Source organism: Achromobacter anxifer (assembly GCF_903652925.1).
Lineage (GTDB): Bacteria > Pseudomonadota > Gammaproteobacteria > Burkholderiales > Burkholderiaceae_B > Achromobacter > Achromobacter anxifer.
This window is the reverse complement of sequence record NZ_CAHLAR010000012.1, coordinates 166,212-206,726: the sequence shown is the minus strand read 5'-3', so window position 1 is coordinate 206,726 and position 40,515 is coordinate 166,212. Positions and strand designations below refer to the sequence as shown.

The 40,515-nt window shown below is 67.6% G+C and carries 38 protein-coding genes and 1 rRNA gene (1 of these 39 cut by a window edge); 16 read left to right on the top strand and 23 right to left on the bottom strand.

Going from position 1 to position 40,515, the window contains the following annotated elements:
* Nucleotides 1-22: 22 nt before the first annotated feature.
* Nucleotides 23-135: ribosomal RNA gene (gene rrf / locus HWY37_RS29480) — 5S ribosomal RNA — on the top strand.
* Between the two features lie 235 nt (nt 136-370).
* Here the strand turns inward: rrf and HWY37_RS29475 are convergent.
* The 4 genes from HWY37_RS29475 to HWY37_RS29460 all read right to left on the bottom strand — a co-directional run bounded on the left by HWY37_RS29475 (nt 371) and on the right by HWY37_RS29460 (nt 3,075).
* Nucleotides 371-1,111, bottom strand: a complete 741-nt coding sequence (locus HWY37_RS29475) for an aldolase (protein ID WP_176090434.1) — start codon at nt 1,109-1,111, stop codon at nt 371-373.
* A gap of 58 nt (nt 1,112-1,169) precedes the next feature.
* A complete protein-coding gene (locus HWY37_RS29470) occupies nt 1,170-1,574 on the bottom strand; it encodes a YchJ family protein (RefSeq protein WP_175205961.1) in 405 nt (134 codons plus the stop codon).
* Nucleotides 1,575-1,594: 20 nt separating this feature from the next.
* Nucleotides 1,595-1,867 carry a GNAT family N-acetyltransferase gene (locus tag HWY37_RS29465; RefSeq protein ID WP_175205962.1) on the bottom strand — a complete coding sequence of 91 codons (273 nt, stop codon included), beginning with the start codon at nt 1,865-1,867 and terminating at the stop codon, nt 1,595-1,597.
* A gap of 257 nt (nt 1,868-2,124) precedes the next feature.
* A complete protein-coding gene (locus HWY37_RS29460) occupies nt 2,125-3,075 on the bottom strand; it encodes a 3-hydroxyacyl-CoA dehydrogenase NAD-binding domain-containing protein (protein ID WP_176090433.1) in 951 nt (316 codons plus the stop codon).
* Nucleotides 3,076-3,186: 111 nt separating this feature from the next.
* Here HWY37_RS29460 and HWY37_RS29455 point away from each other — a divergent pair, with 111 nt between their 5' ends.
* Nucleotides 3,187-3,819, top strand: a complete 633-nt coding sequence (locus HWY37_RS29455) for a cysteine peptidase family C39 domain-containing protein (RefSeq protein ID WP_176090432.1) — start codon at nt 3,187-3,189, stop codon at nt 3,817-3,819.
* A 125-nt stretch (nt 3,820-3,944) separates the two neighbouring features.
* Here HWY37_RS29455 and HWY37_RS29450 read toward each other — a convergent pair whose 3' ends face one another.
* Entirely contained in the window at nt 3,945-5,342 is a 1,398-nt protein-coding gene (locus tag HWY37_RS29450) for an MFS transporter (protein ID WP_175205965.1), read from the bottom strand.
* A 116-nt stretch (nt 5,343-5,458) separates the two neighbouring features.
* Here HWY37_RS29450 and HWY37_RS29445 point away from each other — a divergent pair, with 116 nt between their 5' ends.
* Together HWY37_RS29445 and HWY37_RS29440 are read left to right on the top strand one after the other, a co-directional pair.
* Nucleotides 5,459-6,328: a LysR family transcriptional regulator gene (locus HWY37_RS29445; RefSeq protein WP_176090437.1), complete on the top strand. Its 870-nt coding sequence runs from the start codon at nt 5,459-5,461 to the stop codon at nt 6,326-6,328.
* A 90-nt stretch (nt 6,329-6,418) separates the two neighbouring features.
* Nucleotides 6,419-7,834 (top strand): amidase family protein, encoded by a 1,416-nt coding sequence (locus HWY37_RS29440; RefSeq protein ID WP_176090431.1) that lies wholly within the window; start codon nt 6,419-6,421, stop codon nt 7,832-7,834.
* A gap of 27 nt (nt 7,835-7,861) precedes the next feature.
* Here HWY37_RS29440 and HWY37_RS29435 read toward each other — a convergent pair whose 3' ends face one another.
* The 10 genes from HWY37_RS29435 to HWY37_RS29390 form a co-directional block, all read right to left on the bottom strand.
* Nucleotides 7,862-8,398: a GNAT family N-acetyltransferase gene (locus tag HWY37_RS29435; RefSeq protein ID WP_175205967.1), complete on the bottom strand. Its 537-nt coding sequence runs from the start codon at nt 8,396-8,398 to the stop codon at nt 7,862-7,864.
* A 26-nt stretch (nt 8,399-8,424) separates the two neighbouring features.
* Nucleotides 8,425-9,216 carry a 2-keto-4-pentenoate hydratase gene (locus HWY37_RS29430; protein WP_175205968.1) on the bottom strand — a complete coding sequence of 264 codons (792 nt, stop codon included), beginning with the start codon at nt 9,214-9,216 and terminating at the stop codon, nt 8,425-8,427.
* A gap of 4 nt (nt 9,217-9,220) precedes the next feature.
* Nucleotides 9,221-9,598 carry a hypothetical protein gene (locus tag HWY37_RS29425; RefSeq protein WP_175205969.1) on the bottom strand — a complete coding sequence of 126 codons (378 nt, stop codon included), beginning with the start codon at nt 9,596-9,598 and terminating at the stop codon, nt 9,221-9,223.
* Between the two features lie 149 nt (nt 9,599-9,747).
* Nucleotides 9,748-11,028 (bottom strand): glutamate-5-semialdehyde dehydrogenase, encoded by a 1,281-nt coding sequence (locus HWY37_RS29420; RefSeq protein ID WP_175205970.1) that lies wholly within the window; start codon nt 11,026-11,028, stop codon nt 9,748-9,750.
* A 112-nt stretch (nt 11,029-11,140) separates the two neighbouring features.
* A complete protein-coding gene (gene holA / locus HWY37_RS29415; RefSeq protein WP_175205971.1) occupies nt 11,141-12,196 on the bottom strand; it encodes a DNA polymerase III subunit delta in 1,056 nt (351 codons plus the stop codon).
* Nucleotides 12,197-12,859, bottom strand: coding sequence for an LPS-assembly lipoprotein LptE (locus tag HWY37_RS29410; protein ID WP_175205972.1), 663 nt, complete (start codon nt 12,857-12,859; stop codon nt 12,197-12,199).
* 11 nt (nt 12,860-12,870) lie between these two features.
* A complete protein-coding gene (gene leuS / locus HWY37_RS29405) occupies nt 12,871-15,528 on the bottom strand; it encodes a leucine--tRNA ligase (protein WP_176090430.1) in 2,658 nt (885 codons plus the stop codon).
* Nucleotides 15,529-15,612: 84 nt separating this feature from the next.
* Nucleotides 15,613-16,833, bottom strand: a complete 1,221-nt coding sequence (locus tag HWY37_RS29400) for an MFS transporter (protein WP_175205974.1) — start codon at nt 16,831-16,833, stop codon at nt 15,613-15,615.
* 43 nt (nt 16,834-16,876) lie between these two features.
* Nucleotides 16,877-17,389 carry a MarR family winged helix-turn-helix transcriptional regulator gene (locus tag HWY37_RS29395; protein WP_175205975.1) on the bottom strand — a complete coding sequence of 171 codons (513 nt, stop codon included), beginning with the start codon at nt 17,387-17,389 and terminating at the stop codon, nt 16,877-16,879.
* Nucleotides 17,390-17,543: 154 nt separating this feature from the next.
* Nucleotides 17,544-18,014: an HU family DNA-binding protein gene (locus HWY37_RS29390; RefSeq protein WP_175205976.1), complete on the bottom strand. Its 471-nt coding sequence runs from the start codon at nt 18,012-18,014 to the stop codon at nt 17,544-17,546.
* 301 nt (nt 18,015-18,315) lie between these two features.
* Between HWY37_RS29390 and HWY37_RS29385 the strand changes: the two genes are divergently transcribed.
* From HWY37_RS29385 to HWY37_RS29370, 4 genes are all read left to right on the top strand, one after another.
* Nucleotides 18,316-19,476 (top strand): D-alanyl-D-alanine carboxypeptidase family protein, encoded by a 1,161-nt coding sequence (locus HWY37_RS29385; RefSeq protein ID WP_176090429.1) that lies wholly within the window; start codon nt 18,316-18,318, stop codon nt 19,474-19,476.
* Nucleotides 19,477-19,488: 12 nt separating this feature from the next.
* Nucleotides 19,489-20,037 carry a hemerythrin domain-containing protein gene (locus HWY37_RS29380; RefSeq protein ID WP_176090428.1) on the top strand — a complete coding sequence of 183 codons (549 nt, stop codon included), beginning with the start codon at nt 19,489-19,491 and terminating at the stop codon, nt 20,035-20,037.
* Nucleotides 20,038-20,140: 103 nt separating this feature from the next.
* Entirely contained in the window at nt 20,141-21,013 is an 873-nt protein-coding gene (locus HWY37_RS29375; protein ID WP_176090427.1) for a phosphonopyruvate hydrolase, read from the top strand.
* A gap of 115 nt (nt 21,014-21,128) precedes the next feature.
* Complete coding sequence (locus tag HWY37_RS29370; RefSeq protein WP_176090426.1) at nt 21,129-22,886, top strand: SulP family inorganic anion transporter; 1,758 nt, start codon at nt 21,129-21,131, stop codon at nt 22,884-22,886.
* A gap of 13 nt (nt 22,887-22,899) precedes the next feature.
* Here HWY37_RS29370 and HWY37_RS29365 read toward each other — a convergent pair whose 3' ends face one another.
* From HWY37_RS29365 to HWY37_RS29340, 6 genes are all read right to left on the bottom strand, one after another.
* Entirely contained in the window at nt 22,900-23,664 is a 765-nt protein-coding gene (locus tag HWY37_RS29365) for an ABC transporter ATP-binding protein (protein WP_176090425.1), read from the bottom strand.
* Complete coding sequence (locus HWY37_RS29360; protein WP_176090424.1) at nt 23,661-25,550, bottom strand: ABC transporter permease; 1,890 nt, start codon at nt 25,548-25,550, stop codon at nt 23,661-23,663. The genes HWY37_RS29365 and HWY37_RS29360 overlap by 4 nt, the downstream gene beginning before the upstream one ends.
* Nucleotides 25,550-26,773, bottom strand: a complete 1,224-nt coding sequence (locus tag HWY37_RS29355; protein ID WP_175205983.1) for an ABC transporter substrate-binding protein — start codon at nt 26,771-26,773, stop codon at nt 25,550-25,552. The genes HWY37_RS29360 and HWY37_RS29355 overlap by 1 nt, the downstream gene beginning before the upstream one ends.
* A gap of 181 nt (nt 26,774-26,954) precedes the next feature.
* On the bottom strand, nt 26,955-27,122 hold the full coding sequence (gene rpmG, locus HWY37_RS29350) for a 50S ribosomal protein L33 (RefSeq protein ID WP_003810296.1): 168 nt from the start codon (nt 27,120-27,122) through the stop codon (nt 26,955-26,957).
* A gap of 37 nt (nt 27,123-27,159) precedes the next feature.
* Entirely contained in the window at nt 27,160-27,396 is a 237-nt protein-coding gene (gene rpmB / locus HWY37_RS29345; RefSeq protein ID WP_175205984.1) for a 50S ribosomal protein L28, read from the bottom strand.
* Nucleotides 27,397-27,777: 381 nt separating this feature from the next.
* Nucleotides 27,778-28,926 carry a Bcr/CflA family multidrug efflux MFS transporter gene (locus tag HWY37_RS29340; RefSeq protein ID WP_175206106.1) on the bottom strand — a complete coding sequence of 383 codons (1,149 nt, stop codon included), beginning with the start codon at nt 28,924-28,926 and terminating at the stop codon, nt 27,778-27,780.
* 206 nt (nt 28,927-29,132) lie between these two features.
* On the opposite strand from HWY37_RS29340, the gene HWY37_RS29335 reads away from it, so the two are divergent.
* The 5 genes from HWY37_RS29335 to HWY37_RS29315 all read left to right on the top strand — a co-directional run bounded on the left by HWY37_RS29335 (nt 29,133) and on the right by HWY37_RS29315 (nt 34,781).
* Nucleotides 29,133-30,395, top strand: a complete 1,263-nt coding sequence (locus tag HWY37_RS29335; RefSeq protein ID WP_175205985.1) for a class I SAM-dependent methyltransferase — start codon at nt 29,133-29,135, stop codon at nt 30,393-30,395.
* Between the two features lie 528 nt (nt 30,396-30,923).
* Entirely contained in the window at nt 30,924-31,925 is a 1,002-nt protein-coding gene (locus HWY37_RS29330) for an ABC transporter substrate-binding protein (protein WP_176090423.1), read from the top strand.
* Between the two features lie 223 nt (nt 31,926-32,148).
* Nucleotides 32,149-33,006 (top strand): ABC transporter permease, encoded by an 858-nt coding sequence (locus HWY37_RS29325; protein WP_176090422.1) that lies wholly within the window; start codon nt 32,149-32,151, stop codon nt 33,004-33,006.
* Nucleotides 33,003-34,286 (top strand): quaternary amine ABC transporter ATP-binding protein, encoded by a 1,284-nt coding sequence (locus HWY37_RS29320; protein ID WP_175205988.1) that lies wholly within the window; start codon nt 33,003-33,005, stop codon nt 34,284-34,286. Before HWY37_RS29325 ends, HWY37_RS29320 begins: the two co-directional genes overlap by 4 nt.
* Before the next feature lie 120 nt (nt 34,287-34,406).
* Nucleotides 34,407-34,781 (top strand): tautomerase family protein, encoded by a 375-nt coding sequence (locus tag HWY37_RS29315; RefSeq protein WP_176090421.1) that lies wholly within the window; start codon nt 34,407-34,409, stop codon nt 34,779-34,781.
* Nucleotides 34,782-34,843: 62 nt separating this feature from the next.
* Here HWY37_RS29315 and HWY37_RS29310 read toward each other — a convergent pair whose 3' ends face one another.
* A complete protein-coding gene (locus HWY37_RS29310) occupies nt 34,844-35,836 on the bottom strand; it encodes a tripartite tricarboxylate transporter substrate binding protein (protein WP_175205990.1) in 993 nt (330 codons plus the stop codon).
* 56 nt (nt 35,837-35,892) lie between these two features.
* A complete protein-coding gene (locus tag HWY37_RS29305) occupies nt 35,893-37,062 on the bottom strand; it encodes a CaiB/BaiF CoA transferase family protein (RefSeq protein WP_176090420.1) in 1,170 nt (389 codons plus the stop codon).
* A 192-nt stretch (nt 37,063-37,254) separates the two neighbouring features.
* On the opposite strand from HWY37_RS29305, the gene HWY37_RS29300 reads away from it, so the two are divergent.
* From HWY37_RS29300 to HWY37_RS29290, 3 genes are all read left to right on the top strand, one after another.
* Complete coding sequence (locus tag HWY37_RS29300; RefSeq protein WP_176090419.1) at nt 37,255-38,274, top strand: AraC family transcriptional regulator; 1,020 nt, start codon at nt 37,255-37,257, stop codon at nt 38,272-38,274.
* A 141-nt stretch (nt 38,275-38,415) separates the two neighbouring features.
* A complete protein-coding gene (locus tag HWY37_RS29295; RefSeq protein WP_176090418.1) occupies nt 38,416-39,948 on the top strand; it encodes a class I adenylate-forming enzyme family protein in 1,533 nt (510 codons plus the stop codon).
* Nucleotides 39,945-40,515 carry the 5' portion of a lipid-transfer protein gene (locus HWY37_RS29290; RefSeq protein WP_176090417.1) on the top strand. It continues 614 nt past the right edge of the window, so 571 of the gene's 1,185 nt are visible here — the first part of the coding sequence; it begins with the start codon at nt 39,945-39,947; its stop codon lies beyond the right edge, outside the window. The genes HWY37_RS29295 and HWY37_RS29290 overlap by 4 nt, the downstream gene beginning before the upstream one ends.

Here is a 40,515-nt window from a genome sequence, read left to right as displayed (position 1 = left end):
CGCAGCCGCTCAACCAGTTACGCTTGACGACCATAGCGAGTTGGTCCCACTCCTTCCCATCCCGAACAGGACAGTGAAACGACTTTGCGCCGATGATAGTGGACGGACGTCTGTGAAAGTAGGTCATCGTCAAGCTTTTATTCCGCAGAACCCCACAGGTAACCCCTGTGGGGTTTTGTCTTTGTGGCGACCGAATGCACGACCCGCTTAGCGTGCAATATCGCAAGCCGCAGCCCCAATGAAAAACCCCTCGCAGGAATATCCTGCGAGGGGTTTTGCTTTTACGGCTGGCAATGCAAGAGCGTTAGAGCGCTAAATCGTTTATTGCTGAGCGCATTTTTAATCCGGCAGTGCGGCAAAAAATAAACCGTCAGGGCAATTGACGGCGTAGCGCGGCAAAGAAGAGTTCGGATTGCAGCCGCTCGCCCTGAACCTGGGCAGCAACTCGTGCCGCCAGCTCGGCATTGACCGGAACGAGCGGGCGGCCGGTGGATTGCGCCAGCACCTGGGCGGTACAGGCGCGTTCCAGGAAGAACAGGTCGTCATAGGCGTAGTCCACCCGCTCGCCGCAGACGATGACCCCGTGGTTGCCTAGAAACACCACGTCGGCACCCTGCATGGCGCAGGCGATGCGTTCGCCTTCGCCGACATCCAGCGCCAGGCCGTTGTACTGCCCGTCAACCGCCAGGCGGCCATGAAAACGCATGGCGTTCTGCGACAGCGTGGTGTCCAGCGCGCGATCGGAAGTAAGCGTCAATGCCGTGGCGTAGGGCATGTGTGTGTGCAGGACGCAGGCTTTGCCAGCGATGCGGTGGATCGCGGCATGGATGAACATGGCGGTGGGCTCGACCGCGTGGCGGCCCGCGAGCTTGTTGCCCTGGGCATCGATCAGCACGATGTCGTCGGCCTGCACCTCATGCCACATCAGCCCACGCGGATTGAGCAGGAAGTGATCCGGATCGCCAGGCAGCGCCACGCTGAAGTGATTGCAGACGCCTTCGCCTAGCCCGTGCACGGCGGCGGCTCGTAGCGCCAGGGCGAGGTCGGCGCGCAATGCGGCGACAGGTTCAGAGTGAAAAAGCGCGTCGGCGAGGCGAGGATCGTGATTCATGTCTGCCTTGATCTGGTCTGGGTTGAAGGGGAGCCTGCGCGGAAAATCCGCGCAAGCGTCAGTACAGCTCACCGTCCACGTAGAACCATTGCCCTTCTTCGCGCACGAAGCGGCTCAGTTCATGCAGACGGTGCGCGCGGCCGGCCTGGCGGCTGCGCGCCACGAATTCGACGGTCGCATGGTCGGGATCCTGGTTGGCCGTCTTCTTGATGGACAAGCCCAGCCATTTCAGGTCGGGCGGATTGGGTTCCAGCGCGGCGGGCCGGGTGCTGGCATGCCAGGTGGCCAGCAGATACGGCAGCTTGTCCAGCACGAAGGCGCTGTAACGCGAGCGCATCAAGGCTTCGGCGGTCGGCGCCTGCAAGGCCAGTGGACCGTCATGCCAGCGGCCGCAACATTCGGGATAGGGCTTGGGACCGCCGCAGGGGCAGGCCGAAGCCGGGAGCTTGGATGGCTTGCTCACGATGGATGCGTAGCCAGGTTTCAAGCCAGCAGATCGCTGTATTCGGGATGGCGGCGGATGTAGGCGTCCGCATACGAGCACAGGGGCTGCACCTTCCAGCCCTGGGCGCGCGCATCATCCAGCGCATGGCGCGTGAGTTCGGCGGCGATGCCGCGGCCGCCCACCTGGCTGGGCACGCCGGTGTGGGTGATGGCCATGATCTTGCCTTGCAGCTGGTAGTCCAGCACGCACAGGACGCCATCGACAGTGGCGGTGTAGCGGGAACGGGCGGTGTCTTGCGTTACGGTGATCATTCGTAGGGATCCTGCGGTGGATGGATGCGGCGCCCATGTGCGCCGGATCCAGGAAGATTACTGGCGGCTCGGCGCCGCCTCAAAGATTACTGGAGGCCAGCGGTCGCCTCAAAGATTGCTGGCAGCTGCGCCCGCCGGTTGGTGATTTCCGGCGGTTGCCTGGTGGCCCCTCAATTGCCTGCGGGTCATTGCCTGTCCGCTCCAGGAACAAGGCCAACAGCCGGAGCTTGAGCTCGCGCCCATCGCCGGCAGCCGCTTCAGCGTTGCAACACTTTCAGCAGCGCGGTGAGTTCGGCGTCGCGTGCATCGACGAGGTCGGCGATGCTGCGCTTGCCAGCCTCCGCGTTGACGCCGTCGATCAGGCGCCGCTGCAGCTCGGGCGTGACATCGGGCGCGCCCAGGTCGTCCCACCAGGTCTGCACCGGTCCCAGCAGATGGTCCATGAAATTCGCCAGGCCACCGGCGCCGCCGCCCAGGTTGAAAGTCATGTGCGGGCCGAACAGCGCCCAGCGCAGTCCGGGGCCTTGCGATACGGCGGCGTCGATATCGGCCACGCTGGCCACGTTCTCGGCGGCCAGATGGATGGCCTCGCGCCACAGGGCGGCCTGCAGGCGGTTGGCGATGTGGCCGGGCACCTCCTTGTTCAGGCGGATGGGGTACTTGCCCACGCTCCGGTAGAAGGCAATGCAACGGGCTATGGTGTCCTCGGAGGTTTGTTCGCCGCCCACCACTTCCACCAGCGGAATCAAGTGGGGCGGATTGAACGGATGCCCGATGACAAAGCGCGCGGCATGGCGGCACTGCGATTGCAGGCGGCTCATGATGAGGCCGGACGAGCTGGATGCGACGATGACTTGCGGCGGCAGCGCCGCGTCCATGCGCGCGAACAGGGCCGTCTTGAAGTCTTCGCGCTCGGGCGCGTTCTCCTGGACGAAGTCCGCTCCCGCGAGCGCGGCCTCCAGGTCCGGTTCGAAGCTTAAGGCGTCGATCGAGGCGCCGGGCGTCACGCGGCCGAGCTCGGCCAGCACTGGCCAGGCGGCCTGCACGCGGGCGCGCGTCTGCGCTTCGGCGTCGCCGGCGGGGTCGCTGACGACGACCTCCAGGCCGCGGGCGAGAAACAGCGCGGCCCAGCTGGCGCCGATGGTGCCGGCGCCGACGATGGCGACTCGGCGGATGGCGGGCGGGCTGGACGTGGCAGGGCTGGACATGCGTGTCTCCTATGGGCGGGGATAGGAGCATTGTGAAGCAAACGCCGTACCGTTGCCACGCGCGGGCGGCGCGGGCAAGATAGCGGCTGCCTTCTGAACCTGGAGTCCTGGATGAGCGCGACGCCTGCCCCCCGATCACCCGTGCCGTATTTCTGCCAATGGGAGTCGGCGCACCTGGCCGGCGACATCATCCAGGGCAAGCTGGCGCTGGCCGACGATCCCGCCTGGCGCGATTCCGGCGCGCGCGACGTGGACGAGTATGCGCGCTGGGCCAGCCACGTATGCGGCATGGCCTGCCTGAAGATGGTGCTGGCCGCGCGCGACGGCCGCCTGTATCCCACTCTGGAACTGGCGCGCGGGAGCTTGCCGTACGGCGCATACACGGAGGAAGGTGAAAAGATCAACGGGATGATCTATGCCCCCTTCGTGCGTTACGTGGCCGAGGAATTTGGACTGGAGGCGCGGGTGCACGTTGGTCTGCGCGCCGACGAGTTGCCCGGATTGATGGCGCAGGCCGCATATTTCATGGCGTCCGTGCATCCCTGGATACGCTGGCCCGAGCGCCAGCCTCCCAGGAAAGGCGGACATCTGGTGCTGGTCACCCGGGCCACGCCGGACTCGGTGACCTTCCACAATCCCTCGGGCGAACCTGGCACGCAGGCCGACGTCGAGTTGCCACTGGCGATATTCGACGAGTTCTTCGCGGGGCGCGGCGTGGCGATTATGCCGACCGCCAAAGCCTAAGTACGGAGCACCGCGCGGACGGCGTCTGCGGTGAGGGCAGACACATGCTTGAGTTCGCGATCAGGCGTTGCGAGCATGGACCGGGTGCGCGCTCAAGCATCACGCGGGTAAGGCCGTGTTCGCGATCAAGCGTTGCGCGCGCGGCGCAGATGCCCCCAGACCAGCATGGCCGCGAACAGATAACCGGCAGTGATGACGGCATAGGCCGTCGGCAGGCTGGCCTTCCAGTCCGGCAGCAGATGCAGGATGGTGCCGATCAGCGCGACGCCGACCAGCGCGCCGGATTGGCGGTTGGCGTTCAGCGCCGCGGCGGCGCTGTTCGCGTGGCTCTTGCCCGATACCTGCATGACCACGCTGGTCATCGCGGGGACCGCGATGCCCACGCCCAGGTTGGCCAGCGCGACGACGACGGCAAAGGGCCAATAGACCATGTCCGGCGCGAACGCGAAGATGCCCACGGCGCTCATGGCCGTGGCCAGGGAGATGCCGCCCAGCAATGAGGCGGACACGTTCCAGCGCGCCGAGACCCGGCCGGACAGCAGGTTGCCCAGGGAAAACACCGCCAGCATGGGTACCAGCTGCACGCCGGTCTGCAGGGCGTCGGCGCCGCGCGCCTGCTGCAGGAACAGGCTGAGCAGGAAGAGCTGGCCGTAGGCCGCAAGATTGATCAGAAAGCCCACGCCATTGGCGGCGGCGAATTGCGTGGTCGCGAACAGGGCGCGCGGGATGATGGGTTCGGCGTGGCGGCGTTCGCGCCGCACCAGCAGCACGGCGGCGGCCAGGCTCAGGGCGGCGACGCCCGCGATGCGGCTGGAGGTCCAGCCATAGGCGTTGCCCTGGATCAGCACGAAACACAGCGACGACAGCGCGATCACGCCCAGCAGATGGCTCAGCGGATTGAGCGCGCGCGGCCGGCGCGGCGCCGCCTGGATTCGGCTGCGGGCCAGCCACAGCCCGGCCAGTCCCAGCGGCAGGTTGATGAGAAAGATCCCGCGCCAGCCGAATTGATGGATCAGCACGCCGCCCAGCAGCGGGCCGGCGGCGCCCGCGACCGCGACGATGGCGGACCAGGCGGCCAGCATGCGGTTGCGCACCTGTTCGTCGTCATAGGCGTGGGTCAGCAGGCTGAGAGAGCTGGGCATGAACAGGGCCGCGCCCAGCCCTTGCAGCATGCGGGCCAGGATCAGCGCGTCGGCATTGGGCGCCAGCCCGCAGAGCAGGGACGCCAGGGTGAAGACGCCCAGGCCGGCCAGGTAGACGTTCTTGGCGCCATAGCGGTCGGCCAGCGCGCCGGCGATCAGCAGCAAGGCGGCGAAGGTCAGGGTGTAGCCGTCCACGATCCAGACCAGGTCGGTCAGCGGCACGGTGAACTGGAGCGCGATGCTGGGCAGGGCAACGTTGACGACGGTGACGTCCAGCATGGCCATGATGAAGCCGATGGCCAGCGTGACGAGCGGCAGCAGGCCGGCGGCGGGCTTGGCGGCCAGGGTAGGAGCAGGGGCGTTGGAGCAGGCGGAGTTCATGGCGGCGATGACCGGTCGTGGCATTCGAGGAGTGAAGATTAGGCGCTTCTTGTGATGCAAAAAAGCAGAAGAACTGCTTTATAGTCATGCAAAAATGCATCTTCAAGGGGGTGGCAATGGACTGGGACAACGCCAGGATCTTCCTGGCCATTTATCGGGTCGGAACCCTGCGCGGCGCGGCCGCGCTGCTGCAGATCGACCAGGCCACCGCCGGCCGCAGATTGGCCGCGCTGGAGTCGTCGCTGGACGCCCGGCTGTTCCTGCGCACGCCCGGCGGCTACGTGCCGACGGCGGCGGGCGAGCTGGCGTTTGCCGCGGCGGAGCGCATGGAACAGGCGGCGGACCAGCTGCAGCGCCAGATGCAAGGGATGGACCACCGCCTGTCGGGCGTGGTGCGGGTGGCGACGTCGGAAACCGTGGCCAGCTACTACATCATGGAGGCGGTGCGGCGGGTGCATGCCCAGCATCCCGACATCCGCGTGGTGCTGTCCACGGCGATCCAGCTCAGCAACCTGACGCGGCGCGAGGCGGACCTGGCGATACGCAACATCAAGCCCGACAACCCGGACCTGATCCACCGCCACCTCACGCGCAAGGAGGTCGGGCTGTACGCGTCGCGGGCCTATCTGGCGGCGCATGGCGAACCCAAGCCGGGCATGGCCTTCGCGGGGCACGCGCTGGTGACTTACCAGCAGGCGGTGCTGCCGGGCTGGTCCGATACCTTCTGCGGCGAGCCCACGGGCAACGGCCGCATCGGCGTGGAGTTGAACTCAGGTCTGATGATTCTCGAAGCGGTCGCGGCCGGACTGGGCATCGGCGAGGTGCCCACCCACATGGCGCCCGGCTATCCCGAGCTGGTCCGCATCTGGCCCACGCGCAGCGAACCCTACGATCTGTGGCTGGTGATGCACGGCGACTTGAACCGCACGGCCCGCGTGCGCGCGGTGGCCGACGCCATCGTCGAGGTCTTCGAGGAAGACGAATAAGGCAACGTGCCGGACGCGGCTTGTGGGCCGGCGCGGCAGGCGCTAAGGTTGGCCTGACCCATCAATCTCATCAAGACCCAGGAGTTGCGCGTGTCCGATCTTTGGCGTTTGTCCGCAGTTGAGCTTGCCGCCCGCATCCGCAAGCGCGAAGTGTCCGCCCGTGAAGCCGCGCAAAGCGCGCTGGACCGGCTCGACGCCGTCAATCCGGCGATCAACGCGGTGGTGGACCATCGCCCCGAAGAAGTGCTGGCGCAGGCTGCCGGGGTGGATGCCGCCCTGGCGCGCGGCGAGGACGCGGGGCCGCTGGCCGGGGTGCCGGTGACCGTGAAGGTCAACGTGGACCAGGCAGGTTTCGCCACCACCAATGGCGTGCGCTTGCAGAAGGATGCGATCGCCGCCGTGAATAGCCCGGTCGTGGACAATCTGCGGCGCGCGGGCGCGGTGATCCTGGGGCGCACCAATACGCCAGCGTTCTCGCTGCGCTGGTTCACCAGCAACGCGTTGCATGGACACACGCTGAATCCGCGCAATCCGGCGCTTACACCGGGCGGCTCCTCGGGCGGCGCGGCTGCCGCGGTGGCCGCCGGTATCGGGCATCTGGCGCATGGCACGGATATCGCGGGTTCCATCCGATATCCGGCCTATGCCTGCGGCGCGCATGGCTTGCGGCCGTCGCTGGGGCGCGTGGCGGCGTACAACGCGGCCTTGCCGGAGCGGTCCATCGGCGGGCAACTGACCGCCGTGTCGGGCCCGCTTGGCCGCAGCATCGCCGACCTGCGGCTGGGCCTGGCCGCGCTGGCGGCGCCGGACGCGCGCGATCCCTGGTGGGTGCCGGCGCCGCTGACGGGCCCCGAGGTTCCGAAACGCGCCGCGCTTTGCCTGAACCCGGACGGCATGGATACCCAGCCCGCCGTGGTCAAGGCCTTGCAGGAAGCTGCGCGCAGGCTCAGCGAGGCGGGCTGGTCGGTGGACACGCTGGATACCTTGCCCCCGCTGCAGGAAGCGGCGGATCTGCAAATCCGCATGTGGCTGGCCGACGGCTACGAAGCGATGGTCGCGGCTGCCGAAAAGGAAGGCGACCGGGGCGCGCTGGTGGCGCTGGCCGGACAGCGCGACAAGGCGGCCGCCGCGGATCTCGCAAGTTTTTCCGCGGTGCTGACGCGGCGGGCCACGCTGACGCGCCTGTGGGAGTTGTTCTTCACCGACTATCCGGTGCTGCTGCTGCCCGTGTCGGCTGAATTGCCTTTCCCGGACCAGCTGGACTTGCAGGGAGATGCCGCCTATGCGCGAGTCTGGCGCGCGCAGATGACGCAGATCGGCATACCGTTCATGGGGTTGCCGGGCTTGTCGGTGGCGATGGGCAGCGCCATGAGCGGCGCGGGGCCCAGCCCGGTCGGCGTGCAGGTGGTGGCGGGACGCTACCGCGAGGATCTGTGCCTGGCGGTGGGAGAAATCATCGAGGCGGCCGCTCCGGCCATTGGCATCGCAGAACCTGCGGCGCGCTAGCGTCCGGCGTATCCGCGGGCCCGGGCTTCAGGCGGCGGATGCCGTCGCCCGAGGGGCGCGCCATTCCGAGCGCAGCAGCCCCATCATGCCAGTGTCCCAGCGTTCCGCGCCCGCGCGCGTGGCGGCGCGCCTGACGCCTTCAAGCGTGAATCCCAGCGCCTGGTAGGTACGGATGGCGCGTTCGTTGAACATGTAGACGTTGAGTTCCAGGCGCTCGATGCCGGGCGTCTGGAAGGCTTCGTCTATCAGCAGCGAAACCATCGGACGAGCCAGGCCCTGGCCGCGCGCGGACGGCGCGATGGCGACGCGGCCCAGGCGCGCATTGCCGTCGCGCCAGTCGTAGGCCAGCTGCGCATGGCCGATGGGCGCACCCTCGCGGCAGGCCATCCAGCAGCGGCGGCTGGGCGGCGTGGCCTGGCCCTCCGCCAGCATGGCGGCCGCATCGGCTTGCGCCAGCGGGAAGGACAGGTGCGAGCCGCCCCATTGCACGACGTCGGGCAGGCTGGAAAACCAGCTGGCCAGAAGCGGAAAGTCGGTCAGGGCGAAGGGACGCAGCGTGAGCATGGGCGCGGGGTTCCGGAGCTTGCCGTTCAGGCTTGCTGATTGAAGCGCAGGCGCAGGATGCCGAGGTCGCCGTACGCGAGTTCCAGGTTGCGGTTGGCCGGCACGTCCAGGAAGCCCGCGTACGAGCCGGTGATGACATGCTGGCCGGCGCGCAGCCCCAGGCCTTGTTCGCGCAGGAAGTTGGCCAGCCAGTACAGGCCCGCCTTGGGGCGGTCGTTCGGGTGGATGCCCGCGTGCTGCTCGGTTTCGACGCCGTCCACGGACAGCGTGATGCTCATGGCGCCGGGCGCATCGTGCGGCGACGCGATGCGCGGGCCCAGCACCAGGCCCTGGTTGAACATGTGGTCGGCCAGCAGTTCCGGCAGGCTGGCGTGTTCCGGGGCGGCGTAGCGGCAGCCCAGCACTTCCAGGGCCAGGCGCGCGCCGCCGATGGCGGCATCCACTTCGGCTTCGGTGTAGGGTTGGGGACGGGCGGGCAGGTCCCGGGCGATTTCGAACGCGATCTCGGGTTCGATGCGCACGGTGCCGGCCGGGGCCTCGACAGGGCCGGCTTCGGCATAGGCGACCGTCGACGAGTAGATCGGCGCGACCACGCTCTTCTCGGGCGTGGGCAAGGCGCTTTTCCAGGCGCCGATGCCGTCCTGGCGGTTTTCAAGCAGCAGCTGCGCGGTGCGTTGCTGCACGGCGAAAGCCTGGTTCAGCGATTGCGGCCGGCAGTCGGCGGGCAGGCGCGGGCCGGCGACGCCGGATTCGCGCGCGGCGATCAGGTAGCGGGCCGCGTCCAGGCTGCCGGGATAGTCTTCGATTCTGATCTGCATGCGTTCAGGCTCCGATAAACAGCATGATCCAAAGGACGATCATCGCGATCAGGCCGAGCCAGCACGAGCCCCAGAAGCCGACGATCGGCCATTTCAGGGCCAGCGGCGTCTTCTTCGGGTCGACGTGGCCGAGCAGATCGTTGGCGTTGCCGATCAGCCAGAAGCGCGTGCCGGGAAACATCAGGCGGAAGAAATAATCCAGCATGATGGATGCCTGGATCGCCAGCGGATACTGCTTGAACTGGCGGTGCTGCAGGTAGGGGTGCTTCAGCGCGGCGTTGATCTGCTTGCTCTTGAAGAACAGCACGATGCCGCTGAGCGTGCAGGTGATGAAGCACAGCAGAAAGAGGCTGAAGGCCATGGCCATCGCGGGTGAGTACATGGGGGATCTCAGGAAGCAGCGGCAGCGCCGCGTTCGGATGAAAAGAAAGCCTGCAGGAAGTTGCTGACCGTATTGTAGAAGGCTTGCCGCAGCCCCGTGTTCAGGGCTGCGTCAGCCTTTGCGCCGTGGCGGCCACGGCATTCTAGCGGTCAGCCGCGCACCTGGCCTTCGCCGCTCAGCACCCACTTAAGCGTGGTCAGGCCTTCCAGGCCGACCGGGCCGCGCGCGTGCAGGCGGTTGGTGGAAATGCCGATCTCGGCGCCCAGGCCGTACTCGAAGCCGTCGGCAAAGCAGGTGGGCAGGTTGACGTAGACCGAGCTGGAGTCGACCTCGCGCTGGAAGCGCTGGGCGGCGGACAGGTCCTCGGTGACGATCGCGTCGGTATGGCCGGAGCCCCAGCGCGCAATGTGCTCGATGGCGTCGTCTAGGGTGTCGACGATGCGGATCGCCAGGATCGGGCCCAGGTACTCCGTGGCCCAGTCTTCCTCGGTGGCCGGCTTGGCGTGCGGCAGCAGGGCCAGCGTGCGCGGGCAGCCGCGCAGTTCCACGCCGTGCTCGGTGAGGGCCGCGGCCAGGCTGGGCAGGATGGAAACCGCGGCCACGGCGTCGACCAGCAGGGTTTCCATGGCGCCGCAGATGCCGTAGCGGTAGGTCTTGGCGTTGAAGGCGATGGCGTGCGCCTTGTCCGGGTCCGCGGCCGCGTCGATGTAGACGTGGCAGTTGCCGTCCAGGTGCTTGATGAGCGGCACGCGCGCTTCCTGTGCCAGGCGGGCGATCAGGCCCTTGCCGCCGCGCGGCACGATGACGTCGATGTGCTCGGTCATGGTGATGAGCTTGCCGACCGCGGCGCGGTCGGCCGTGGCGACGACCTGCACCGCATCCTGCGGCAGGCCGGCGGCGGCCAGGCCGGTCTGCACGATGCGGCCCAGCGCGATGTTGGAGTGCAGGGCTTCGCTGCCGCCGCGCAGGATGGCGGCGTTGCCGGACTTCAGGCATAGCGCGGCCGCGTCTATGGTCACGTTGGGGCGGGATTCGTAGATGATGCCGATCACGCCCAGCGGCACGCGCATCTGCGCCACGCGCATGCCGTTGGGGCGCACGCTGGTGGCGGTGATGCTGCCGATGGGATCCGGCAGCGCCGCGATCTGGCGCAGGCCTTCGGCCATGTGCGCCAGCGTCTTGTCCGACAGGGTCAGGCGGTCCAGCAGGGCCGGTTCCAGGCCATTGCTGCGCGCCGCCGCCAGGTCTTTTTCGTTGGCGGCCTTGAGCTCGTCATGGCTGGCGGCCAGGGCGTCGGCCATGGCCAGCAGCGCCTGGTTCTTGGCGGCGCCATTGGCGCGCATCATGGCGCGCGAGGCGCGGCGGGCGTTTTCACCCAGGGTGAGCATGGCTTGTTCGATGGAGGACGTGGACATGGCAGCGTCGGTCATGGATTGGGGCGGCGCGGGCGCCGCCTGGAGATTCAGTGTATATCCGGCCGCAAGGCCGGGCGAACCCAGCCGGATGGCTGGAGAGGAGACGAAGGTGGCGGCTATGCCGCCTTCACGGTCGTCCGCCGGCGGCGGCGACGCGCAGCGCGAGCCGGGTCATTTCTTCCCAGGGATCCGACAGGCGGCCGGGCACGGACAGGCCCTTGATCAGCCGGTCAACTTCGTGCGCGTGCTGCACGGCGGCGGGCCAGACGCCCGGCTGCACCCTGCCCAACGCTTGCAGCGCCAGCCGTTCGTGCGCGCCGAAAATGCGCAGGCGGCGCATCAGGCCGTTGACGTCCTGGCCCAGCGCGCGCGCCTCGGCCACGCGGGCCAGCAGGCGGATTTCCTCGCCGACCGCCCACAGCACCAGCGGCAGGGCTTCGCCTTCGGCGCGCAGGCCGTCGATCATGCGGATGGTGCGGCCGGTGTCGCCGGCCAGCATGGCGTCGCGCAAGCCGAAGACGTCGTAGCGGGCCACGTTCAGCACCGCGCGTTCCACGTCTTCCGCGGCCAGCTGGCCTTCGGGGTAGAGCAGGCCCAGCTTCTGGATCTCCTGGTGGGCGGCCAGCAGATTGCCTTCCACCTTGTCGGCCATCCATTGCAGCGTGGCGTTGTCGGCGCGCTGGTTCTGGCGCGCCAGGCGCATGCCGACCCAGGCGGGCAGGCGGCCGCGCTCGATATTGGCGATATCGACCATCATGCCGCCGCGCGTCAGCGCCTGCACCCAGCGGCTTTCGCGCGTGGCCTTGTCCAGGCGCGGCAGGGCGATCAGGATAAGCGTGTCCGGATCGGCCTGCTTTTCGGCCTGTTCGGCCAGCTTGGCCAAGGTGTCGGCGCCGGACTTGCCAGGCTTGCCGGTCGGGATCTTGAGTTCAAGAATGCGGCGGTCGCCGAACAGCGACACGCTCTGGGTCGCGGCGATGACCGAACTCCAGTCGCTGCGCGCGTCCATCACCATGGACAGGCGGTCGGTGTAGCCGGCATTGCGGGCCGCGGCGCGCAGGGCGTCCACGGCCTCGGTCACGAGCAGGGGCTCGTCGCCGGACACCGTGTACAGCGGCGCCAGGCGGTTGCCCGGCCGCTGCAAGTGCTCGGCCAGGCGATCCGCGTCCAGGGGCTGTGCCATTTAGCGCAGGAGGGCCGGGTCGGTGGTGGACGGCGTCTGCCACGGCGCGGGCGTGCGCTTCTGGTCCGGCATGGTCGGATCGTATAGCGGCGTGTCGCCATCCTCGGCACGCTGTTCGGCGTTCTCGAACGCGTGGCGCACTTCCGGCGCGGTCATGCGGCGCAGCAGGCGGGACACGAGGTCGCGTTGCATCGTCTTGTACAGCGTCTCGATTTGGCCCTGCTTGGCCTGCACGACCTGGTCGTCGTACGGCATTTCGCGGTAGATCGACAGCGTCGTGTCCGGGATCAGCGCGCGGCCCTTGGCGTCGATGAGGCGGAACGTGTAGTTGATGCCGAGTTCGTATTCCTCGACGCGGCCCTGGGCGTTCAGCGATACCTCGCGCAGGGTGCGGACCTCGTTGACTTGCTGCAGGATGGCCTGGGCTTCCTTGGGGTCGCTCACGAGTTTGGTGTCGGGCGAGGCCGCCCGCAGCGAGCGCCGCACGTCGGCGCCGAACTGGGTCGTGTCAGGGATGCCGACATACAGCGTGTTGAACGGCATCGGCGTGACTCCCCGCAAAGCGAAACCGCAGGCAGAGAGCAGCATGACCAGCGCCAGGCAGGCGCCGCGCTGCAGCCAGGAGAGGCGGGAAGAGTGCGTTTGTTGCCCGGCGAAGTGCATGCTTGACCTCATCAGCCTACGACGTTGACCAGTTTGCCCGGAACCACGATGACGCGCTTGGGCGGACGGCCTTCCAGGAAGCGGGCGACCTCCTCCTGGGATGCCGCGAGCTTCTCGATGTCTTCCTTGGCGGCCTTGGCGGCCACGCGGATCGAGCCGCGCAGCTTGCCGTTGACCTGGAGCATCAGCTCGATCTCGTCGGCGACCAGCGCCGCCTCGTCCACGTGCGGCCAGGGCGCGTCGAGCAGGTCGCCCAGCTCGTGGGCGTAGCCCAGGTCGCGCCACAGGTGCCAGGTGATGTGCGGCACCACGGGGTACAGCACGCGCAGCAGCACGCCCAGCGTTTCGGCGTAGGCGGCGTCGGCGGCCGCGCCCTCGGGCAGCTTGGCGTCGTCGATGGCGTTGAGCATCTTCATGCACGCGGACACGACGGTGTTGTACTGGATGCGCTGGTAGTCGTAGTCGGCTTGCTTGAGCAGGCCGTAGACTTCGCGGCGCAGGTCCTTGACCGGAGCGGGCGCCTGCGCCCAGTCGGCGCCATGGGCCAGGCCGCGGGCCACTGCTTCGCGCTGGCCGTAGCTGATGGACCAGAGGCGGCGCAGGAAGCGGTTGGAGCCTTCGACGCCGGAGTCGGACCATTCCAGGGTCTGTTCCGGCGGGCTGGCGAACATGACGAACAGGCGGGCCGTGTCGGCGCCCAGGGTGTCGATCAGCGATTGCGGGTCGACGCCGTTGTTCTTGGACTTGGACATGGTGCCCACGCCGCCATAGGTGATGGCGGAGCCGTCCGACTTCAGCTTGGCGCCGGTGATGGCGCCGCGCTCGTCATAGACGTTCTCGACGTCCTCGGGCCAGAAGTACTCGATGCCGCCCTGGGGCGTCTTGCGCGAATAGATATGGTTCAGCACCATGCCCTGGCACAGCAGCTTGGTGAAGGGCTCGTCGAAGTTGAGCAGGCCCATGTCGCGCATGACCTTGGTCCAGAAGCGGGCGTACAGCAAGTGGAGCACCGCGTGCTCGATGCCGCCGATGTACTGGTCCATCGGCATCCAGTAGTCGTTGCGCGCGTCGACCATGGCGTTGTCGTTGCCCGGCGAGGTATAGCGCATGAAATACCAGGACGAGTCCACGAAGGTGTCCATGGTGTCCGTTTCACGGCGCGCCGGCTTGCCGCACTTGGGGCAGGAGCAGGACAGGAAGGCCTCGTTCTTGGCCAGCGGGTTGCCGCTGCCGTCGGGGATCAGGTCGTCGGGCAGCACCACCGGCAGGTCTTTTTCCGGCACGGGAACCGGGCCGCAATCCGCGCAGTGGATGATGGGGATGGGGGTGCCCCAGTAGCGCTGGCGCGAGATGCCCCAGTCGCGCAGGCGCCAGGTAGTTTGCTTTTCGCCCAGGCCCTGGGCGCCGAGATCGGCGGCGATGGCGTCGACGGCTTCCTTGTGCGAGAGGCCGTCGTACTTGCCCGAGTTGACCGTGCGGCCGGCCTGCTTGTCGCCGTACCACTCCTGCCAGGCGCTGGTGGAGTATTCCTTGCCGGCCACGTCCACGACCTGGACGATGGGCAGGTCGTACTTGCGGGCGAAGGCGAAATCGCGTTCGTCATGCGCCGGCACGCCCATGACGGCGCCGTCGCCGTAGCTCATGAGCACGTAGTTGCCGACCCAGACCTCGACCTCGGCGCCCGTGACCGGGTGCGTGACGTACAGGCCGGTGGGCATGCCTTCCTTTTCGCGCGTGGCCATTTCGGCCTCGGTCGTGCCGCCCAGCTTGCATTGCTCGATGAACGCGGCCAGCTGCGGGTTGGACAAGGCGGCCTGCGTGGCCAGGGGGTGCTCCGGCGCCACGGCGCAGAAGGTCACGCCCATGATGGTGTCGGCGCGGGTGGTGAAGACGTACAGCTTGCCGTCCTGGATCAGCTGGCCGTCCTGGCCGGCGATCTTGTGCGGGAAGGCGAAGCGCAGGCCCTCGGACTTGCCGATCCAGTTTTCCTGCATCAGGCGCACGCGCTCGGGCCAGCCGGGCAGGTCGTTCTGGACCGCGCCCAGCAGTTCGTCGGCGTAATCGGTGATGCGCAGGTAGTAGCCGGGAATCTCGCGCTTTTCGACCAGCGCGCCAGAACGCCAGCCGCGGCCGTCGATGACCTGTTCATTGGCCAGCACGGTCTGGTCCACCGGATCCCAGTTCACGACCTGGGTCTTGCGGTAGGCCACGCCCTTTTCCAGCATCTTGAGGAACAGCCACTGGTTCCATTTGTAATACTGGGGATCGCAGGCGCACATCTCGCGCGACCAGTCGATCGCCAGACCCATCGCCTTCATCTGCTTCTTCATGTAGGCGATGTTGTCGTACGTCCACTTCGCCGGCGGCACCTTGGACTTGATGGCGGCGTTTTCCGCCGGCATGCCGAAGGCGTCCCAGCCCATGGGCATCAGGACGTTGTAGCCGCGCATGCGCAGCTGGCGGGCCATCATGTCGTTGATGGTGTAGTTGCGCACGTGGCCCATGTGCAGCTTGCCGCTGGGGTAGGGCAGCATCGAGCAGGCGTAGAACTTCGGCTTTTCGGAGCCGTCGGCGTTCTTCGCGTGTTCATGGACCAGGTAGACGTCGCGGGCCTGCCAGTCTTGGTGGGCGGCTGCTTCGACGGTATTGGGGAGGTAACGTTCCTGCATGGGCTCGTGCACGGTGGCAAAAAAGGGTGAGCCGCCTCGCCGCGCGGGCGCGGAGGCGGTCAAAACCCCTGATTATAGGAGGTGCTAGGCGCGGGCAGGGGACGGAGCCGTTTCCGGGATGCGCGCACTGGGCGCCAGGGCGCCATAAGCCAGCGTCACCACCCCGAGGACGGCGCCCGCGGTGACCACGCCGGGCCAGCCAAAATGGGCGTACAGCCAGGACGATACCAGCGAACCGCTAGCTCCGCCGATGAAGTAGCTTGTCATATAGCCGGCGGTCAGCCGGCTGCGCGCTTCGGGGCGCAGCCGGTAGAGGGCGCTGCTGTTGGTGACGTGCACGCCCTGGATCGCCAGGTCCTGCACCAGGATGCCGGCCAGCAGGGCCAGCACCGACACCTCGCCGAACGCGATCAGCCCCCAGGAACCCAGCAGCAACAGCAGTCCGACGCGGGTGGCCAGGTTGCCCAGGCCGCGGTCGGCCATGCGGCCGAAGCGGTTGGCGGCGTAGGCGCCGGCGGCGCCCGCCAGGCCGAACAGGCCGATGGTGGTGTTGCTGTATTGATAGGGCGGGCTGGCCAGCAGGAAGGTCAGGGGCGTCCACAGCATGCTGAAGGCTGCGAACAGCAGGCCGCCCAGCAGCGAACGGGCGCGGAACAGCGGCTCCTCGACGAACATGCGCAGGATGGAGCCCAACAGGCGCGGGTAGCTCAGCCCGGCCGGACTCTGGTGGCGCGGCAGCAGGCGCCACAGGGCCGCTGACATGATCAGCATCAGGATGGCGGCCACCCAGTACACGGTGCGCCAGCTGCCCAGGTCGGCCAGCGCGCCGGCGACGGTGCGGGCCAGCAGGATGCCCAGCAGCAGTCCGCTCATGACGGTGCCCACGGCCTTGCCCCGCTCGTGCGGCGCGGCGAGCGTGGCGGCGAAAGGCACCAGGATCTGGGCCACCACGGACAGCATGCCCGTCAGCGCCGTGCCCAGGATCAGCACGCCGATATTGGGGGCGAACGCGGAAATCAGCAGGCCGCCCGAGGACAGCAGGTTCATCAGCACGATCAGGCTGCGCCGCTCGAACATGTCGCCCAGGGGCACCAGCAGCATCAGGCCCACCGCATAGCTCAGCTGCGCGGTGGTGACGATGCTGCCCGCCGTGGCGCTGGACAGCGAGAATTGCTCGCTGATCGTATGCAGCAGGGGCTGCGCGTAATAGTTGCTGGCGACGGCGAGGCCCGTGGCGACCGACATCAGCAGGAGAATGGGCGCGGTCAGGGCTGGGGTCTGGGAGGACTGGGAAGCGGAAGTCATGGCTTTGAATCGATAGGGGAGCTGCGGGGAAGGGGCGGCGGGTTCAGGCGTCGATGCCGCCCGGCGTTTCCTGGTCCTGCTTGATCAGCAGCTTCTTGAGCAGGCCCGCCAGCTGCTTGCGTTCCGCGGCGGATAGTGGCTCCAGCAGCTCGGTCAGGTCCTTCAGGTAATCCTTCAGCACCAGCTTGATGACGCGCAGGCCCTCGGCGGTGAGCGACACGATGACGCCGCGCCGGTCCTCAGGGTTGGGGCTGCGCGTGAGCAGGCCGGCCTGCTCCAGGCGGTCGAGGCGGTTGGTCATCGCGCCGGAGGTCAGGAGCAGGGCCTCGACCAGTTTCTGCGGATTCAGCGCATAGGGCGCGCCGCTGCGGTATAGCGTGGCCAGCACGTCGAACTCGCCCTGGTGCAGGTCGTAGCGGCGAAAGCTGCGGTTCACGTTGCGGGCGGCCAGCGCGTTCAGGCGGAACACGCGCGTGACGACGGACATGGGGGCGAAGTCCTGGCTGGGACATTCCCGGGTCCATTGCGAGATCACCAGATCGACGAGGTCATTCATGGGAAGACGATATTTATTTTGATGTGAAGTATCTTAACATGAAGATAAATTCGGGCAAGCGCTTCACGAGCCGCGCAAAAGGGCGGCGGCAAAAAAGAAGGGCCCGCCTCTTGCGAGGCGGGCCCTTCCGGCTTGACCGGAGATACGCGCGGAATTACTGCGCGGCGTCCTTCAGCTTCTTGAGCGGGCGGACCTTCACCTTGACCGAAGCCGGCTTGGCCGGGAACCAGCGCTCTTCACCCGTGAACGGATCCTTGCCGAAGCGCTTGGCCTTGGCGGGAACCTTCTGCACGGCGACCTTGAACAGGCCGGGCAGCGTGAATTCGCCAGCGCCCTTCTTGTCCACGGAGCTCAGCACCGAGGTTTCCAGGCTGGCCAGGACGGCCTTGACCGACTTGGCTTCGACGCCGGATTGCTCAACGATGTAGGCGATGAGCTGGGTCTTGTTCAGAGCAGCCTTGATAGCCTTGGGGGCGGCAGCGACCTTCTTGGCGGCGACGGCCTTCTTGACGGCCGGCTTGGCAGCGGGCTTCACAGCGGTTTTAGCGGCAGTTGCCTTCTTTGCGGGCGCCTTGGCGGCGGGCTTGGTGACTTTCTTGGCAGGAGCTTTTGCTTTCGTGGCCATGGTCAAAATCCGTATGTTGAGGACATGGGGCAGCGCGCGCGCCGGGTATCGGCGTTTAACGCTACGCGGCCGATGATAGCGGAAGAGTGACGTTTAATGCGGTTTTCCAGCGGGTTTTTGGCCCTTGTTTGTTGTTTTCGACACAGAAAGTGCCTTGCAGAAGGGCTCCAGCAAGATGTCGTGACATTCATCGCCTAATTTTTCAGATGTCTGCGGTACTGAACCAACTGCGCCGCGCATGTTCCAATTGCGTGCTGCGCGCGGGACCCGCGCGGAAAAAAACCTAAGTGAAGCAAGCCATATGTTGATGAAGAAGTTGGCGGCGAGCCTGATCGTCGCGGCCGCGTGCATGTCGGGCGCCGTGGCGCAAACGGTGCCGGCGCCGGCCCTGTCGGCCAAGGCCTGGCTCCTGCTGGACGAGACCAGCGGACAGGTGATCGCGTCGCACGAGGCGACCACGCGGATCGAGCCCGCGTCCCTGACCAAGATCATGACCGCCTATGTGGTGTTCGAGGCCTTGAGCAAGAAGGAGCTGTCGGCGAACCAGCTGGTCACGGTGTCGACCCGCGCCTGGAAGGTGCCGGCGGGCAGCTCGAAGATGTTCCTGGAGCCCGGTTCGAAGGTGTCGGTGGACGACCTGCTGCGCGGCCTGATGATCCAGTCCGGCAATGACGCGGCCATCGCGCTGGCCGAGGCGGTGTCGGGCAGCGTCGAAGCCTTCGTGGCGCGGATGAACGACACCGCCGCGAAGCTGGGCCTGCACGCCACGCATTTCGCCAGCCCTCACGGCCTGCCGGATCCGGGCACGTACTCCACCGCCAGCGACCTGTCGGTGCTGGCCGCGCGTTTCATCCGCGACTATCCCGACCTTTACAAGACCTACGATTCGGCCAAGCAGTTCACCTTCAACAAGATCACGCAGCCGAACCGCAACCGCCTGCTGTGGCTGGATCCCAGCGTGGACGGGTTGAAGACCGGGCATACCGAATCGGCCGGGTACTGCATCGTGGCCAGCGCGCGGCGGCCCAACGGCGCCGACCAGCGCCGGCTGATCACGGTGGTGGTGGGCACCGCCTCCGACAAGCTGCGCACGCAGGAAAGCCGCGAGTTGCTGGAGTGGGGCTTTCAGGGGTTCAATACCATCAAGCTGTACGCGCGCGGCCAGGCGGTCGCCACGCCCGAAGTCTGGAAGGGCGAGCACGACACGCTGAAGGCCGGCTTCGCGCGTGACGCGTACGTGACGGTGCCGGCGGGCGCCAAGGTGGAACCGGTATGGACGCCGCAGGATCCGCTGGTGGCGCCGATCGCGGCTCAATCCACGGTGGGCTCCCTGCGGGTGCTGGTGGATGGCAAGCCCGCCATGCAGTTCCCCGTGGTGGCGCTGGAGCCGGTGGCCGAAGCGGGCTTCGCGGGACGCGCGTGGGATTCCATCCGCTTGTGGTGGCGCGGTCACGCCGGATAACGGAGGTGTGCGATGGCGGTGAGCTTTCCTGGAGGTCCGGCCCCGGCGCCGGGAGCCGATGATCCGCTGGCCCTGCTGTCGGCCTGCCATGGCCGTATTTCCCGCCAGTGCGCCACGCTGGGGCGCCTGGCCCGGCACCTGCCCGCGCACGGCAGCGATGGCGCGGCGCAGACTGCCGCGGCCAGCGTCCTGCGCTACTTCGACACCGCCGCCGCGCACCATCACGAGGACGAGGAACAGGACCTGTTCCCGGCTTTGATCGAATCCATGGCCGGCTCCGACGCCGTCTGCCTGCACGCGCTGGTGGATGGCTTGATCGCCGAACACCGGCAACTGGCGCGGCGCTGGGAGCCCTTGCGGCAGGCGCTTGGCGAGATCGCGGCGGGCCGGCAGGCCGAGCTGTCCGCGGCCCAGGTCCAGGATTTCACCGATGCCTACGCCGCGCACATCCAGCGCGAAGAGAGCGAGCTGCTGCCCATGGCGGCGCGGCTGATCGCGGACGATGCGCTGGCCGCCATCGGCCAGGCGATGAAGTCGCGGCGCGGCGGCGAGGCCGGCTGAGTCCCCGGCCGCACGCCGGGCGCGGTTTCCGGCATGGCCGGGATTGGCGCTACGATGGCCGCAGCCGGCGCGCGGCGCGCCGGGTTTCCGCCACGTTCCCGCCATGAACCGAAACACGCGTTTCCGCCAGAAATTGCAGGATCCCGGCCTGATGCACGCCATGTCGGCGCACAACCCCTTGTCCGCCAGGCTGGCGGCCGAAGCTGGGTTCGACGCCATCTGGGGCAGCGGTTTTGAGCTGTCGGCCAGCCATGCGGTGCCCGACGCCAACATCCTCTCGCCTTCGCAGCACCTGGAAATGATGCGCGCGATCGCGGCCACGGTGGACGCGCCCGTCATTGCCGACATCGACACGGGGTTCGGCAACGCGATCAACGTTTCCTACATGGTGCCGCAGTACGAGGCCGCCGGCGCGTCGGCGGTGGTGATGGAGGACAAGACCTTTCCCAAGGACACCAGCCTGCGCGCCGCCGGCCGCCAGGAACTGGTGCGGATCGAGGAGTTCCAGGGCAAGATCGAGGCGGCTTGCGGCGCGCGCCGCGACACCGATTTCTGCGTGATCGCCCGGACCGAGGCGTTGATCGCGGGCGCCGGCGAGCAGGAGGCGCTGACCCGCGCCCTGGCCTATGAGGCGGCCGGCGCCGACGCCATCCTGATCCATTCCAAGCAGAGCTCGCCGGACGAGATCCTGTCGTTCGTCGCGGCGTGGCCGGGCCGTGTGCCGCTGGTGCTGGTGCCCACCGCCTATCCGCAATTGCGCGAAGCCGACATCCAGGCGCTCGGCAAGGTGGGTCTGGTGATCTACGGCAACCACGCCATCCGCGCCGCGGTGGGCGCGATGCGGGACGTGTTCACCCGCATCCGCCGCGACGGCGGCATCCATGAGGTGGACGCCGGCCTGCCGACGGTCAAGGAGATCATTGCGCTGCAGGGCGACGCCCACATGCGCGAGCTGGAGCGCCGCTATCTGAAGTAAGCGCAACGCGTTGCGCCGGCGGGGGCTAGCGATTACGCTAGACGACCCGCCGCCATGGCGCGGGCCGATTCGAAAAGCAGATGCCGAGGGACAAGAAAGAATGATGCAGGGGGGGATGAGCGTCGCGCGCCGGTTGTTCGGTTCGTGGGTGGACGAAGTCAATGGGCGGACCTTGCGCGCGGATGCGACGGCGGGCCTGCTGGGTGCGCTGCTGGTATTGCCGCAGGGTGTCGCGTTCGCCTTGCTGGCGGGCCTGCCGCCTGAATATGGCCTGTATTCCGCGATCGTCCCCTGTATTGTCGCGGCGCTGTTCGGCTCCAGCCGGCATGTCATGTCCGGCCCCACCAACGCCAACTCGCTGGCCCTATATGCCGTGCTGACGCCGCTGGCGGTGGCCGGTAGCGAAAACTACATCCAGCTGGCCTTGGCCGTGACGGTGCTGGTGGGCCTGATGCAGTGGCTGGTGGGCACGCTCCGGCTGGGATCGCTGGCGCATTTCATTTCGCCGTCGGCGCTGTTCGGCTTCACCAGCGGCGCGGCCCTGCTGATCGCCGTGCACGCGTTGAAGGACGCCCTGGGCATGCCGGCGCCTGACGCGCATGGCGCGGGCGCCCTGCTGGCCAGCCTGGGCGCGCACCTAGACCTGGTGCATTGGGGCTCCTTGCTGGTGACGTTGACGACCCTGGGCGTGGCCTTGCTGGTGCGCAAGCTGGACAAGCGCAAACCTTACATGCTGGCGGGACTGGCGGCGGGGGCGCTGGCCGCCGCCGCGTTCAACGCACTGACCGGCGGGACGCCCGTGTCCGTGCTGGGCTCGCTGGCCCAGCCCTGGCCGCCGTTCCACATTCCCAGCGTCGACTGGCGCGCGCTGCCCGAGCTGCTGAGCGTGGCCTTCGCGCTGACCATCGTGGCCCTGGCGCAATCCATCTCCATCGCCAAGGCCGTGGCCACGCGCTCGGGCCAGCGCATCGACGCCAACCGCGAATTCGTGGGGCAGGGGCTGTCCAACATCGTGGGCGGCTTCTTCTCGTGCTATCTGTCCTGCGGTTCGCTCAACCGGTCCATCCCCAACTTCGAGGCAGGGGCCAAGACACCGCTGGCGTCGGTGTTTTCGGCCCTGCTGCTGGTGGCCCTGGTGGCCCTGTCGGCGCCCTTGCTGGCCATGATTCCCCATGCCGCGATCTCCGGCCTGCTGCTGCTGGTGGCGTGGACGCTGTTCGACATTCCGCGCTGGCGGCAACTGATCCGCACGCAGCGCGGCGAAGCCATCATCGCCGCCGCGACCCTGGCCGCCACCATCACCATCCGCATGGAGGTGGCGATTCTGCTGGGCACGGTGCTGTCGCTGATGGTCTATCTGCACCGCACCTCGCGTCCGGCGATGCGCAGCATGGGCTTTGATGCGCGCGGGCCGGAACGCCGCTTCGTGGTGTTGCAGCATGCGCAGGACGCCTTGCCGGAGTGCCCGCAGCTGAAGCTGCTGCGCATGGAAGGTTCGGTCTATTTCGGCGCCGCCACGCACGTGGCGCAGCGCCTGCACGAGCTGCGCGCGGAGCCGGACGCGCCGCGCTATCTGCTGGTGATGGCCAAGAGCATGAACTTCATCGACATGGCGGGCGCCCAGGTCTGGGAGGATGAGCTGGCGGCGCGGCGGGCCATGGGCGGCGATCTGTATTTCCACCGCCCCCGGCCGGAAGTGCTGGACATGTGGCGCCGCACGGGCTTCCTGGAGCGCCTGGGCCAGGACCATATCTTTCCCGACAAGGCGACGGCCCTGCATTCGATCTACGCCAGGCTCGACCGCGGGATTTGCGCAGGCTGTCAGGCGAAGATTTTCTGGGAATGCCAGCCGGACGGCCAGAAAGCGGGCTGAGGCAGCGCCGGCTTCAACCGGCCTGCGGCGCTTCCGTGCCCAGATAGGCGGCGCGGACCCGCTCGTCGGCAGCGATGGTGGCGGGCTCGCCTTCGGCCAGCAGGCTGCCGCGCACCAGCACGGCGATGCGGTCGGCGTGCTTGAACACCACGTCCAGGCTGTGCTCGGTGAACAGGACCGCGATGCGCTGCGTGTCCGCCAGCTTGCGGGTCAGCCGCATCAGCGCGTGGCGCTCGTTGGTGGCCATCCCGGCGGTAGGCTCGTCCATCAGCAGCAGCCGCGGCTGGTGCGCCAGCGCCATTGCCAGCTCCACCCGCTTGACATCGCCATAGGCTAGCGTGCCGCAGTGTTCTTCCGCCTTGTCCTCCATCTGCACCTGCGACAGCAGGGACATGGCTTCGCCGGCCGCGTGGCGCGTGGCCCGGCGCCACGGATTCAGCAGCAGGCGGTCGCGCGACAGCAGCGCCGTCTGCACGTTTTCCCGCACCGTCATGGAGCGGAAGGTGGCCGCGGTCTGGAAGGTGCGGCCCACGCCCAGTCGGCAGATCCTGCCAGCCGACAGGCCCACCAGTTCGCGGCCGTCCAGCAGCACGGAACCGGAATCTGGCCGCAACTGGCCGCCCAGCGCGTTGAAGCAGGTGGATTTGCCCGCGCCGTTGGGGCCGATCAGAGCCAGCATCCGGCCCGCTTCCAGCGTAAAGGACACGCCGGCCAGCGCCTCGATGCCGCCGAACGATTTGCGCAGTTCGCGGACCTGCAGCAAGGGCGCGGCGTTCATGCGCGCCTCCGGTTCCAGCGGGCGGCGAGGCGTGCGGCGGCGCCGGCGATACCCTCGGGAAACGCCAGGACCAGGGCCAGGATGGCCAGCCCCAGCACGGCGTGCCAGTACTCGGTGCTGCGCGCGGCGGCATCCTGCAGCCAGGTGTAGGACGCCGCGCCCACGAGCGGGCCGGCCAGGGTCTGCAGGCCGCCCAGCAGCACCATGACCAGTCCGTCCACGGAGCGGCTCACGGCCAGCGTGTCGGGCGCGATGCTGCCTTTCGAGAACGCATAGAGCGAGCCCGCGATGCCCGCGGCAAACGAGGCCGCCACGAAGCCCGCCCATTGCACGCGCCGCGTGTCCATGCCCAGCGCCTCGGCGCGCAAGGCCGAATCGCGCACGCCGCGCAGCGCATAGCCCAGCGGCGAGAACGCCAGCCGCCGCAGCCAGGCGATGCCGGCCACGCACAGCGCGAGCGTCAGGTAATAGAACCAGGGGCCCTGCGCCAGCCAGGCCGACGGCCACAGCCCGATCAGGCCGTTGCTGCCGCCGGTCACGTCGTCCCACTGATAGGCCAGCGCCCACAGGATCTGCGCCACCGCCAGGGTCAGCATGGCCAGGTACACGCCCGACAGGCGCACGCAGAACCAGCCGAACAGCAGGGCGCCGAGCGCGGCGGCGAACGGCCCCAGCAGCAGCGCCGCTTCCATCGGCACGGCCGCCAGCTTGAGCAGCAGCGCCGCGCCGTAGGCGCCCAGGCCGAACCAGGCGGCGTGGCCGAACGAGGTCATGCCGGCCAGCCCGGTCAGAAAATGCAGGCTGGCGGCGAACAGCGCCGCGATCAGGATCTCGGTGAGCAGGATGCCCAGATAAGGGCTGTGGGCGGCCGCCACCGGCGCCAGGATCAGCAGCGCCAGCAGCAGGCCATAGGCCAGCCGCAGGCCGCGGCCCGCGGGGGCGATGGGGCGTTCGGGGGCGGCGCCATGGGAGGCCGGCTCGGGCGGCTTGCCCAGCAGTCCCCAGGGGCGCACGACCAGCACCACGGCCATCACGGCGAACTCGGCCAGCAGCGTGAGCTTGGAAAGATTGAAGATCCACGGGCCGATCTGCACCTGGCCCAGGAACACGAACAGCGCCTTGACGGAACAAATCAGCAAGGCGGCCAGGAAGGCGCCGGGGATCGAGCCCAGGCCGCCCACGACGACCACGACGAAGGCGCTGGCGATGATCTCCAGGTCCAGTCCAAGCGTGGCCGGCACGCGGGGCGCTGCCAGCGCGCCGCCCAGTCCGGCCAGGAAGGCGCCCAGGGTGAAGGCGGACGTGAACAGCCAGGCCTGGTTCACGCCCAGCGCGGCCAGCATCTGGCGGTTCTCGGCCGCGGCCCGCAGCAGCCGGCCCCAGCGCGTGCGCATCAGCAGCAGCCAGAGCAGGCCCAGCACCACGGGGCCGGCCGCGATCAGCAGCAGGTCGTATTCGGGATAGCGGCGGCCCAGGATCTGCACGGCGCCGGACAGGCCGGGCGCGCGCGCCGCGAACAGGTCTTCGGGGCCCCAGATGGCCAGCGCCGCGTCGCCGATGATGAGCACCAGCGCAAAGGTGGCCAGCAGCTGGAACAGTTCGGGCGCCTGGTACAGGCGCCTGAGCACCAGCCATTCGGCGGCCGCGCCAATGAGGCCCGTGGCCAGCGCCGCCAGCAGCAGCCCGGCCCAGTAGCCGGCGCCGTCGCCGAAATAGCCGGTGAAGGTCCAGGCCAGGTAGATGCCCAGCATGTAGAACGAGCCATGCGCGAAGTTGACCACGCGGGTGACGCCGAAGATCAGCGACAGGCCGGCGGCGACCAGGAACAGCGCGCTGGCGTCGGCCAGCCCATTGAGCAGCTGCAGCAGCAGCCCGGAAAGGCTCATCAGTGCGCCGGACGCATCTTGCGCACTTGCTCGTCAGGCGGTTGCAAACGGGCGCCGTCGATATAGGCGAAGTCCTTCATCACGCCCTTGCCGTCTTCCACGGCGGTCACGCCGACGTACACGCCCATGGTCGACTGGTGATCGATCTTGCGGTACTGGATCTGGCCGTAGGGCGTGTCGACCTTCAGGCCGGCAAAGGCGTCGACGAGCTTTTCGGTGTCGACCTCGCCCGCGGCCTTCAGGCCTTGCGCGATGGACATGAGGGACGCGTAGCCCACGACCGAGCCGACCTTGGGCGTTTCGTTGTAGCGCTTCTTGTAGGCCTCGACGAAGGTGGTGTTGGCCGGGGTGTCGATGGCGTACCAGGGATAGCCGGTGACGATCCAGCCGCTGGGCGTGTCGGCACCCAGGGGCTCCAGGTATTCGGGTTCGCCGGACAGGACCGACACCACGGCGCGGTTTTCGAACAGGCCGCGGGTATTGCCTTCGCGCACGAAGCGGGTCAGGTCGGCCGCGAACAGCACGTTGAAGATCGCGTCGGGCTTGGCGTCCGCCAGCGCCTGCACCACGGCGCCCGCGTCCACCTTGCCCAGCGGCACGGCCTGTTCGGCGACGAATTCCACGTCGGACTGGAACGAGGTCATCATGGCCTTGAAGGTGGCCACGGCGGACTGGCCGTATTCATAGTTGGGGTAGACGATGGCCCAGCGCTTCTTGCGCAAGGCCAGCGCCTTGGGAGCCAGGGCCGCCACGTGCATCCAGGTGGATGGACGCAGGCGGTAGGTATAGCGGTTGCCGTCCTGCCAGGTGATCTTGTCGGTCAGCGGCTCGGCGGCCAGGAAGAACACCTGCTGCTGCTTGGCGAAGTCGGTCAGGGCCAGGCCGGTGTTGGAAAGAAAGCCGCCGAACAGCAGCTCGACCTTTTCGCGGGCCAGCAGCTCCTGGGCCGCGCGCACCGAGTCGCCGGGGTTGCCGTTGTCGTCGCGCGAGATCACTTCCAGCTTCCTGCCGAGCACGCCGCCTTCGGCGTTGACCTGTTCCAGGGCCAGCTGCCAGCCCTTTTTATAGGGGCCGAGGAAGGCGGGGATCGCCTTGTAGCTGTTGATCTCGCCGATGCGGATGGGCGGCTCCTTGTCCTTGGCCGAGGCGGCCGGGGCCAGCGCCAGGGCCAGGAGTGCCGGCGCCACGGCGCGGCGCAACAGGGTAAGGCAGGGACGGAACATGGCAGGTATCGCGTGGAGTGGGGTTCAGGCGCTTGAGGGGCGCGGTGGATGACGGCGGCCCAATTGGAACATGGGCCTTTGCCCCGGGGCAATAGACACAGACCCCGCGCCGCGCCAGCCCGGAAATGAAAAAAGGCCCTGCGATGCAGGGCCTTTTCGTCTTGCGGGAAAACCGGCTGAATTACTTCAGCTTGGTTTCCTTGTAGTCAACGTGCTTGCGAGCGACCGGATCAAATTTCTTGATCAGCATCTTCTCGGGCATGTTGCGCTTGTTCTTGGTGGTCGTGTAGAAATGACCCGTGCCGGCAGTCGACTCGAGCTTGATCTTTTCGCGGATACCTTTGGCCATGTCGTGCTCCTAGTATGTAGATTGGCGGGGAGGCCGATTAAACCTGTTCGCCGCGGGCACGCATGTCGGCGAGCACGGCATCGATGCCGTTCTTGTCGATCGTGCGGATGGCACTGGCCGAAACACGCAGGCGGACCCAGCGGTTTTCGCTTTCAACCCAGAACCGGCGCGATTGCAGGTTGGGCAGGAAGCGACGCTTGGTCTTGTTGTTTGCGTGCGAAACATTGTTGCCCACCATCGGGCCTTTGCCGGTCACTTGGCATACGCGTGCCATGGATGCACCTCTTTAAGTCGTTCTTTTGCGCGCATCGCTTGGGGGGGGTAGACAGGGTTTCAGCCGCCGGGCTGTAGAGGCTGTACAGCTGCTGCTGTACCTTGCCTATGCCGGCCACCCAGTCTTAGTGGATGAGGGGGGATCGGAATGGCTCTTCAAGCCCAGTCTGGTCCGCCCCAGTGCTTATACCCGCTGCCTGCCACCCACGGAATTCTTGGAAGAATTTCTGGTATTTCCGAAGGAATCACCAGACGTTGCCACAAGACGTTGCGCGGTTGGGGTCAGAGTGCCGGACTACAAAGCATAGTAGTCCTACACGGGAAACTTCATGCGAAGACGTAGATTCTAATATGAAAAGCGTAATTAAATCAAGCAGCCAGGCTAGCTGGCGTGCGATTGCGCCACACGGCCCGAGATCCAGGACAGGCAGGCGCAGGTCGCCAGCGTGGTCGTCAGGGGCAAGGCGCTATCGGTCTGCCAGGCGCTGACGGCGAAGCCGGCCAGCGCGCCGCAGGACAACTGAAGCGTCCCCAAAAGCGCCGAGGCCGCGCCCAGCCGCTTGCCCTGGTCCGACAGCGCAAGCGCCGCCGAGTTGGGGTTCACGAAACCCTGGCTGCCCATGTAGCTGATCAGGCACAGCATCAGCAGGGGCAGGGTCATCCAGCCGACCAGGGTCAGCGCCACCGCCGCCAGGCTGGCGCAGGCCAGCGAGGTCAGGGCGCGGCGCTGCAGCTGGCGCGGCGTGTAGGTGCGCAGCAGGCGGGCGCTGATCTGCGAGCAGACGATGAGCGACAGAGCATTGGTGCCGAACAGCAGGCCGTAATACTGGGGAGGCACGCCGTAGAGTTCGATGAAGACTCGCGGCGAGCCGATGATGTAGGCGAACATGCCGGCCTGGCCGAAGCCGCCGGCCAGGCTGTGCGCCATGAAGCCGCGGTGGGCGAACAGGTCGCGGTAGTTCCGCAGTATGGTTTCCCAGCGCAGCGGCACCACGCGTTCTGGCGCCAGCGATTCCTTCATGATCAGGATGACCGCTGCCATCAGCATCGCGCCGCCCGCCAGCATGACCCAGAACAGGCTGCGCCACGAGGTGATGGCCAGCAATTGGCCGCCCGCCAGCGGCGCGAGGATCGGCGCCAGGCCCATGATCAGCATCAGCAGCGACATGGCGCGCGCGGCCTCATGGGTTTCATAGTGATCGCGGATGACCGCGCGCGGGATCACGATGCCGGCGGCGCCGCCCATGGCCTGCACCACGCGCCAGCCGGTCAACGCCTCGACCGAGCCCGACAGCGCGCAGCCCAGGGAGGCGATCATGAACAGGGTCAGGCCCACCAGCAGCGGCGGCTTGCGGCCGTAGCGGTCGGCCATCGGGCCGTAGAACACCTGCGCCATCGCCAGGCCGATCAGGTAGGCGGCCAGGGTGCGTTCGACATCGCCACGCGGCACGCCCAGGTTTGCCGCGATCGTGGGGAACGCGGGCAGGTACATATCGATGGCGAACGGGCCGATGGCCGTCAGCGCGCCCATGAGTATCAGCCAGCCGGGCAGGCCGCTGCGAAAGGAATTTGCTGGGGGCATGTGGATCGCGGTTAAGCGCAGGGACAGGGCCCGGATGCGGTTTGTTGCACGGTTTGGGCCAAGTAAACGACTGTATCACGGGCAACCTTACAAGCAAATTGCAAGTTTTTTCCGATAAAGTCATTGCGGTCCGTACGTATTTCAGAGGAGAAGCCGTGAATCCTTTGTTGTCTGTTGTGGAACGCAAACTCCAGGCCCTGCCGGTCCCGATCCAGCTGGTTTTGCCCGATGGCGCCGTGCTGGGGCCGCCCGAACCGCGCGTCCGTTTCGTCGCGCACGACAAGACCGCCCTGGCGCATCTGGCCGAAGGCGCGGTGGGCGTGCTGGGACAGGATTACGTCGAAGGCCGCATCGACATCGAAGGCAATATGCGCGACGTCATGGCCGCGGCGTCGGCGCTGCTGCCAGGCTCGCCGGTCGAGGCGGCGCGCGGCGGCTGGCTGACCGAGCTGGTGCGCAAGGTGATGTCGGTCTGGCGGCACTCGGTGGAGCGCGACGCCAAGCAGATCGAATTCCACTATGACCTGTCGGACGATTTCTACGCGCTCTGGTTGGATCCGCGCCGGGTCTATTCCTGCGCCTACTATCGCGAGCCGGGCATGACGCTGGCCCAGGCCCAGGAAGCCAAGCTGGACCACATCTGCCGCAAGCTGCGCCTGCGTGCGGGCGAACGCTTCCTGGACGTGGGCGCTGGCTGGGGCGGCCTGCTGCTGTGGGCCGCGGAAAACTACGGCGTGGACGCCACCGGCATCACCTTGTCGCGCAACCAGCACGCGCACGTCAACAAGCTGATCCAGGAGAAGGGCCTGGCCGGCCGCGTCCGAATGGAGCTGCTGGACTACCGCAAGCTGGACGAATCCACGCCCTACGACAAGATCGCGTCGGTCGGCATGTTCGAGCACGTGGGCCGCGCCCAGCTCGAAGCCTATTTCGCCAAGTTGCGCCGCCTGCTCAAGCCGGGCGGGCTGATCATGAACCACGGCATTACCGCGGCGGGCGTCTACAACGCCGAGCTGGGCAACGGCATGGGCGAATTCATCGAGAAGTACATCTTCCCGGGCGGCGAGCTGACCCACGTCAGCGTGGTGATGGAAACCCTGACCAATGGCGGGCTGGAAGAGGTGGACGTGGAGAACCTGCGTCCGCACTATGCGCGCACCTTGTGGGCCTGGAGCGACGCGCTGGAGGCGCGCTTGCCGGAAGCCGCGCGCGTCCTGGGCGGGGAGCAGGGCGAGCGTTCGCTGCGCGCCTACCGGCTCTACCTTGCCGGTTGCGCCATGGCCTTCGAGCACGGCTGGATCGCGCTGCACCAGATCCTGGGCCAACACCCGGCGACCGGGCGTTCCGACGAACTGGACAACCCGCCGGACCTGGCCTATCCATGGCGCCGGGACTATATGTACGGCAAGAACGGATAGTGGCCGGCATCTGTCCATGGCGTGGCCGAAGTGCCGGGGAAGGCCGGAATTCAAGGCCTGGAAACAGGCCGGAATTCTATCCGCGCGATGGCCGGAAACGGCGGTTTCGGCTGTTTCCAGGGCCCTGAATCGTGTGAATATGAATTTATTATTAACTAAATGTATCTTACTTGGCGGGCCAGAATCCCTTAGGGAAAAACGCGGTTCCACCTCTTGTCGATGCGGGTAATCCCAGGGCATTTTTTACCCAAATGTATCTAATCTGTTCTGGGTTAGGGTTGGGTTGAGCATCAATTTCGTTTAAGATGCTGCCTTCTTCGTTCAGTTTGTTCACTTTCTGCGGGCTTTCAAAAACTACGTTTTTTGAGGCTCCTGTCTTGCAAGATGCCGCATCCTCGCGGACCGTCTTGTTGCTAGTGTCGGTTTGTATTGGCGGTTCTGCCCGTCTTCCGCACAACCCCCTTAGCTCCATGGCACCTTCGGGCCCAAGCCCGGCGCGTGTCCCTGAACCTATGGAGGCAAAAGCCAATGCGTTTTACCCCTGTCAAGACCCTGGCCGCCGCGGCCGTGTTCTTTGCCTTTGCCGGCGCGGCCCAAGCCGCCGATGGCGCCCAGTGTGAAATCAAGCGTCCGGTCAATTTCGGCGGGATGAACTGGGAATCCAACCTGGTGCTCGTCGACGTCGAGCGATTCATCATGGAAAAGGGCTACGGTTGCAAAACCGAGACCTTGCCCACCGAAACCCTGCCCGCCCTGGCCGCGCTGGAGCGCGGCGACCTGGACATCAACACCGAGATCTGGCTGAACAGCGTGGCCGAGCCCTGGGACCGCGCCGAGAAGACCGGCAAGGTCAAGCGCATCGGCGATCTCTACATGGGCGCCGAGGGCTGGTACATCCCCCGCTACACGGCCGAACGCCTGCCCGAACTCAAGTCCGCGGCCGACCTGCCGAAGTTCAAGGACAAGTTCAAGGACCCCGAAGAGCCCGGCAAGGGCCGCTTCTACGGCTGCCCGGCAGGCTGGGGCTGCGAGATCACCAGCAATAACCTGTTCCACGCGCTGAAGCTGGACGACACCTACACGCTGTATTCGCCCGGCACCGGCGCGGCGCAGAAGGCGGCCCTGATGTCGGCCTACAAGCGCAAGCAGAACGTGGTCTTCTACTACTGGTCGCCCACGCCGCTGGTCGGCGCGATGGACCTGGTCAAGCTCGACATGCCGCCGTACGACGCCGAAAAGCACAAGTGCCTGACGTCGCCCAAGTGCGCCAAGCCCGAGCCCAGCGCCTATCCCGACAATCCCGTCTTCACCGCGGTGAACACCAAGTTCTCCGAGGAAGCGCCCAAGCTCACCGAATTCCTTTCCAAGGTCTCGGTGCCGCTGCCGGTGATCAATGAGACCCTGGCCCACATGGAAGAGTCCGGCGACGAAGCCAGCGCCGTGGCCAAGTGGTTCCTGAAGAACAAACCCGACGTCTGGACCAAGTGGGTCCCCGCCGACGTCGCCGGGCGCGTCCAAAGCGCGCTGTAACCCGCCATGAGCCTGGCAGCGCGCCGCCATGGCGCGCGCCGGTCCCGCAAGGGGCCGGAATTCCTTGCCGGGATGGCCGCCGGCCGGGCGCGATGCGCACCCGGTCCGAGACACGCTGGCGCCGCCGCTGCTGCTGGAAGCCCCCAGGTCCCGCCGCCTTGCCCGATTCCGGGGCAGGCGGGGGCGGTCCTGGCGGTGAGTGCGCCAGAATGGAGTAGAACCAATGTTTCCTGAAATTATCCCCGCCCGGCAGGTCCGGGGGGCGATCGACGGTTTCGTCGATCACCTGGTCACCAATTACGCCGACACGCTGGAGACCCTGTCCCAGCCCGTCCTGCATGCCCTGGTGTGGCTGGAGCAGCTGTTGCGCACCTCGCCCTGGTGGGCGGTGGTCGCGGTGACGATCGCGGTCGCCTGGGGCGTCAGCCGCCGCATCGGCCTGAGCCTGGCGATGGGCGCGCTGCTGTGCGTGATCGGCGTGCTGGGCCTGTGGGACGCCGGCATGCAGACGCTGGCGCTGATGATCATGGCCGCCGGCCTGTCGGTGGTCATCGGCATCCCGCTGGGCGTGCTGATGGCGCGCGTCAACTGGCTGCGTTCCGTCATGCTGCCGGTGCTGGACGTGATGCAGACCATGCCCAGCTTCGTGTACCTGATCCCCGTCGTCATGCTGTTCGGCCTGGGTAAGATCCCCGCGATCATCGCCACCGTGATCTACGCCGTGCCGCCGCTGATCCGCCTGACCGACCTGGGCATCCGCCTGGTCGACCGCGAGGTGCTGGAGGCCTCGCGCGCCTTCGGCGCCAATCCGCGCCAGCAGCTCTTCGGCGTGCAGCTGCCGCTGGCGTTACCCAACATCATGGCCGGCATCAATCAGACCACGATGATGGCGCTGTCGATGGTGGTGATCGCTTCGATGATCGGCGCGCGCGGCCTGGGCTATGAAGTGCTGCTCGGGATCAATCGCCTGGAGGTGGGCCGCGGCCTGCTGGCAGGCTTGGGTATCGTGGTGCTGGCCGTGCTGTTCGACCGGATCACGCAATCGTATGGACAGCGCATGCGCAAGGGAGGCCAACGATGAGCAAGATCGAGGTCAAGAACATCTACAAGGTCTTCGGGCCGCATCCGAAGAAATGGCTGGAAGCCGCCCAGAACGGCATGAGCAAGGAGCAGCTGCTGGCCGAGAGCGGCCACACGCTGGGCCTGCGCGACATCAGCCTGTCGATCGAAGAGGGCAGCATCTACGTGATCATGGGCCTGTCGGGGTCCGGCAAGTCCACGCTGATCCGCCACTTCAACCGCCTGATCGAACCCAGCGCCGGCCACATCCTGGTCGACGGGGTGGACGTGGTCAGCCTGAACAAGCGCGATCTGGAAGTCTTCCGCCAGAAAAAAATGAGCATGGTGTTCCAGCGTTTCGGCCTGTTCCCGCACCGCACCGTGCTGGACAACGCCGCCTACGGCCTGACCGTGCAGGGAGTGGGCCGCGCCGAACGCGAAAAGCGCGCCCGCGAATGGCTGGACCAGGTGGGCCTGTCGGGCTTCGAGAACCAGTACCCGCACCAGTTGTCGGGCGGCATGCAGCAGCGTGTCGGCCTGGCCCGGGCGCTGGCCACGGATGCTGAAATCCTGCTGATGGACGAAGCCTTCTCCGCGCTGGACCCGCTGATCCGCCGCGAAATGCAGGACCAGCTGCTGCAGCTGCAGGCCAAGCTCAACAAGACCATCGTCTTCATCACGCACGACCTGGACGAGGCCCTGCGCCTGGGCAACCGCATCGCCATCCTCAAGGACGGCGAACTGGTGCAGGAAGGCACGCCGGAAGACATCCTGCTGAATCCGGCCAACGACTATGTGCAGTCGTTCCTGCAGGACGTGAACCGCACCAAGGTGCTCAATGCCACCCACGCCGTGAACCCGGCGCGCCTGACCCTGACCATGCGTTCGCGTCCCGCGCACGCCATGGACCGCATGCGCGCCCTGAACTACGAGTACGCGCCCGTGCTGGACGGCAAGCGCCTGGCCGGCGTGCTGACCGCCGAAGCGGCCACGCGCGCCATCGAGGAAGGCACGCGCGACATCTCGCGCTACGTCGAGGACCTGGCTTCCGTGCCGGCCACGGCGGGCCTGGGCGAAGTGCTGGCGCAGCTGGTGCACAGCGACCAGCCGGTCGCGGTGACCGGCGAGGACGACGAATTCATCGGCATGCTGTCGCGCAAGAAGGTGGTGGAGCTGGTCACGCCGGCCCTGGCCGAAGCGGCTCCTGCCGAGACCGCTGCCGCGGACGCGGCGCCGTCCGATGCCGCGCCTGCCGCCGAGCAGTCCCAGCCCGAGTCCGAGCGCCGCGACCAGGCCGCCTGACAGGGAGAAACCCTAGGCCGGAACCAGGCCGCGCGGCCGTTTGCGCGGCTCAACTCCGGATATGATGGTTTGCCGGCCGCCTGGGCCGGCTTCTCCTTTTTCGGAACATCGGAATCCGTCATGCCTATTTTGAATGTCCAGATCATGGAAGGCCATTCGGCCGCCCAGAAGGCCGCGCTGCTGAAGGCCGCGTCCAACGCTGTCGTCGAGAGCATCGCGGCGCCGCTATCCACCGTGCGCATCGTGCTGCAGGAAGTGTCCGCGGAACATGTGATCGTGGGCGGCGAGATCGGCAAGGCCATGGCGCGGGTCGATGTGGCCCTGATCTCGGGCCGCGACGAGGCCAAGAAGGCGGCGCTGATCGCGGCGTTGAACCAGGCGGTGTGCGCCAGCATCGGCATTTCGGGTCAGGACGTGCGCGTGCTGCTGCGCGACGTGCCCAACACCGACATGGGCGCGGCCAACGGCATCACCGCCAAGGCTAACGGCCGCTGAACGCGGCGGCCGCGGCGCCTGTCGCCCGTTTGCCAAACGCCCGCCTTGCGCGGGCGTTTTCATTACATCTTCAGGCCCAGCTCGGCCACGAACTTCTTTTCTTCCGCCACCTGCCGGATCGCGAAGTCGGTGTAGGCCGCGCTGTCCATCAGCATGTGCGGCTGGTCCGCGTTTTCCAGCGCGCGGTTGTATTCCGGATCGCTGGATGCGCGATGAAAGGCCTGCTGCAAGGCGCGGGTCACGGCGGGGTCCATGCCTTTGGGGCCGGCGATGCCCACCGGGTTGGCCGCGACTATCGGGTAACCCAGTTCCGTCAGCGTCGGCACATCGGGCACGCGCTTGGCGCGGGCCTCGCCCAGCACCGCCAGCAGCCGCGCCTTGCCGGTGTCTATCATCGGTCCCCAGCCCGCGTCCGAGACCATCTGGATATGGCCGCCCAGCAGCGCGGTGGTTTCCTCGGCCGCGCCCTTGTAGGGGATGAAATTGAAGCGGGTGTTCGTCAGCCGCGACAGGCGCTCGATCGCGATGCGCCCCGACCCCCCGGTGCCCGTGCCGCCATAGCTGATCTTGTCGGGATGGGCGCGGGCGTCGGCGATCAATTCGTCCAGCGTGCGCCAGGGCGCATCCTCGCGCACCACGATGGCGTAGGAGTACGCGGTCATGCAGGCGACGTAGGTGAAGTCCTTGAGCGGGTCGTAGTTGACCTGTTGCAGGAAGGGGTAGCGGAACAGCGTGCCCACCACCACCGATACCGTGTAGCCGTCGGGCGCCGCGGTATGCGCCATGGCCGCCGGGCCCAGCGTGCCACCGGCGCCAGGCCGGTTGGCGATGATGACGGTCTGCCCCAGTTCGCGCGAGGCCGCGACCGCCAGCGCGCGCATCTGCGTGTCGGTGGCGCCGCCGGCCGGAAACGGCACGATGAGCGTGACGGGGCGCGCCGGGAAGTTGGCCGCGCCGGCAGGCCGCGGCAGGGCCAGCGCGGCGGGCAAGGCCGCGCCCAGCTTGAGCAGGCTGCGGCGCCGCGGCGAGGGAGGGCTGCGAGGGTGATCGGTCATGCTTGTCTCCGTCCTGGTTGTGGGCTTGCGGGGTCGGACGCGCCGGCTGCATGTCCCTACAGCGCGATGCCGCGTCCGATCAGGCTGGCGATGTCCGGCTCGCTATAGCCGGCCTCGCGCAGGATCTGATCCGTGTGCTCGCCGGGCAATGGGGCCTGGCGATGAATGGCGAACTGGAAGCCCGACATCTTCACCGGGCTGGCCACATGGGTGTTGCGGCCATAGGCCGGATGTTCGGTCTGCAGCGGCATGCCGCGAGCCACGAACTGCGGATGCGCGAGGCTTTCCGCCAGCTTGAGCACCGGCGACACGCAGCAGTCGGCGCCTTCCAGCAGCTCCAGCCAATGCGCCAGCGGACGGGCGCCGAACAGCTGCTGCAATTCGCCGCGCACGCGCGTCTGCTGCGCCGCGCCGCCATGGCGGTGCAGCGGCGCCAGGTCGGGGCGGTCCAGGCGGCGGCACAGCGTTTCCCAGAACTTCGGCTCCAGCGCGGCTACGGCCAGGTAGCGTCCGTCCTGCGTGCGGTACTGGCCGTAGCAGGCCAGTCCGCCGGACAAGGTGTCTGCGCCCGCCGGCCGCGTGTCGCCCTGGGCGTTCAAGGTGGCCAGCGGCACCACCGCGGCGGCCAGCAGGCCGTCGGCGATGGCAATGTCGATGCAGCGGCCGCGCCCGCTGCGCTGGGCGTCGTACAGCGCGGCCAGTATGCCCATCGCCGCCGTGAGCGATCCGCCCAGGATGTCGGCCACCGGCAGATTGGACAAGGCCGGCAGGTCAGGTCCGCAACCCATCTGGTCCGCGACGCCCGCGCAGGCCGCGTAGTTCAGGTCATGGCCGGCGGCGTCGCGCTGCGGGCCGTCCTGCCCATACCCCGTAATGCTGCAATACACCAGCCGCGGATTGTGATGCGCCAGGGTCGGGTAGTCGGCCCGCAGGCGCGCGGCCACGCCGGGCCGGAAACTCTCGATCACCACGTCCGCGCCGCGCGCCAGCGCGGCCAGCGCCGCCTGGCCCTCGGGTTCCTTGAGATTCAGCCGCAGCCCCCGCTTGTTGCGGTTGCATAGCGCGCGCAGCGGCGGCGGGGCGTAATCGCCCGCCTGCGTGTCCTCGATCTTGATGACGTCCGCGCCCAGGTCGGCCAGGTACTGCGCGCCCAGCGGGCCCGGCAGCAGCCGCGACAGGTCCAGGATCCTGACGCCAGCGAGCGGGGCGGTGTTCGGCGTATCCAAAGAGGGACTCCCGTAAATGCGAAGTGGCATGCCCGCATAGGGCTCGGGCCAGTCTAGGCGCGGCTTTGCGGGCAACCAATGGCGGATTCGCTGATTCCGCTTGGCGGGAATGCTCATGCAGGCCATTCCTGCGCGCGCCTGCTTTGGCTACCATCGGTGCTGTCGGCGCACGCCCAGCCGTTGGATGCCTCCATGACCCATCACACCATTGCCGTGGGGCATATCGCCCAGATCCTGCAAGGCGCGCGCAGCCGGAGCGTGGACGTGGACCGGGTCCTGGCGCGGGCCGACGTGCCGCCTTCCTTGCTGCAGGCGCCGATGGCGCGCGTATCGCAGGCCCAGTTCGCGCAGATATTGCGGATGCTGCGCCGCGCCACTCGCGACGACTTCCTGGGCATGGGACAGCATCCGGTGCCGCTGGGCGCGTTCGACCACGCCTGCCGGCTTGCCTTGCAGCAGGCCACGGTGGGCCAGGCCTTGCGCGTGGCGTTCCGCTATTACCACGGCGTGCTGCGCGACTTCACCGCGCGCCTGTGCGTGAGCGGCGAGCGCGCGCGCATCGTGCTCGATTCGCGCGGCCCCAGCAGTTGTGCGCGCTGGTATGGCGAGCGTTCATTCCTGTTCTTCACCCTGGGCGTGTCCAACTGGCTGGCGGCGCGGCGCATCCCCATCCTGGGCGTGGACTACAGCAGCGGCGCGCGCAGCGCCGACGCGCACCGGCTCTTCTACGCGCCGGTGCGTTATGGCCAGCCGGTGGCGGGCCTGTGGCTGGAGTCGCGCTGGCTGGCGTTGCCGGTGGTGCAGAACGAACAGACGCTCAAGCCGTTCCTGGCCACCGCGCCCTTCGACCTGCTGGTGAAGTACCAGGACCGCACCACCCTGACCGACCGCATCCGCCGCTTGCTGCGCAACGATCTGTCCAGGGACTTGCCCTCGCTGGCCCAGATCAGCGCGCAGCTGGCGATGACGCCGCAAACGCTCAGGCGCCATCTGCGCGAAGAGGGGCAGGGCTTCCAGGCGTTGAAGGACGACCTGCGGCGCGACGTCGCGGTCGAATACCTGGGCCGCCATGACCTGTCGCTGATGGACATCGCGGAACGCCTGGGCTTTTCCGAGCCCAGCACCTTCCACCGCGCCTTCAAGAAATGGACCGGCGTGTCGCCGGGCGAATACCGCCGCAACCGCCTGGTCTGCGGTCCAGCGGCCCGCTGACACTTTTCGCCTATCGGTTTGACGCCTGCGGCCATTGCCGCGATCCGGCCCCGGGGCGAAGCTGGAGGCACGGTGATCGATGCGTGCCGTTGCCGAGCAGCAGAGCCCGGACCCACGCGTGCCGTAGGAGACAACACAACCATGTATCTGACACAGGGTCTGCATCGCGCCGGCCGGCTGTATCCAGGCAAGATCGCGCTGCGCGAAGGCGCACGGTCCTGGACCTACGCCGCGCTGCTCGCCTGGACCGCGCGCAAGGCGGCGGTCCTGCGCGGCCACGGCGTGCTTCCCGGCGACCGCGTGGCGCTGCTGGGCGCCAATGGCGCGGACTATGTGTCGTGGATCCTGGCGTGCTGGTGGCTGGGCGCGGCGGCCATGCCCCTGAACACGCGCTGGAGCGGGGCGGAGCTGTCGCGAGCGCTTGCCGATTGCGGTCCCAGGCTGCTGCTGGTGGACGAGGCCATGGCGCCGCGCATCGCCGGCGTGGAAGTGCCCAGAGCCACCTCGCCGCTGTCCGCCGAGGTTCTGGCCGCCCATGCCGAGACAGAGGATGCGGCCCAGGACGTGCGCGCGGGCGGCGACGCGCTGGCCGCCATTCTCTACACGGGCGGCACCACGGGCAGCCCCAAGGGCGCCATGCTTACGCATGCCAATCTGTGGAGCGCGGCGGTGGCCCGGATGGCTACCGTGCCGACGCCGCCCGACAGCAGCACGCTGCTGGTCGCGCCCTTGTTTCACGTTGCCGGATTGGGGCGATTGATCGGACAAATTGTCGCGGGCGCATCGATCGTGGTGCAGCGCGGCTTCAATCCGCGAGCGGTGCTCCAGGCCTTGCAGGACGAAGGCGTGTCCGAGGTGCTGCTGGTGCCCAGCATGATCCAGATGTTGCTGGACGAGCCCGGCTTTGCGCAGTACCGGCTGGACGGCGTGGCGCGCGTGATCTGGGGCGCATCGCCGATTTCCCGCGCCTTGCTCGACAGGGCGCTGGCGGCCTTTCCGCGGGCGGAGTTCGTGCATGCCTACGGCATGACCGAGACGGCCGCCACCGTGGCAATCAATGCCCAGGTGCGCCTGGGCGGCGCGCGCGCCGAATCGGCGGGCAGGCCGGCGCTGGGCGTGGAAACCTGCATTCTGGCGCCGGACGGCAGCGAGGCCGCGCCGGGCGTCATCGGCGAACTGGCGGTGCGCGGCCCCATGGTGATGCAGGGCTACTGGAACCAGCCCGAGGATACCCGGCGCGTGTTCGCGCAGGGCTGGCTGTTGACGGGCGACGCGGCCCGCCAGGACGAGGACGGCTATCTGTACATCGTGGACCGCTTGAAGGACATGATCGTCAGCGGCGGAGAAAACGTCTATGGCGCCGAAGTGGAGGGCGTGCTGGCGCACCACGCGCTGGTGGCGCGCTGCGCGGTCATCGGCGTCGCGCACGAGCGCTGGGGCGAGGCCGTGCATGCGGTGATCGTGCCGCGCGCCGGCATGGCGCCGGATGCCGCTGCCCTGGACCGGCATTGCCGCGCACAACTCGCGGCCTACAAGTGTCCCAAGACCTACGAATTCCTCGGCGAACTGCCGATGTCGGCCGCAGGCAAGGTGCTGAAGTCCGTGCTGCGGCAAGACCACGAATCCAGGCGCGCGGCCGTCGCCGCGCCGGCTCATCAGGAGAAGCAGGCATGAATCGGAAAGTATGGGTGGCAGGGGTGGGCATGATCCCGTTCAGCAAGCCGGGGGCCAGCGAGGCCTACACCGTGATGGGCGCGCGCGCCACGCGCGAGGCGCTGCGCGACGCGGGCTTGCCGTACGGCGCGATCCAACAGGCCTACGCGGGCTACGTCTACGGCGACTCGACCGCCGGCCAGGCGGTGCTGTACGGCGTGGGCTTGAGCGGCATACCGGTGTTCAACGTCAACAACAATTGCGCGAGTGGGTCGTCGGCCCTGTTCCTGGCGCGCCAGGCGGTCGAAAGCGGCGCGGTGGAGTGCGCACTGGCAGTGGGGTTCGAGCAGATGGTGCCGGGCGCGCTGAAGGGCGTGTACGACGATCGGCCCTCGCCGCTGCAGGACTTCGTCGTCGCGATGAGCGACATGCAGGGCTACGACACGGCCAAACCGCGCGCCGCCCAGTTCTTCGGCGGCGCGGGCCGCGACTACATGAAGGAGCACGGCATCCGCGGCGACACCTTCGCGCGCATTTCGGTCAAGGCGCGCCAGCACGCCGCGCGCAACCCCTTTGCGGTGTTCCGCC

What these genes read in the sequence shown, in the direction of transcription:
- rpmG (WP_003810296.1), bottom strand. Translation starts at nt 27,122, where the DNA reads ATGGCCAAAGGTATCCGCGAAAAGATCAAGCTCGAGTCGACTGCCGGC.
- HWY37_RS29315 (WP_176090421.1), top strand. Translation starts at nt 34,407, where the DNA reads ATGCCTATTTTGAATGTCCAGATCATGGAAGGCCATTCGGCCGCCCAG.
- HWY37_RS29380 (WP_176090428.1), top strand. Translation starts at nt 19,489, where the DNA reads ATGGCGGTGAGCTTTCCTGGAGGTCCGGCCCCGGCGCCGGGAGCCGAT.
- HWY37_RS29325 (WP_176090422.1), top strand. Translation starts at nt 32,149, where the DNA reads ATGTTTCCTGAAATTATCCCCGCCCGGCAGGTCCGGGGGGCGATCGAC.
- HWY37_RS29400 (WP_175205974.1), bottom strand. Translation starts at nt 16,833, where the DNA reads ATGACTTCCGCTTCCCAGTCCTCCCAGACCCCAGCCCTGACCGCGCCC.
- HWY37_RS29355 (WP_175205983.1), bottom strand. Translation starts at nt 26,773, where the DNA reads ATGTTCCGTCCCTGCCTTACCCTGTTGCGCCGCGCCGTGGCGCCGGCA.
- HWY37_RS29390 (WP_175205976.1), bottom strand. Translation starts at nt 18,014, where the DNA reads ATGGCCACGAAAGCAAAAGCTCCTGCCAAGAAAGTCACCAAGCCCGCC.
- HWY37_RS29295 (WP_176090418.1), top strand. Translation starts at nt 38,416, where the DNA reads ATGTATCTGACACAGGGTCTGCATCGCGCCGGCCGGCTGTATCCAGGC.
- HWY37_RS29410 (WP_175205972.1), bottom strand. Translation starts at nt 12,859, where the DNA reads ATGCACTTCGCCGGGCAACAAACGCACTCTTCCCGCCTCTCCTGGCTG.
- HWY37_RS29330 (WP_176090423.1), top strand. Translation starts at nt 30,924, where the DNA reads ATGCGTTTTACCCCTGTCAAGACCCTGGCCGCCGCGGCCGTGTTCTTT.
- HWY37_RS29385 (WP_176090429.1), top strand. Translation starts at nt 18,316, where the DNA reads ATGTTGATGAAGAAGTTGGCGGCGAGCCTGATCGTCGCGGCCGCGTGC.
- HWY37_RS29375 (WP_176090427.1), top strand. Translation starts at nt 20,141, where the DNA reads ATGAACCGAAACACGCGTTTCCGCCAGAAATTGCAGGATCCCGGCCTG.
- HWY37_RS29425 (WP_175205969.1), bottom strand. Translation starts at nt 9,598, where the DNA reads ATGTACTCACCCGCGATGGCCATGGCCTTCAGCCTCTTTCTGCTGTGC.
- HWY37_RS29310 (WP_175205990.1), bottom strand. Translation starts at nt 35,836, where the DNA reads ATGACCGATCACCCTCGCAGCCCTCCCTCGCCGCGGCGCCGCAGCCTG.
- HWY37_RS29465 (WP_175205962.1), bottom strand. Translation starts at nt 1,867, where the DNA reads ATGATCACCGTAACGCAAGACACCGCCCGTTCCCGCTACACCGCCACT.
- HWY37_RS29420 (WP_175205970.1), bottom strand. Translation starts at nt 11,028, where the DNA reads ATGACCGACGCTGCCATGTCCACGTCCTCCATCGAACAAGCCATGCTC.
- HWY37_RS29370 (WP_176090426.1), top strand. Translation starts at nt 21,129, where the DNA reads ATGAGCGTCGCGCGCCGGTTGTTCGGTTCGTGGGTGGACGAAGTCAAT.
- HWY37_RS29430 (WP_175205968.1), bottom strand. Translation starts at nt 9,216, where the DNA reads ATGCAGATCAGAATCGAAGACTATCCCGGCAGCCTGGACGCGGCCCGC.
- HWY37_RS29340 (WP_175206106.1), bottom strand. Translation starts at nt 28,926, where the DNA reads ATGGGCGCGCTGACGGCCATCGGCCCGTTCGCCATCGATATGTACCTG.
- HWY37_RS29300 (WP_176090419.1), top strand. Translation starts at nt 37,255, where the DNA reads ATGACCCATCACACCATTGCCGTGGGGCATATCGCCCAGATCCTGCAA.
- HWY37_RS29365 (WP_176090425.1), bottom strand. Translation starts at nt 23,664, where the DNA reads ATGAACGCCGCGCCCTTGCTGCAGGTCCGCGAACTGCGCAAATCGTTC.
- HWY37_RS29450 (WP_175205965.1), bottom strand. Translation starts at nt 5,342, where the DNA reads ATGAACTCCGCCTGCTCCAACGCCCCTGCTCCTACCCTGGCCGCCAAG.
- HWY37_RS29360 (WP_176090424.1), bottom strand. Translation starts at nt 25,550, where the DNA reads ATGAGCCTTTCCGGGCTGCTGCTGCAGCTGCTCAATGGGCTGGCCGAC.
- HWY37_RS29445 (WP_176090437.1), top strand. Translation starts at nt 5,459, where the DNA reads ATGGACTGGGACAACGCCAGGATCTTCCTGGCCATTTATCGGGTCGGA.
- HWY37_RS29475 (WP_176090434.1), bottom strand. Translation starts at nt 1,111, where the DNA reads ATGAATCACGATCCTCGCCTCGCCGACGCGCTTTTTCACTCTGAACCT.
- rpmB (WP_175205984.1), bottom strand. Translation starts at nt 27,396, where the DNA reads ATGGCACGCGTATGCCAAGTGACCGGCAAAGGCCCGATGGTGGGCAAC.
- HWY37_RS29460 (WP_176090433.1), bottom strand. Translation starts at nt 3,075, where the DNA reads ATGTCCAGCCCTGCCACGTCCAGCCCGCCCGCCATCCGCCGAGTCGCC.
- leuS (WP_176090430.1), bottom strand. Translation starts at nt 15,528, where the DNA reads ATGCAGGAACGTTACCTCCCCAATACCGTCGAAGCAGCCGCCCACCAA.
- HWY37_RS29435 (WP_175205967.1), bottom strand. Translation starts at nt 8,398, where the DNA reads ATGCTCACGCTGCGTCCCTTCGCCCTGACCGACTTTCCGCTTCTGGCC.
- HWY37_RS29395 (WP_175205975.1), bottom strand. Translation starts at nt 17,389, where the DNA reads ATGAATGACCTCGTCGATCTGGTGATCTCGCAATGGACCCGGGAATGT.
- HWY37_RS29455 (WP_176090432.1), top strand. Translation starts at nt 3,187, where the DNA reads ATGAGCGCGACGCCTGCCCCCCGATCACCCGTGCCGTATTTCTGCCAA.
- HWY37_RS29320 (WP_175205988.1), top strand. Translation starts at nt 33,003, where the DNA reads ATGAGCAAGATCGAGGTCAAGAACATCTACAAGGTCTTCGGGCCGCAT.
- holA (WP_175205971.1), bottom strand. Translation starts at nt 12,196, where the DNA reads ATGGCACAGCCCCTGGACGCGGATCGCCTGGCCGAGCACTTGCAGCGG.